The organism is Streptomyces fumanus, assembly GCF_014655295.1.
In the GTDB taxonomy this organism is placed as follows: domain Bacteria; phylum Actinomycetota; class Actinomycetes; order Streptomycetales; family Streptomycetaceae; genus Streptomyces; species Streptomyces fumanus.
This window is the reverse complement of sequence record NZ_BNBI01000010.1, coordinates 113,277-170,444: the sequence shown is the minus strand read 5'-3', so window position 1 is coordinate 170,444 and position 57,168 is coordinate 113,277. Positions and strand designations below refer to the sequence as shown.

Below are 57,168 nucleotides of genomic sequence, written 5' to 3'. Positions count from 1 at the left end.
CGGGATGTCCTCGGACAGGTCGAGGGCGGTGCGCAGCTCGTCGACGGGGTGGCGGGGGGCGTCCGGGAAGGCGTTGAGGCCCACCACGAACGGCACGCCGCGCTCCTCCAGCTTCCCCATCACGTCGAAGCTGGACTCCAGGCGCCGGGTGTCCACCAGCACCACCGCGCCGAGCGCGCCCTCGAACAGCCCGTTCCACAGGAACCAGAAGCGCTCCTGGCCGGGGGTGCCGAACAAATAGAGCACCAGTTGCTCGGTGATGCTGATGCGGCCGAAGTCCATGGCGACGGTGGTGGCCGTCTTGGTGGGGGAACCGAAGTCGTCGTCGACCCCGATGCCGGCCTGGGTCATGGTCTCCTCGGTGGTCAGCGGTCTGATCTCGCTGACCGAACCGACCATGGTGGTCTTGCCGACGCCGAAGCCGCCCACGATGACGATCTTCACCGCCGTCTCGGCGGTGGGCGGCAGCCGGTCCTCCGTGCGCGGGCCGGTCATCGTGTCAGAGCCTTTGCAGTCCATGCATCACCGCTTCGAGAAGTAATCGGTCGGCAACCTTCTGTCGGACGATCGGCGCCCGCGCCTCGACCAGTTCGTGCGCCAGCAACCCGGTGAGCAGGACGGTCACCACGCTGAACGGCAGCGCCAGATAGGCCGACAGTTCCGCCACGGACAGGGGCGCCGCGCAGAGCCGGAGCAGGGCGGCCTGTTCCGGTGTGGCCGACACGGGCGGGTCGGCGCGCGCCACGATCAGCGTCACCAGGTCGATGTCGGCGCGCTCGCCCCCGCCCTCATCGCCGTCACCGCCTTCACCGCCGATCACGAAGAGCCGCTCGGGGTTGCCCTTCGGGCCCGGACCGCCGCCCGGGGTGGCCGTGCCCCTGTCGGGGGGCGGTACGGGGGGTGCCTGCCGGGGGGTTCGCCTCTGGCGCCGGGGAGGAGTCATACGGTCTGCCCGTTGCGCCGGGCCGGGCTGGTCAGGTGGGGGCCGATCCGGGCGACCAGGTCGGCCATGCGGTTGCTCATCCGCCCGGGTTCGCAGGTGACGTCGGAGAGCACGGCCAGATAGGCGTTGGGACCGGCGGCCATCAGATAGAAGTAGCCGCCGTTGATCTCGATGATGACGAGCTTCATCCGGCCGTCGCTGCCCGGGATCTCCTGGGCCACCGCACCGGCCAGGCTCTGCAGGCCCGCGCAGGCGGCGGCGACCCGGTCGGCGGCGTCGGGGTCGCCGGAGTAGCGGGCGATGCGCAGTCCGTCGGCGGAGAGCACCACGATCATCTCGACACCCGGGACACCGTTGTAGAGATCCCTGAGCATCCAGTCGAACTTGCCTTGCTGCTCGATCACTTGAGGTCTCCCTCGTCGTCGGCCGGGGTGGGGGCCGGCTCTTGGGTGTGGTGGGCGAATGCGTTGGGGTTCGGGGCGCTCCGGAGGCCCTCCCAGAAGGCCGCGACCCACTGGCCGGGCGGGGGCTCCTCGTCCTGCTCCGCCTCGGGCTCGGCTTCCGGCCGGGAGGCGGCCCAGGCGGTCCGGGCCCGCTCGGCGGCCGCGCGGGCCTCGCGCTCGGCGTCCTCCCGCTCCCAGCGGGCCTGCTCGGCCAGCCGCTGGCTGAGCGGCATCTTCATCCGGCTGCGGCGCTGCGGCAGCCCTCCGGCGGTCCACTCGGTGACCTCGGGGAGGTCGTCCTCCAGGGAGACGCCGGCCGGGATGAGGGGGTTGGTGGGCCGCCGCTTCTTGGGCTTGCGGGCCGGACCGGGCAGGGCGTCGGGGCCCGGCTTGGGGATGGAGATCGCGCCGATGCCGTGGGCCAGGCCGACGCCGGGCTCGGTGGTCATCATGTCGCTCGGCACGATGAGGACGGCGCGGACCCCGCCGTACGCGGAGGGCCGCAGGGAGACCTGCATCTTGTGCGCCGTGCACAGGCGGCCGACGACGGCCAGGCCCAGGCGCGGCTGCCCGGCGAGGTCCTGGAGGTCGGTGCCCGCCTTGGCGCGCTCCAGCAGGGCCTCGATCCGCAGCCGGGACTCCTCGCTGAGGTTGACGCCGGCGTCCTCGATCTCGATGCAGACGCCGGTCTGCACCTCGGTCGCGGTGACGTGCACCTTGGTGTTGGGCGGCGAGTAGCGGGTGGCGTTGTCGAGCAGCTCGGCCGCGGCGTGGATGACCGGTTCGACCGCGGTGCCCTTGATGTTGACCTTGGCGATGGAGGCCAGGTGGATGCGGCGGTACTCCAGGATCCGGGACATGGCGCCGCGCAGCACGCTGTAGAGGGCGACGGGCAGGGGCCACTGGCGTCCGGGCCGGCCGCCGCCGAGGACGGAGATGGAGTCGGCGAGGCGGCCGATCATCGCCGTGCCGTGGTCGATGCGGAGCAGGTCGTCGAAGACCTCGGGGTTGCGGCCGTGGTCCTCCTCCATCTCCCGCAGTTCCGTGTTCTGCTGGTGGACGATGGCCTGCATACGGCGGGCGATGTCGACGAAGGAGCGCTGGGCGGAGTCGCGGAGGGCGTCTTCCTGCTCGACGATCTCCAGGACCATGCGGATCAGCTTCCGCTGCGGCTTGCCGAGTCCGGCACAGGACGGGTCGAGCTGGTCCAGGTGCAGCATCACCTCGCGCGGGGTGTGTCCCCGGCGCATGTAGTGCAGCGCGGCAGGCAGGATCTCCCGGCCGATGCGGGTCATCTCCTCCTCGTGGCCGGCGATCCGCCGCTCCAGATACGCGCTGTGACGGGCGTGTTCGGCCCGCAGGGCACTGACGACCCGGCCGCGGCGGGCCGCTTCGGCTCCCGTCGCGATGACGAGGAGGGTGGCGAGCGCGCCGCACCAGCCGACGGCGGTCCGGGCCTGCTCCGTCACCGCGGCGACGGCGGACCCGGTCGCCGCGGCCATCAGTATGGCGGGCAGCAACAGCACCCGGGCGTGCGGAAGTCGGCGGTGATCTGGAGGGGAAGCAACACTCACCATGTAGGCCCTCTGGAAGCGAATCGACGGGGATGGGAAAGTCCGCAGGGGGGTATGCCAGGAAGGGAACGGGATCTTCCGCGCATGAGGAACGAGCAGGCGCATTCATGCCGATCCGGTGCGCTGCGGGCGAGCCTAGTGCGACCGGATCATCGCCGTGTCGTCTTCGGCAACCACCTGAAACGGGCACCGGGGCGGGAGTAGCCTCGGGCCCATCTGCACGCGCGGCATCGGGTCGAACACGTAAAGTATCCACGGACGGACGTGCGATAGTCACTCACCGTGACGAGTGAAAGACCGGCCCCGGACATGACGCGGGCGCCCGAGCCTGGTGACTCGGGCGCCCGAAAGCATCCCGCGAAGCGACGCGACACGACGCGCCCCGACCCGACGTGGCCGGCGCACACCACCGCGGCCGTACGCGGGCGGTACGCGAGCGGTACCCCGTACCGCTCAGCCCCGCGCAGGCCGTACCGCCGCGCCTACCCCACCGACGAGTAGGCCACGACCCCCCGCAGCAGCCCGTCGACCGCCTTGCGGGCGTTCTTCGGCACCGTCGAGTTCTCGCCGGGCGCGGCGGCGGCGATCTGGCCGAGGACGTCGATGACCTGCTTGCACCAGCGCACGAAGTCACCGGCCGGCATCTCCGCCTCGCGCAGCACCTCGTCCAGGCCCTTGCCGGACGCCCACATGTAGGCGGCCCAGGCGAAGCCGAGGTCGGGTTCGCGCTGGCCGACCCCCTCGCTCTGGGTGATCCGGAACTCCTCCTCCAGCGCGTCCAGCCTGCCCCAGATCCGGACCGTCTCCCCCAGCGCGGCCTTGGCCTTGCCGGAGGGCACCTTCGGCGCCATCGCCTCGTCGGCCGCCCGGGACTCGAACACCAGGGCGGAGACGCAGGCGGCCAGTTCGGCCGGGCCCAGGCCCTCCCAGACGCCCTCGCGCAGGCACTCGCTGGCCAGCAGGTCCAGCTCGCCGTAGAGCCGGGCGAGCCGCTTGCCGTGCTCGGTGACCTCGTCGCCGCGCAGATAGTCCAGCTCGGTCAGCAGCGCCACGATCCGGTCGAAGGTCCGGGCGATGGTGTTGGTCCGGCCCTCGATCCGCCGCTCCAACTGGGAGGTGTCGCGCAGCAGCCGGTGGTAGCGCTCGGCCCACCGGGCGTGGTCCTCGCGCTCGTCGCAGCCGTGGCACGGGTGGGCGCGGATGGCCTTGCGGAGCTGGGCGATCTGCCGGTCGTCGGCCGCCTGGGAGCGCTTCTTGCGGGCCCGCTCGGGCGGGATGTGCCCCGCCTTGGTGCGCAGCGCGGAGGCGAGGTCGCGGCGGGACTGCGGCGAGCGCGGGTTGAAGGACTTCGGGATGCGCATCCGCTCCAGCGCCTCGACCGGCACCGGGAAGTCGATCGACGCCAGCCGCTTGACCTGCCGCTCGGCGGTCAGGACCAGCGGGCGGGGCCCGTCGTGGTGCTCGAAGCCGCGGTGGCCGTTGGACCGCCCGGCGGGCAGCCCCGGGTCCAGCACCAGGGCGAGCCCCGCGTACTTGCCCGTCGGTACGTGGATGACGTCGCCCGGCTTCAGCTTCTCCAGCGCCACGGCGGCCTCGGCGCGGCGCTGGGCCACGCCCTGCCGGGCCAGCTCGGTCTCGCGGTCCTTCAGCTCCCGGCGCAGCCGCGCGTACTCCTCGAAGTCGCCGAGGTGGCAGGTCATGGAGGCTTTGTAGCCCTCCAGTCCCTCCTCGTTGCGCTGCACCTGCCGGGAGATCCCGACCACCGACTTGTCGGCCTGGAACTGCGCGAACGACGTCTCCAGCAGCTCCCGCGAGCGGTGCCGGCCGAACTGCTCGACCAGGTTGACCGCCATGTTGTACGAGGGCTTGAAGCTGGAGCGCAGCGGATACGTGCGGGTGCCCGCGAGCCCGGCGAGGTGCTCGGGGTTCATACCGCGCTGCCAGAGCACCACCGCGTGGCCCTCGACGTCGATGCCGCGGCGGCCCGCGCGGCCGGTGAGCTGCGTGTACTCGCCCGGGGTGATGTCGGCGTGCTGCTCGCCGTTCCACTTGACGAGCTTCTCCAGGACCACCGAGCGGGCGGGCATGTTGATGCCGAGGGCGAGGGTCTCGGTGGCGAAGACGGCCTTGACCAGTCCCCGCACGAACAGCTCCTCGACGACCTCCTTGAAGGTCGGCAGCATGCCCGCGTGGTGGGCGGCGATGCCGCGCTCCAGGCCCTCCAGCCACTCGTAGTAGCCCAGGACGTGCAGGTCCTCCGGCGGGATGGCGGCGGTGCGCTCCTCGACCAGGGCGCGCACCCGCTCCCGCGCGGCGTCGTCGTTGAGCCTGAGGCCCGCGTACAGGCACTGCTGGACGGCGGCCTCGCAGGCGGCGCGGCTGAAGATGAAGGTGATCGCGGGGAGCAGGCCCTCGGCGTCGAGGCGTTCGATGACCTCGGGGCGGCTCGGTGTCCAGATCCGCGAGCGCTGCCGGCGCTCGCGCTCCCGGTCCGCCTCGCGCATGTGCCAGCCGCGCCGCCGGTCCTGGTACGAGGGGCGGCTCGCCTCCAGGCGCGCCATCCGCGTCAGGTCCGGGTTGACGGCCTTCTTGTGGCCCTCGGCCTCCTCGAACAGGTCGTACATCCGGCGTCCGGCCAGGACGTGCTGGAACAGCGGTACGGGCCGGTGCTCGGAGACGATGACCTGGGTGTCGCCGCGGACGGTGTCGAGCCAGTCACCGAACTCCTCGGCGTTGGACACGGTCGCCGACAGCGACACCAGGGTCACGGACTCGGGGAGGTGGATGATCACTTCCTCCCAGACGGCGCCGCGGAAGCGGTCGGAGAGGTAGTGCACCTCGTCCATGACCACATAGCCGAGGCCGAGCAGGGTCTGCGACCCGGCGTACAGCATGTTGCGCAGGACCTCGGTGGTCATCACGACCACCGGGGCGCCGGAGTTCACGCTGTTGTCGCCGGTGAGCAGGCCGACCTTGTCGGTGCCGTAGCGGCGGCACAGGTCGGAGTACTTCTGGTTCGACAGCGCCTTGATGGGGGTCGTGTAGAAGCACTTCTTGCCCTGCTGGAGGGCGAGGTGGACGGCGAACTCGCCGACGATGGTCTTGCCGGAGCCGGTGGGTGCCGCCACCAGCACGCCCTTGCCGGCCTCCAGCGCCTGGCACGCCTCGATCTGGAAGGGGTCGAGGCCGAAGTCGTACATCTCGCGGAAGGACGCGAGCGCGGTGGCCTGCTCGGCGGCCCGCCTGCGGGCCGCCGCGTACCGCTCGGCCGGGGAGAGATCCTCTGTCATCGTGCTTTCGAGCGTACCGGGCCGCACTGACAACAGGACGATCATTATCCGGATCGGGGCGCGCGGGGCGCCGGACCGCGCCGCCGGGGCGCGCGGTCCGGGAAGGCGTCACGTCACGTCGTCGTACCCGTTGACCCGGTCGGTGCGGGACTGCTCGGGCAGGGCGGGGGCGCTGGTGGTGACGGGTTCGATCTCGCCGATGTCCTCGGGGGTGAGGTCGAGGTCGGAGGCTTCGTCGTCGGCGGGGCCCAGGGCCTCCTGCCGGCGCCTGCGGCGGTCGTTCAGCAGCGAGAAGAGGACCGCTGCGAAGTACAGCACCCAGATCGGCCCGGCCAGCAGCAGCATGGTCACCGGGTCGGTGCTCGGCGTGGCGATGGCCGCGAAGAGGGTGATGCCCATGATCATCCCGCGCCACCAGCCGAGCATCCGCTTGCCGGTGAGCACACCGGTGAGGTTGAGGAAGACCAGCAGCAGCGGAAGCTCGAAGGAGAGGCCGAAGACGAGCACCATGCGCAGGACGAGGTCGAGCAGGTCGTCCAGCGGCAGCAGGTTGGTGGTGTTGCCCGGGGTGAAGTCGAGCAGGACCTTCGCCGTGGTGGGCAGGACCGAGTACGCGAAGTAGGCGCCGATGACGAACAGCGGGGCGCCGGTGGCGACGAAGGCGTAGGCGTACTTCTTCTCGTGCCGGTGCAGACCGGGGGCGACGAACGCCCAGAGCTGGTACAGCCAGACCGGGGAGGCCGCCACGACACCGGCCATCAGCGACACCTTCAGCGCCAGGGTGAAGGGGGTGAGCAGACCGTTGATGGTGATCTGCGCGCAGGGCTCGCCCGACGTCGACTTCGCCAGTTGGTCGAACGTCTTCTCACAGCCGACCGATTCGAGGATCGGCCGGGTGATCATGTTGATGATGTCGGTGTAGAAGAAGGCGGCGACGATCGTGACGGCGACGATCGCCAGCAGCGCCTTCGCGAGCCGGTTGCGGAGCTCACGAAGGTGTTCCGCGAGGGGCATCCGCCCCTCGGGATCTCTCTCCTTGTTGCGGGCAGGCTTCAGCAACCCACGTTCCCATCTCGTGCGGGCGGGCCGGAGGTCACCGGCCCCGCGTCAGCGCTTGGTCGTGTCCGTCGGCTCGGTGACCGGGCGGGAGCTGGTCACGTCGCCGGGGGCGGCCTGGATGGTGCGCTGCGACGCGGACTGCTCGCCGGTGGCCGGCGGGTCGGCCGGGGCGGCGGACTTGTTGTCGTCCTTCATCGCCTTGGCCTCGCTCTTGAGGATGCGCGCGGACTTGCCGAGCGACCGCGCCATGTCGGGAAGCTTCTTCGCGCCGAACAGCAGGATGATGACGACGAGGATGAGAATGATCTCGGGGGCGCCGAGCCTTCCGAACATAAGTCTTTACCTTCTCACCGAGGCGGCTGGGTGGGGGTGCTGTCCGGCCGGTCGGACCTGCGTCTGAACGGCCGTGTTGTGCAGCGATCGTAACGCTCGGGGGTAAACGTGAGGCAATCCCCGTGCGTACTCCCGTCCGCGACCGGGCCTCGTTTTCCGGTCCGCGACCAGCAGCGTACCTGTCCGGTCCGGCCGGATGACAGGGCGAAGCGGCCCGGAACACGCGTCAGCGGGGTCCCGTGGACCGCCCGGTTCCGGCGCACCGGCCGCGGGCCTGGCGCTTCCCGGGGCGCGCCGCCCGGCCTGCCGGATGCGTCACAGCGCGTCCACGGCCCGGCCCGCACTGGCGGCGGCCCGCTCCAGGTCCTCCGCGGCCCGGTTGATCCGGCGGGTGGAGTCGGCGACCTGCCGGCCCAGCCTCTGCGCCTCGACGAACACCCGTACGGCGAGCACCCCGAGAACGGCGAGACCCAGAAACCCCATGGCAATCGCGAGCATCGGCCAGAACATGGGCACGAGCCTAGACCGTCGGGCGCCCCGGCCGTGCACCGGTGCTACGCGGTGGAGTGCAGCCGCAGGGTGCGCACCCCGCCGCCGGTGAGCAGCTCCACGATCCGCTCCCCCGCCGGCTTGCGGACGGTGGTCCGGCAGTCGGGGCAGGTGAACGAGTAGAACGTGGTCCGGCTGGTGGCGCCGATGGCCAGCCGCAGGGCGCTCGCGGCCAGCTCGAAGCGGCCCCGGCAGTCCGGGCAGCCCGCCCGGAACACCACCGGCGGCACGCTCGTCATCCCCGCGAACGCGGACGCCACCGTCATGCCCGGCCCGCCGGGCCCCGCCGACTCGCTCAACGCGTCTGCTCCTGCCTGTCGTCCTGCCCGTCCTGGACCGCGGGCCCCACCGGCACCGCCGGGGCGCGGCCCGCCGCCACCGCCTCGATCCCGTCGTACGCCGCCAGCGCCTCGCGGGCCGCCCGCCGGGCGCTGTCGGCCAGCTCGGGCGGCGCCGTGATCCGGCCGTCCCGTCCGAGCCGCAGCGCCAGGCGCTTGAGCGAGGCCGGGTCGGGGGTGCGCAGGGTGATGCGCAGCCCGCCGTCGGCCAGCTCCTCGGCGCTGTCGTGCGGGTAGTACTCGGCGACCCAGCGGCCGCCCGGCCCGACCTCGATGACGACCTCGGGGTCCTCGGCGGCGGGCTGCACCAGGGCCTCGGACAGGTCCCGCAGCTCTACTTCCGGCGGCGCGGAGGGCTCGTCCAGGATCTTGATCTCGGCGACCCGGTCGAGCCGGAAGGTGCGCCGGGCCTCGGAGCGCCGGCACCACGCCTCCACATAGGTGTGGCCGACGCTGACCAGGCGGATCGGGTCGATCTCGCGCTCGGTGACCTCGTCGCGGGCCGGTGAGTAGTAGCGGATCCACAGGCGGCGCCGCTCGGAGATGGCCCGGTCGACGTCGGCGAAGACGCCGCCCTCCGACTCGAAGGTCACCGACAGCCGGGAGCTGGCGCCGGCCGCCTCGCCGGCCGCGGCCTCCACCTTGGCGGTGGCCCGCAGCAGCGCCTGCCGGTCGCTCTCGCGCAGGCCGGGCAGGGTGGCCACGGCACGGGCGGCGACCAGCAGGGCGGTGGCCTCGTCGGCGGCCAGGCGCAGCGGCTCGGCGGCGTCGGCGCCGAGGGCGGCCGGGTTGTGCCACCAGATGCGCTCGCCGTCGGTGTCGATGTCGAGCAGGTCGCCGCCGCGGAAGCTGGTGCCGCACATGGGCAGCACGTCGAGGTCGGAGACCAGCTCGTCCTCGGTGACGCCGAAGGCGCGCGCCACGTCCTCGATCCGGGCGCCGGGCCGCTCGCGCAGATAGGTCACCAGGGAGAGCATCCGCCGGGTCTGGTCGATGGCGCTCGTGGGCCTGACCGGTTTGCCTGCCACTGTGTTGTCCGCTCCCCCTCAGCCCTTGGCCACGGCACGCAGCCGGTCGACCACGTCGGCCCGCAGCTCGGCCGGCTCCAGGACCACCACGTCGGGCCCGAACTCCACCAGCCAGGCGTCCAGGCCGTGCCCGTACGGAATCTCCAACTCGTCCCAGCCGTCGCCGAGTTCCCGCACCGCCGTGGCCTTCGCTCGAAGGGGGTAGCCGGCGCCCGCGCGCAGCCGGATCAGCGCGGAGCGGTCGGCGGTCTCCCCCGCCCAGCCCGCGACGGTCTCACGGACGGTGACGACATCGGGCACCGGCGCGGTGAACCGCCCGGCGCGCGAGCGGACCTTGCCGGTGATCCGGGAGAGCCGGAAGACGCGCTCGGCACCGCGGTCGCGGTCGAAACCGGCCAGGTACCAGTGGCCGCGCCAGCACTCCAGCGCCCAGGGCTCGACGTGCCGGGTCTCGGGGTGGGCGGCGGTGGCCTTGCGGTACTCGAAGACGACCGGGCGGCGGTCGCGGCAGGCCAGCATCAGCGGCTCGAAGGCCGCCTCGTGCACGGGGATGCGCGGTTCCAGGGCGCTGTGCGCCTCGTAGGGGTCGACGTCCTCGGGCAGTCCGGCGGCGCGCAGCTTCTGCAGGGCGCCGCTGGCCGCGCCGGCCAGCCGGGCCTGCTGCCACACCTTGGCGGCCAGGCCCAGGGCGGCGGCCTCCTCGGCGTCCAGGGTGATGGGCGGCAGCCGGTTGCTGTCCCGGCGGGCGAGGTAGCCGACCTCGCCGTCGAGGCTCTCGACGGTCTCGATGACCAGGCCCAGTTCGCGCAGGTCGTCCTTGTCCCGCTCGAACATGCGGTTGAAGGCGTCGTCGGAGCCGGAGGCGGGCTGGTCGGGTCCGAGGGGCGCGCCGCCGCCCGGCCCGAACGCCTCGACGTAAGCCTCGATGGACTCGCGCAGTTCGCGCTTGCTGAGCGGCCGGCGGGTGCCCAGCAGGCACAGCGCCAGGTTCATCAGCCGCTCGGCCTTGGCAATGGCCATCGACGCCCTTCGCCTCCTTGTCGTCCCTTTGACCGTGACCGTACCGCCCCGGGGTGTCGTGGCAAAAGCCGAGGGCCCATGCCCGGACAGGCATGGGCCCCGGCCGATCGTCTCCGATCGGATCCCGCACCGGCCGGTACGCGGACCCGCGCACCCGCGGGGGGTGGTGCGGCCGTCAGACCCCGAGGAGGTCGACGACGAAGATCAGCGTCTCGCCGGGCTTGATCGCCGGGGTCGGGCTCTGGTTGCCGTAGGCGAGGTGGGCCGGGATGGTCAACTGGCGGCGCCCGCCGACCTTCATGCCCTGCACGCCCTGGTCCCAGCCGGCGATGACGCGGCCGGCGCCCAGCGGGAAGCGGAACGGAGTGCCCCGGTTCCAGCTCGCGTCGAACTCCTCGCCGGTGGAGAAGGCCACGCCCACGTAGTGGACGGTGACGGTCTGGCCCGCCTGCGCCACCGCGCCGTCGCCCTCCCAGATGTCCTTGATCTCGAGGTCCGCCGGGGGCTCGCCGCCCGGGAAGTCGATCTCGGGCTTGTCGATGCTCACGTTTCTAGCTCCTGCTTGTCTGCGGAAAGGCAACGGGCCAAGTCTTACATCCCCGGGGCGTCACATCTTGGCCAGGATGTCGACCGAGAAGACCAGGGTGGAGTCCTTCTCGATGCCGCTGCCGTCGGGCGGGCTGTCGCCGTAGCCCAGCTTCGGCGGGATGACGATGAGGACGCGGCTGCCGACCTTCTTGCCGGTCAGGCCCTGCGCCCAGCCCTTGACGACCTGCTGGAGCGAGAACGACGTCAACTGCTTGCGGCTGTACGTGGAGTCGAACTCCTTGCCGCTGTCCCAGATCACGCCCTTGTACTGCACCAGGACGCTGTCCTCGGCGCCCACCTCGGCGCCGTCGCCCTCCAGGACGTACTCCGCGACCAGCTTCGTGGGCGCGTCGGTGTCGGGCACCTCGATGGAGGGCGCCTTGCCGTCGGTGTTGGTGCCGACCTTGGGCAGCGCGGTGTCGTCCTGGGCGACCTCCTCGCCCTCGGCGGAGCTCTTGGCGTTGAAGCTGTCCCGGACGTCGACGACGAAGACCAGCGTGTCGGTGCCCTTGATGCCCGCCTGCTCGTTGCCCTGCTCGCCGTAGCCCCAGGCGGGCGGGACGGAGAACAGCAGGCGGCTGCCGGTCTTCTTGCCGGTGAGCGCGTACCGCCAGCCCTCGATGATGCTGCCCTGGGCCAACTGGAGGGCGAGCGGGGTGCCCCGGTCGTAGGAGTTGTCGAAGACCTTGGCGGTGGACCAGATCTGGCCGAGGTAGTTGGCCACGACGAAGTCGTTCTCGGCGATGCTCTTGCCGCCGCCGGCGATGACCGTCTTCACCGCGAGCTGGCCGGAGGGGTCGCCGGGCCCCTTGGCCACGGTCGGCTTCTGGTCGAACTTCGTGCCCTTGGTGATCTCCGGCAGCGGGCCGTCGACGATCTTCGGCGGCGGCGCCGAGGAGCTGGCCGACGCCGAGGGCGAGGGGCTGTCACTGGCCTTGCTCCCCTCGCCACCGTCGTCACCGCATGCGGCGAGGGTGGCCAGTCCGGTGGGTACGGCGATGAGGAGTGAGCGTCGGCGCACGATGGGGGCCTCGTAATCGGTCGATCTCGGCTGATGGCGTGCGCGCAACTCTACGGCGTGAGAAGGGCGCCGTACGAGGAACGTACGGCGCCCGTGTGGCGTTCCGGCTTTTCCGCCGGTCGCCTACATGCCGGCGATCAGCTTCTCCACGCGGTCGTCGACGGAGCGGAACGGGTCCTTGCACAACACCGTGCGCTGGGCCTGGTCGTTGAGCTTGAGGTGGACCCAGTCGACCGTGAAGTCGCGGCGCTGCTCCTGGGCCCGCCGGATGAAGTCGCCGCGCAGCCGGGCCCGAGTGGTCTGCGGGGGCACGGACTTGCCCTCGAAGATCTTCAAGTCGTTGGCGACCCGGGCGGCCTGGCCCTTCTTCTCCAGCAGGTAGTACAGGCCACGGCGGCGGTGGATGTCGTGGTAGGCGAGGTCTATCTGGGCGACCCGCGGATGCGACATGGTCATGTTGTGCTTGGTGCGGTACCGCTCGATGAGCTTGTACTTCATGACCCAGTCGATCTCGGTGTCGATGCGGTCGAGGTCCTCGGACTCGATCGCGTCCAGGGTGCGGCCCCACAGCTCCAGCACCCGCTCGACGGTGCCGGTGCGGATGCCCCGGCGCTCGCAGAAGTCCACGGCCTTCTCGTAGTACTCGCGCTGCACCTCCAGGGCGGAGGCTTCGCGGCCGCTGGCCAGGCGCACCTTGCGTCGCCCGGTGATGTCGTGGCTGACCTCGCGGATCGCCCGGATGGGGTTCTCCAGGGTGAGGTCGCGCATCACCGTGCCGGCCTCGATCATGCGCAGCACCAGGTCGGTGGCGCCGACCTTGAGCAGCATGGTCGTCTCGGACATGTTCGAGTCGCCGACGATGACGTGCAGCCGGCGGTAGCGCTCGGCGTCGGCGTGCGGCTCGTCGCGGGTGTTGATGATCGGCCGGGAGCGGGTGGTCGCCGAGGAGACGCCCTCCCAGATGTGCTCGGCGCGCTGGCTGACGCAGTACACCGCACCGCGCGGCGTCTGCAGCACCTTCCCGGCGCCGCAGAGCAACTGCCGCGTCACCAGGAACGGGATCAGGATGTCCGCGAGCCGGGAGAACTCCCCGTGCCGGGCCACCAGGTAGTTCTCGTGGCACCCGTAGGAGTTGCCCGCCGAGTCGGTGTTGTTCTTGAACAGGTAGACGTCGCCCGCGATTCCCTCCTCGTGCAGGCGTCGTTCGGCGTCCACCAGGAGTCCTTCGAGAATGCGCTCGCCCGCCTTGTCGTGGGTGACGAGTTCGATCACGTTGTCACATTCGGGTGTGGCGTATTCCGGATGTGATCCGACGTCGAGATAGAGGCGGGCGCCGTTGCGCAGAAAGACATTGCTGCTGCGGCCCCATGACACGACACGGCGGAAGAGGTACCGCGCCACCTCGTCAGGCGACAGGCGGCGCTGTCCCCTGAACGTGCACGTGACGCCGTACTCGTTCTCCAGCCCGAAAATGCGGCGGTCCATGACTGAACATTACGCCCGATCCCCGGAACTGAAACGGGGTTCGACGGCACGGTTCGGATCATTTTCCGATGAAGCCGCAACCACCTCTTGCCGCGCGGGAGCTGCGAGGACCCGCCCGGTGGCGGTCAGCACCAGCAGGGACACGGCTCCCGCGGCACCCGGCACGGCGAAGCCCCACAGCGCCCCGCCGGCCTCGACCACCGGCCCGGCGAGGCCCGTTCCGACCGAGGCGCCCACGGTGAACGTGGTCACCAGCCAGGAGAACGCCTCGGTGACCGTCCCCCGGGGCGCGTGCCGGTCGACCAGCACGAAGGCGCAGGCGATGGCGGGCGCCAGGAAGAGCCCGGCGACCACGGTGAGCAGCACCATCGGGACCACGCCCGGCATCAGCGTCAGCGGTACGTAACACACCGCCAGCAGGGCCACCAGCGCGCGCAGTCTCCGCGCGGGCTCCCCGGACCACTGGCGCGCCCCGTACCCGGCGCCGCCGATCAGCGCGCCGAGCCCGAGCGCGGCCATCAGCCAGCCGTACACGGCGTCGCCGCCGTGGTCGTCCGCGTACGGGACGGCGGCGACGGTGATGGACCCGAGCGCGGTCCCGACGAACAGGAAGGCGCCGAGCAGCGCCAGCAGCCCCGGGGAGCGCAGCGCGCCCAGCCAGTGCGCCTCGCGCGGCGCCGACCGCCACGCGCGCGAGGGGGGCGACACGACGACCGAGAGGGCGCCGAGTATCCCGATCACGTTGAGCACCAGCAGCGCGGTCTGCGCCGACCACAGGGACACGCACAGCGTCACCAGCAGCGGCCCGACGGTGAACATGACCTCCTGGGCGACGGCGTCCATCGCGTACGCCGTGTGCACCTGGCCCTCCTCGGGCAGCACGCTGGGCCACAGCGCCCGCAGGCCGCCCTCCAGCGGCGGGGTGAACAGGCCGGCGGCGGCCACCGCCGCGTAGGCGACGGCGACCGGGTCGGTGCCGGCGAAGGCGAACACGGCCATCGCCGCGCCGGACAGCAGCGCGGCGGGCACCTGCACGCGCGGCTGCCCGTACAGGTCGACCAGCCGGCCGAGCACCGGCTGCCCCACCGCGTTGGCCACCCCGTAGACGGCCGCCAGCGCCCCGGCGAGGCTGTAGGTGCCGCCCTCCGCCCGGACGAACAGCACGACGGCGATCGCCGCGGTGGCGTTGGGCAGCCGGCCGACGAGCGTGCCGACCAGCAACCGGACGGCGTGCCGCGCCCGGAGGATCTCCAGATACCCCGTGGCCACCCTCGACTCCTCTCGCCGACACCGGAGGTTTTACGTATAACTAGCGCCCCCATACGTACCATGGCCGCTGTTCGGGAGTCCAGACGAAGGAGCGGGCCCACGGTGGCACGAGGCAGCACACGCCCCACGAGCCGGGACGTCGCCCAGGCCGCCGGCGTCTCCCAGGCCGCGGTCTCCCTGGTGCTGGGCGGCAAGTGGCGCGGGCGGGTATCCGAGCCCACCGCGGAGCGGGTCCGCCGGGCCGCCCGGGAGCTGGGCTACCGGCCCAACCTGGCCGCCCGCAATCTGCGGCTGGGCCGCACCCGGACGGTGCTGCTGGTGGTCCCGGCGCTGACCACGGAGTTCTTCGCCGGGGTCTACACGGGCGCCGCCCGGGTCGCCGCCGAGCACGGCTTCGGCGTGGTGCTCTACCCCTCGCCCGAGGGCATCGGCCCGGCCCGGGACCCGTTCGCCTCGGCGCAGGCCGCGCTGGACGGGGTGCTCGCCTCCTCAATGGCCGCCGACGCGCTCACCGCGATCCGCGGCGACCAGCTCCCGCTGGTGATGCTGGACAGCGACCCGGCGGGCAGCCTGGGCGCGGCCACGGTGAACCTGGACATCGCCGACGGCGTCCGCCAGGTGGCCGCCCATCTGCTGGGCCTGGGCCACCGCCGCTTCCTGCACCTGGCGGCGGACGTGCCGTCCTGGACCTTCCGGGTACGGGCCCGGGAACTGGCCGCCCGCCTCGGCGCGGTGCCGGGCACCGAACTGCGCACGGCCCGCGCCCCGCTGTCGATCGAGGGCGCGCTGGCGGCCACCGAGGCCGCGCTGGCCGGGGCCGGGGCGGCCCGGCCCACGGCCGTGGTCTGCGACGACGACAAACTCGCCGCCGGTGCCTACAAGGCGCTGCGCCGGCTCGGGCTCCGGGTCCCGGACGACGTCTCCGTCACCGGTCTGGACGACCTCGCGCTGGCCACGGCCATCGACCCGGAGCTGACGACGGTCCGCCTGGACGCGGAGCTGTTCGGCGAGCGCGGCATGCGGGCGCTGCTCGCGGTGCTGGAGGGCCGTGCCCCCGAGGCCGGCGACATCCCGGTGGACCTGGTGGTACGGGGGTCCACCGCGCCCCCGCGGTGACCCGGCCGCCCGGTACCGGGCGGCACGGCGTCACTCCTGCCCGGGGTCGCCCCCGGGGCGGGTCACTCCTCCTCGGAGCCGCTCTCCGCGGCCGGGGTCCCGTCCGCGGACGCCTGGTCCAGGAGCCGCGACAACTGGCCCCCCGTGATCCGCTTGAACTTGCGCTTCTGCGGGCGGGTGCGGTCCAGCACCGCCACCTCCAGCCGCTCGGCGGGGATCTCCCGCTGGCTGCCGTTGGTGTCCCGGGAGAGGGCCTGCACCGCCAGGTGCAGCGCCTCCGCCAGCGTCATGCCGTCGCGGTGCCGCTGGTCGAGGTAGCCGCTGATCTGCTCCGCGTTGCCGCCGACCGCGACCGAGCCGTGCTCGTCCACGATCGAGCCGTCGTGCGGGAGCCGGTAGATCTGGTCGCCCTCGGGCGTCTCCCCGACCTCGGCGACGACCAGCTCCACCTCGTACGGCTTCTCGGCCGCGCTGGAGAAGATGGTGCCCAGCGTCTGCGCGTAGACGTTGGCCAGGCCCCGGGCGGTCACGTCGTCCCGGTCGTAGGTGTAGCCCCGCAGGTCGGCGTAGCGCACCCCGCCGATGCGGAGGTTCTCGTACTCGTTGTACTTGCCGGCCGCGGCGAAGCCGATCCGGTCGTAGATCTCGCTGAACTTGTGCAGCGCGCGGGACGGGTTCTCGCCGACGAAGACGATGCCGTCGGCGTACTGGAGCACGACGAGGCTGCGGCCCCGGGCGATGCCCTTGCGGGCGTACTCCGCCCGGTCCGCCATGGCCTGCTGGGGTGAGACATAGAACGGCGTCGACACCGGTTATCCGTCCCTTTCTGTCGAAGTCACTGGATCACCTGACAACAAAAACGGCCGCCCGCTACAGCAGCGCGGCCCGGGGGCCGTCGGGCTGCTCCAGCCGCCGCTCCAGCACCGAGCGGGCGATGCCGGACGACTCGTCCTCGGTGAGCCTGCGGAAGCCGTCCTCGGTGATCACGGTGACGATGGGGTAGATCCGGCGGGCGACATCGGGACCACCGGTCGCCGAGTCGTCGTCTGCCGCGTCGTACAGGGCCTGCACCACCAGCGTGGTGGCCTGCTCCTCGCTCAGGTCGTCACGGAAGAGCTTCTTCATGGCACCGCGCGCGAAGATCGATCCCGATCCGGTGGCGGCGAAGTGGTGCTCCTCGGAGCGACCGCCCGTCACGTCGTACGAGAAGATGCGGCCCTTGCCGCGGTCCACGTCGTACCCGGCGAACAGGGGGACCACGGCGAGGCCCTGCATGGCCATGCCGAGGTTGGACCGGATCATCGTCGACAGGCGGTTGGCCTTGCCCTCCAGGGACAACTGGGCGCCCTCGACCTTCTCGAAGTGCTCCAGTTCGAGCTGGAAGAGCTTCACCATCTCCACGGCCAGGCCCGCCGTGCCGGCGATGCCGACCGCCGAGTACTCGTCGGCGGGGAAGACCTTCTCGATGTCCCGCTGGGCGATGACGTTGCCCATGGTGGCGCGCCGGTCACCGGCCAGGACCACGCCGCCGGGGAACGTCACGGCCACGATCGTGGTGCCGTGCGGGGCCTCGACGACGCCCTGCACGGGCGGCAACTGACGCCTGCCCGGCAGCAGCTCCGGCTGGTGCTCGGCGAGGAAGTCCATGAACGAGGAGGACCCCGGCGTCAGGAAGGCAGCCGGCAGACGCCCGGTGCTACGAGTGTTGGCTTCCACGCGATTCCTTCCACGTATGCGACAGCCCGCCGTAGGACGCCGGGCCGATCCTTCGACCGCCCCAGCGGCCTGACGGCTGGGGCTCAGGTATGCCACGGACCCTACCCGCCCCGGGGCGGTGATCCACATACCCGGTGGAAGCCACGGAAACGCCCCACGGCCCCCCGGCGGAAGCCGCGTGCGGCACGGCCGGGACCGCGCCGCACGCGACTGCTCGCACTCCGCTCACGCACTGCTCGTCCGGCCCGCGGACCGCAGGGACGAAGGCAGGCGCGGCCTACTGGCCGCCCTTCTGCACGAAGGACCGCACGAAGTCCTCCGCGTTCTCCTCCAGGACGTCGTCGATCTCGTCGAGGACGGAGTCCACGTCGTCGCTCAGCTTCTCCTGGCGCTCCTTGAGGTCCTCGGAAGCCTGCGCGTCCTGCGCCTGCTCCTCGGCCTCCTCGGTGGAACGCGTGGCCTTCTGCTGCCCGCCGCCGGTGTCCTTGGTCGCCATCACCCTCACCCCGCTCGGTTCGCCCGACACAGTTGCTCGGTCAAGATCAGACCCTACAAGCCCGGTCTGACATCGGCCCCGTGCTTCCCTCAACGCACGGGAGCCATCTCGATGATTCCCGGACCGGGGCTTTTCACCCCGTCCGGCCTTGCCCGCCCGGGTACCCGCTCAGTGCCCGGACAGCACCCTGACCAGGTCCTCCGCCGTACGGCAGCGGTCCAGCAGCTCCTTGACGTGATTACGCGTTCCGCGAAGCGGTTCCAGGGTTGGGACGCGCTGGAGGGAGTCCCGGCCCGGCAGATCGAAGATCACCGAGTCCCAGGAGGCCGCCGCCACGTCGTCCGCGTACTGCTCCAGGCAGCGCCCGCGGAAGTACGCGCGGGTGTCCTCCGGGGGCTGGGTGCGGGCCCGCTCGACCTCGCTCTCGTCCAGCAGCCGCTTCATGCGCCCGCGGGCCGCCAGCCGGTTGTAGAGGCCCTTCTCGGGGCGCACGTCGGCGTACTGGAGGTCGACCAGGTGCAGCCGGGGGGCGTCCCAGTCCACGTCGTCGCGGCGCCGGTAGCCCTCCATCAGCTCCCGCTTGGCCACCCAGTCCAGCTCGCCGGAGAGGCTCATCGGGTCGTTCTCCAGCCGGTTGAGGGTGTCCTCCCAGCGGGCCAGGACGTCCTTGGTCTGGTCGTCGGCGTCCGCGCCGTAGCGCTCCTCCACGTACTTGCGGGACAGCTCGAAGTACTCCATCTGGAGCTGGACCGCGGTGAGTGTCCGGCCGCTGCGCAGGGTGACCAGGCGCTTGAGGGTCGGGTCGTGGGAGACCTGGTGGAGGGTGCGGACCGGCTGGTCGACGGCCAGGTCGACGGCGATGAAGCCGTCCTCGATCATCGACAGGACCAGGGCGGTGGTGCCCAGCTTGAGGTAGGTCGAGATCTCGGACAGGTTGGCGTCGCCGATGATCACGTGCAGCCTGCGGTACTTCTCCGCGTCGGCGTGCGGTTCGTCGCGGGTGTTGATGATCGGGCGCTTGAGCGTCGTCTCCAGCCCGACCTCGACCTCGAAGTAGTCGGCGCGCTGGCTGAGCTGGAAGCCGTGCTCGTGGCCGTCCTGGCCGATGCCGACGCGGCCGGCGCCGGTGACGACCTGGCGGGAGACGAAGAACGGCGTCAGGTGGCGCACGATGTCCGAGAAGGGGGTCTCCCGCTTCATCAGGTAGTTCTCGTGCGTGCCGTAGGAGGCGCCCTTGTTGTCGGTGTTGTTCTTGTACAGGTGGATCGGCTGCGCCCCGGGCAACTGGGCGGCCCGCTCCGCGGCCTCGGCCATGATCCGCTCGCCGGCCTTGTCCCAGAGCACGGCGTCCCGCGGATTGGTGACCTCGGGCGCGCTGTACTCGGGGTGCGCGTGGTCGACGTAGAGCCGGGCACCGTTGGTGAGGATCACGTTGGCCAGGCCGATGTCCTCGTCGGTGAGCTGGCTGGAGTCGGCGGCCTCGCGGGCGAGGTCGAAGCCTCGCGCGTCCCGCAGCGGATTCTCCTCCTCGAAGTCCCAGCGGGCCCGCCGGGCCCGGTGCATCGCCGCCGCGTAGGCGTTGACGATCTGGGACGAGGTGAGCATGGCATTGGCGTTGGGGTGACCGGGGACGGAGATCCCGTACTCCGTCTCGATGCCCATTACTCGCCGTACGGTCATGCGGCCCTCCTTGCCCGGCGGCGCCCTCGGTCGTGGACGCCGCTCAAGTACCGCTGGCGCTCCGGTGCGTGTGCGGTGCCCGTCCCCGCACTGCGCGACTCGGCGGTACGAGAGAGACTAGAACGCCTTTGCGCTGGTGGGGAGATCATTTGCGTCATTGCCTTGCTCCAGCCGTGGCCCTGTAAAACAGTCGGCTGCGGGTACCCGCCGAGGGCACCCGCAGCCGCCCCGCTTTTACAGGTACTGACCGGTGTTCGCCACCGTGTCGATGGAGCGTCCGGTGTCCGCGCCCTGCTTTCCGGTGACGAGCGTACGGATGTAGACGATCCGCTCGCCCTTCTTTCCGGAGATGCGGGCCCAGTCGTCCGGATTGGTGGTGTTGGGCAGGTCTTCGTTCTCCTTGAACTCGTCCACGCACGCCTGGAGGAGGTGGGAGACGCGCAGGCCCTTCTGGTTCTTCTCCAGGAAGTCCTTGATCGCCATTTTCTTGGCGCGGCCCACGATGTTCTCGATCATGGCGCCGGAATTGAAGTCCTTGAAGTAGAGGACTTCCTTGTCGCCATTGGCGTAGGTGACCTCCAGGAAGCGGTTCTCCTCGGATTCGGCGTACATCTGTTCCACCGCCGTCTGGATCATGCTCTGGACGGTGGCGGCCCGGTCCTTGCCGTGCTCCGCGAGGTCCTCCTCGTGCAGCGGGAGGCGCTCGGTCAGGTACTTGCCGAAGATGTCCTTGGCCGCCTCGGCGTCCGGACGCTCGATCTTGATCTTCACATCCAGCCGGCCGGGCCGCAGGATGGCCGGGTCGATCATGTCCTCACGGTTGGAGGCACCGATCACGACCACGTTCTGCAGGCCCTCCACGCCGTCGATCTCGGCGAGGAGCTGCGGGACGATGGTGTTCTCCACGTCCGAGCTGACGCCCGAGCCGCGGGTGCGGAAGAGGGACTCCATCTCGTCGAAGAAGACGATGACGGGGGTGCCCTCGCTGGCCTTCTCCCGGGCCCGCTGGAAGACCAGGCGGATCTGCCGCTCGGTCTCGCCGACGTACTTGTTCAGCAGCTCGGGGCCCTTGATGTTGAGGAAGAAGCTCTTGCCGGCGGCCTGGCCGGTCACCTCGGCGACCTTCTTGGCCAGCGAGTTCGCGACCGCCTTGGCGATGAGCGTCTTGCCGCAGCCGGGCGGCCCGTAGAGCAGGACGCCCTTGGGCGGACGCAGCTCGTGCTCCTTGAACAGGTCGGGGTAGAGATACGGGAGCTCGACCGCGTCGCGGATCATCTCGATCTGTCCGCCGAGGCCGCCGATCTGCTCGTAGCCGATGTCGGGGACCTCTTCGAGGACGAGTTCCTCGACCTCGCTCTTGGGGACGACCTCGTAGACGTACCCCGAGCGGGGTTCGAGCAGGAGGGCGTCGCCGGCGCGGATGGTGACGTTCCGCAGCGGCTCGGCGAGCCGGACCACTCGTTCCTCGTCGGTGTGCCCCAGCACCAGGGCGCGCTCGCCGTCCTCCAGGATCTCCTTGAGGGTGACGATGTCGCCGACGCTCTCGAACTCCATGGCCTCGACCACGTTGAGCGCCTCGTTGAGCATCACTTCCTGGCCGCGCCGCAGCTCGTCGAGCTCGACGCTGGGGCTGACGTTCACCCGGAGTTTGCGGCCTCCGGTGAAGATGTCGGCCGTGCCGTCCTCGTTGGCCTGCAGGAAGACGCCGAAGCCGGCCGGTGGCTGGGCCAGCCGGTCGACCTCCTCCTTGAGGGCCACGATCTGGTCGCGGGCCTCACGGAGCGTGTTGGCCAGTCGCTCGTTCTGGGCGGACACGCCGGCCAGGTTGGTCTGCAACTCGACGATCCGCTCTTCGAGAATCCTCGTGTGCCGCGGAGAGTCGGCGAGCTTGCGTCGCAGGACGGCGATCTCCTGCTCGAGATAGGCAATCTGACCGGTCGGGTCGTCGGACCCGCGTCCCGGGCGGATGCCGCGGTTCATGTCGTCGTCGTGGGCTGCCACGGTCCTCACCTCCTCCAAGGGGAGCTGGACGCTTCCAGACCCTACCTGGGTGGGTGTCGATTGAAACCCCTAGATCACAAAGACGGTCGGGGTGTGTCCGATCTTCACCCTTGCGCTCTCCCTCGTGCCAGCCCAATACCCACGGAACGCGACGGGAAAGCAACCGGAGGTAGGGTCGAAGTGTTCAACACCCGTCAGAGCTGGCCGGATTCCCGCCGGCTCGGCGCCCGAACGGCAGGAGAGATGAGCGTGCAGCAGGAGGCCGGAGTCGGCAGCGAGGCGTTGGAGGTCTGGATCGATCAGGACCTCTGTACCGGCGACGGCATCTGCGCCCAGTACGCGCCCGAGGTGTTCGAGCTGGACATCGACGGTCTGGCCTACGTCAAGGGCGCGGACGACGAGCTGTTGCAGGCCCCGGGGGCGGCAACGCCCGTGCCGCTGCCGCTCCTCACGGACGTCGTGGACTCCGCCAAGGAGTGTCCGGGCGAGTGCATCCACGTACGTCGGGTTTCGGACAGGGTCGAGGTCTACGGTCCGGACGCAGAGTAACCAAATCGTGACCATTCATGCACAGTCCGTGACCGTGTCTGATTTCTCACAGCCTTCCGGGCGGGCCCTCCGTCAGACCGCGTGGGCGCCGGCCGGGGTGGAGCGGACGAACGCGCCGTTCTTCCACTGCCACTTCGCGCCGTCCTTGAGGTCGGGGCAGCAACTGGGCACGTCCGGGGACGAGTAGCCGAGCAGCGTGGCCTGTACCGCGCCGTCGCGCACCGAGAAGTCGGTGACCGTGCGGCGGTCCGCGGGGTCCACCAGGGTGGCCACCACGCGGGGCTTGCCGCCGGCGGCGTCCCGGGTGAGGACGTAGACCCCGTCGGGCGGGGTGCCCATGGGGGCGTCGCAGTGCACCACGGCCACGGTCTCCGGGCGGCCGTCGCCGTCCAGGTCGCCGCTGGCCTTCTTCTGCACCAGCGCCTTGACCGGGCCGCACTCCAGGGGGAACGCGGCAGTGGCGGGGTCGGGGGGCGCGAGGTGCGCGGTCCCGCGCCCGTGGCCGGCCGGCTGGGCCGCCGTGGCGGCGTCGGGCTGGAGGACGGCGGAGAGGGCCACCACGGCGGCGACAGCGGTGGCGGTGGCGACCCAGTGGATGGGACGGGTGTGGCTGTGCGCCAGGTCCGGAACGGCGGGGTGCTGCACGAGGAGTGTCTCCTGTGAGGGCTGTGCCGGTGGGGTGTCCAGCATCGTGCCACACGTCACAGTGCGGGGGAACGGCGGGGTGGGTACCCGGGGTGGTTCACCGCCGGGTGCCGCGTCCGGTCGTCCGCAAGGTGCGTCTGCCGTGCGGCCGGTCAACGACGGCACGCCGTGGCCGAGTTCCCGGCAGGTGGCGGGAACTCGGGCACGGCGTGCGTACGTTGGTGCTGGTGGCGGGGCGGCTCAGCGGCCGGCGCCGCCGCCGGCGTTCGGGCCCTCGTAGTCCTCGCCGTAGGCGCCCTTCGCGGGGCGTCGGCGGCGCATGGGCGGCTCCACGCCGTCGGCGAGGCGGCGGGCGGTGAGCAGGAAGCCGGTGTGGCCGATCATCCGGTGGTCCGGGCGGACGGCCAGGCCCTCGACGTGCCAGTTGCGGATCATCGTCTCCCAGGAGGTCGGCTCGTTGAAGCAGCCGATCTCCCGGATGGACTCCACGGTCCGGGCCAACTGGGTGGTGGTCGCCACGTAGCAGCAGAGGATGCCGCCGGGGACGAGCGCCTTGGAGACGGCCTCCAGGCACTCCCAGGGGGCGAGCATGTCGAGGATGACCCGGTCGACGTCCGTGTCGGACAGGTTGTCCTGGAGGTCGCCGACGGTGAGCTGCCAGGCGGGGTGCGGGCCGCCGAAGTAGCGCTCCACGTTCTGCCGCGCGATGTCGGCGAAGTCCTCGCGGCGCTCGTAGGAGTGCAGCATGCCCTGGTCGCCGATGGCGCGCAGCAGGAAGCTGCTGAGCGAGCCGGAGCCGACACCGGCCTCCACGACGCGCGCGCCGGGGAAGATGTCGGCGAAGGCCAGGATCTGCCCCGCGTCCTTGGGGTAGACCACGGCGGCGCCGCGGGGCATGGACAGGACGTAGTCGGGGAGCAGGGGGCGCAGCGCGAGATAGGCGACGTTCCCGGTGGTACGGACAACGCTGCCCTCGGGAGCGCCGATCAGCTCGTCGTGCGGGAAGGAACCCTTGTGGGTGTGGAAGTTCTTCCCGGCCTCGAGCGTGAACGTGTAGTGGCGGCCCTTGGGATCGGTGAGCTGAACCTGGTCCCCGACCTTGAAGGGCCCGCGCCTGCGGGCGGCACCGGTCGGTTCGGACATGTGACCAGCGTACCGGTCTCCGGAGGGGGCGCCGACCACGGTGGGGGCGGGCGGGCCCATGTCAGGAGGGGCGGGCCATCGCCTTCACGAAGGCGCGTTCCACGTCGGCCGCGGACAGCACGCCGTAGATCTCGCCGGTCTCCTCGACCACGAGGTACTCGGAGGCCGGGGTGGCGCGCAGGGCGTCGAGCAGGTCCTCGCCCGCCAGCTCGGCCGAGACGCGCATGCCGTCGGTGAGGTCCTGGGCGAGGCCGCCGACCGCGACCCAGGGGCGGCGGTGCTCGGGTACGCCGACGATGGCGGCCTCGCGGACCAGCGCGAGCGGGGTGCCCTCGGCGTCGACGACGACCAGGGCGCGGGCCCCGGCGGCGTTGGCGCGGCGGAGCGCCTCGGAGAGCGGGGTGTCGGCCTCGACGGGGACGGCACGCCGGGTGAGGTTGCGGGCGCGCAGCTCGGGCAGGTGTTCGCGCAGCCGGGCCATCCGCAGGCTGTTGCCGGCGCCGGTCCAGATGATCGCGGCGAGGATGGCGGCCAGCAGGGCGTCCATGACGGTGTCCATGCCGACGTTGTCCACGGCGTCGGAGCCGAGGGCGCCGGACTGGGTGAGCAGCGGCAGTCCGATCAGGACGCAGATGGCGAGCGCCCGGCCGACCCAGGCGGCGGCGATGGTGCCGGTCATCGGCCTGCCGCTGATCTTCCAGACGACCGCGCGGAGCATCCGGCCGCCGTCCAGGGGGAGGCCGGGGAGCAGGTTGAAGGCGGCCACGATGAGGTTGGAGATCATCAGGCCGGCCAGCAGGACGCCGGGGACGGTGCCGGGCTCGACGGGCAGCAGGGCGAGGTAGAAGACGCCGGAGAGGACCAGGGAGAGCAGCGGTCCGACGAAGGCGAGGACGAACTCGCGGCCGGGGGTCTCCGCCTCCTTCTCGATCTCGGAGACGCCGCCGAAGAACTGGAGCTGGATGCGGCGGACCGGGAGGGCGAAGCGGAGCGCGGCGACGGTGTGGGCCAGCTCATGGACGAGGACGGAGGCGTAGAAGGCGACCGCGAAGAAGAGGGAGACCAGGTAGCGGGCGGCGCCCAGCTCCGGCAGCACGCGGTCGAGCTGGCCGCCGAAGACCCAGGTGATCAGGGCGGCGACCAGGAACCAGCTCGGGGCGACGTACACGGGCACGCCGAACGGCCGCCCCATCAGCAGCCCGCCGCCGGGCTCGCGGGGCCGCCGCGGCGGGGGGCCGGAGGGGGGCGCGGGGCGCCCGGCGGCGGGCGCGGAGGTCGGCCGCTCCCCCGCGTCTGCCCTCCGTGCGCCGTCCCGGTCACCGTCGTGGTCGCCCGGGCGGGCCGGTCCGCCCGGGCCGTCCGGTGCGTCGCTCTGTCGGTCCGGTACGGGCTCGGGCGGTACGTCGTGATCGCGGGCGTCGGCCGGGGCCGGTGAGGCCGGGGCGGGTGGAGCCGGGGCAGGTGAGCCCGGGGCGCCGGTGTCCGGCTCCGGGCGGGGGGTGCCGCCGTCGGGGGCCGGGTCGGGGCGTGCGGGGCCCGGGGCCGGGGGCCCGGCGTGGTGCTCGGCCGGCTCGTCGCTGCCGGACCGCGGCTGCCCGCTCCCGCCGCTCACGTCCACGGTGTCCCCTCGATCGAAGCGTCTCCCGCGCCTGCCGGGCGGAAGGGTCTCGGGTCGATGGTATGCGGCAGTCGCGGACCGTTCCGCCCCGGCACCCCAGTGCTTCCCCCGCGCCACAGGGGTCACACGGGTCACGCTGGTCACATGAGTGAGGACGTCCCGGCGGCGGCTGGGGCGATGTCAGTGGCGGCCCGTAAGGTCTGGGGGCATGGAGACGAGCATCGAGGGCGCCGTGGCGGACACCGGCGGTTCCGCCGCGCCGGTGGACCCGCCGGTGGCGGCCGCACCGCAGCCGACGCCGGCGGCGACCACGGCGGCAGCCACGGTGGTGGCGACCACGGCGGCGGCGACGGCGACGACGGCCGTGGCGGAGCGCGCGGCGGACGCGGACCCGGCCGCCACCCCTCAGCGCGCCGCCGCGCCCCCCGTCTCGCTCTCGCCCTCCCGGGCCGGCGACTTCATGCAGTGCCCGCTGCTCTACCGCTTCCGGGTGATCGACAAGCTGCCGGAGAAGCCCACCGAGGCGGCGACCAGGGGCACCCTGGTCCACGCGGTGCTTGAGCGCCTGTTCGACGCCCCGGCGGCCGAGCGCACCGCGCCGCGCGCCAAGGCGCTGATCCCCGGGCAGTGGGACCGGCTGCGCGAGAGCCGCCCGGAGGTCGTCGAGCTGTTCGCGGACGACCCCGAGGGCGAGCGGCTGGCGCGCTGGCTCGGCGAGGCCGAGCGGCTGGTCGAGCGCTGGTTCACGCTGGAGGACCCCAGCAGACTGGAGCCGGCCGAGCGGGAGCTGTTCGTCGAGGCGGAGCTGGACTCCGGGCTGAGGCTGCGCGGCATCATCGACCGGGTCGACGTGGCGCCCACCGGCGAGGTGCGGATCGTCGACTACAAGACGGGCAAGGCGCCCCGCCCGGAGTACTCCGAGGGCGCGCTGTTCCAGATGAAGTTCTACGCCCTGGTGGTCTGGCGGCTGAAGAAGGTCGTGCCCCGGCGGCTGCAACTGGTGTATCTCGGCAGCGGCGACGTCCTGACGTACGACCCGGTCCCCGCCGACCTGGAGCGGGTGGAGCGCAAGCTGCTCGCGCTGTGGGAGGCGATCCGGCTGGCGACCGAGACGGGTGACTGGCGGCCGCGTCCCACGAAGCTCTGCGGCTGGTGCGACCACCAGGCGCACTGCCCGGAGTTCGGCGGCACTCCCCCGCCGTACCCGCTGCCGGTGAGGGCGGCCGGTCCGGGTTCCGCCGCGCAGGGCAGAATGGGGCCGGACTAGCGAGAAGGAGACTTACGTGGCCATCCGCGTCCTACTGGTCGACGACCAGCCGCTGCTGCGTACGGGCTTCCGGATGATCCTGGAGGCCGAGCAGGACATCGCGGTCGTCGGCGAGGCCGGGGACGGCCTCCAGGCCCTCGACCAGGTGCGGGCGCTGCAGCCCGATGTGGTGCTGATGGACATCCGTATGCCGCGGATGGACGGGGTGGAGGCGACCCGGCAGATCACCGGCCCCGGGCGGGACGGCCCGGCGAAGGTGCTGGTGCTGACCACCTTCGACCTCGACGAGTACGTGGTGGAGGCGCTCCGGGCCGGCGCCAGCGGCTTCCTGCTGAAGGACGCCCCGGCCAACGAACTGGTGCAGGCGATCCGGGTGGTGGCGGCCGGCGAGGCGATGCTCGCGCCGAGCATCACCAGGCGGCTGCTCGACAAGTACGCCACGCACCTGCCCTCCGGCGACGAGCCCGTCCCGGACACCCTGCACACGCTCACCGAGCGCGAGGTGGAGGTGCTGAAGCTGGTGGCGCGGGGGCTGTCCAACGCGGAGATCGCCGCGGACCTGTTCGTCAGCGAGACCACCGTCAAGACCCATGTCGGGCATGTGCTGACCAAGCTGGGGCTGCGCGACCGGGTGCAGGCCGCGGTGTACGCGTACGAGAGCGGACTGGTGCGGCCCGGCGCGCAGTGACCGCCGGCCGCGCACGGCGACGCGAAGGGCGCCCCTCCCGGACGGGAGGGGCGCCCTTCGCGTGCGCGGTGCGGGGCGGATCAGCCGCTGACGCCCCGGCTCAGCTCCCACAACTGCAGCGAGGCGGAGGAGTTCAGGACGTAGGCCGTGCCCGTGATGTCGTCGCGGGCGGCGACGTACTGCTTGCCCTGCCACAGCGGCAGCAGCGGGACGTCCTGGGCGGTGATCTTCTGGATCTCCGTCAGGCTCTCCACGGCGGACAGCCGGTCGGCCTCACGGCGCGACTGCGGGATCAGCGTGTTGATGATCTTGGCGTTGGAGTACGGCGAGTTGAGGGTGTTGTCCTTGTCCAGGAAGGGCGCGATGAAGCTGTCGGCGTCCGGGAAGTCCGGGAACCAGCCCATGCCGTAGACGTCGTACTCGCCCTTGCGCTCGGCCACGCTGAACTTCTCCCAGGGGGTGCCCTGGATGTCGATGTCGAACAGGCCGCTGTCGTTGAGCTGCCGCTGCAGTTCCTCGAACTCCTGCTTGGTGACCGAGCCGTAGTGGTCGGTCGTGTAGTGCATCGTCAGCTTCACCGGGGTGGTGACCCCGGCCTCGTCCAGCAGCGCCTTGGCCTTGGCCTGGTCCGGGTCGCCGTACTGGTTGAAGAACGAGTTGGAGTGGCCGGTGATGCTGGCCGGGACCATCGAGTACAGCGGCTCGGCCTGGGAGCCGTAGACCTTGGAGACCAGCTCGTTGCGGTTGATGAGCTGGGCCATGGCCTGGCGGACGGCCTTGTCCTTGACGGTCGGGGCGGTCGTGGTGAAGGCCAGGTAGCGGATCTCCAGGCCGGACACCTCGACCAGGTCCACGGCGCCGTCGGAGGCGTTGGACAGCTTCTGGACCTGCTCCGGCGTCATCGAACGGGTCATCAGGTCGATGTCGCCCTTGTCCAGGGCGGCGCCCATGGACTCGGCGTCCGCGAAGGAGACGATCTCGGCCTTGTCGTTGTTCACCTTCAGGCTCCCCTTGTAGTTGGGGTTCTTGGTGAACACGGCCTTGGTCATCACGCCGCCCTTGACCTCGGGCTTCATGGTGTACGGGCCGGAGCCGGACACCTCGAAGCCGTCGCGCAGCTTGTCCTTGGCGTAGTCGTCGGGGTTGACGATGCCGGCGACGGGGGTCGACAGCTTGAACGGGAAGGTGGCGTCCGCAGTGTTGAGATGGAAGATGATCTCGCGGTCGCCCTGCGTCTCGATGGTGTCGATGGTCGACAGCAGCGCGAAGACGCCGTTGTCGGACTTGATCGACAGGGCCCGCTCCATCGAGTACTTCACGTCGGCGACGGTGACCGGGTCGCCGTTGGAGAACTTCAGGCCGTCGCGCAGGGTGCAGGCGTACCGCTCGTTGCCGGTGTCGGTGAACCCGCACTTCTCGGCGGCCTCGGGCACCGGCTCGCCGTCGCCGCGCGGCATGGTCATCAGCGTCTGCTGGGTCTGCCGCAGGATGTTCCAGGTGCCGACGTCGTAGGCGTACGCCGGGTCCAGGGGCGCGGGGGCGGCCTCCGAGGTGGTGAACCGGTCCGTGGTGCCGACGACGATCGCGTCACCATCGCCGCTGCCACCGTCGGACCCGCCACACGCGGCGAGCACCGGCGCGAGCAGGCCGACAACGGCCGGCAGCACCAAAGTCTTGCGGTTCATGCTCGAGTTTCTCCAGAGCTGTCGGGTCCGTGTATCCGGCAAGCGGGGGTGTTGCCGCCGATCACGGGGGTAAGGGCCGAGGTTTCTCGCGACGAGATTAGTCCGCGCCCGCAGCGGGGCCCGCAGCCACCGGAGTTGGCCCCTCATCACGCAGCGAAACCGGGTGCGGACGCACCGAAAACCCGACAGCGGAAGCTTTGGTGCAGGGTTTCACCAATCAGGACACATGGGCACGCCGCCGGCCCGTGAAGCCCCGTCGACAGCACACGCCCCGCACCCTGTCGACCCCCCGGAACGTGGCGAACGTCACAGCATGGACGGCCTGGTCGGCCGGGAGAATTCGGCCGCGCCGAGGGGCGGGAATTACTCGCGGGTCATCTCCGCGCCCGTGCGGCGGCGGCTTACCGGAATTCCCGCGCAATCGCCGCTGCACGCTGGGTGAACGCTTCAGCTTATGCGCGTCATCAGATCGCGCAGAAATGCCAGGTCGACCTCTTCGAGCGAGCCGACGACGGTCCGCCGGGCGCCCGGGGTGATGGGGGCGACGGAGGGCACGGCGACCACCCGGCAGCCCGCCGCCTCGGCCGCGGCGACGCCGGTCGCGGTGTCCTCGACGACGGCGCACCGGGCCGGGTCCACCCCGAGGCCGGCCGCGGCGGCCAGATAGGGGTCGGGGTGCGGCTTGGTGCGCGACACCTCGTCGCCGGCCACCGACAGCGCGAAGTGGTGGGCGCCCAGGGAGCCCAGCACCCGGTCGACGACGCGCCGGTGCGAGGCGGTGACCAGGGCCGTCGGCATCTTGTGCGCGGACAGCTCGGCCAGCAGCCGCTCGGCGCCCGGCATCAGCGGCAGGTCGCGGCCGATGCGCTCCTCGAAGCCCTCGTTGAGCAGCACACTCAGCTCGGCCAGCGAGATGTCCGCGCCGGTGGCCTCGATCAGGAAGCCCGCGCTGCGGCTCATGGGGCCGCCGACCACGACATGGCGCCAGGACTCGTCCAGGGTGTGGCCCAAGGCGGCGAAGACCTCGACCTCGACGTCCCACCAGAAGCCCTCGGTGTCCACCAGGGTGCCGTCCATGTCGAGCAGTACGGCCTGCAGGGCGGACCCCTCGGCCGTACGGGTGCTGAGCGCGGGAACCGTACTGGTCATCCACAACCTCCTTGAGGGACGATCAGGCCGGTTCCCTGGGACGGGAACCGGCCTGCGGTGGACCGACCAGTGTACGTCGCCCGCGCGCGAAGCGCCGGACGGGACCTCAGCGGGCGTTGAAGTACTTGGCCTCGGGGTGGTGGATGACGATGGCGTCGGTGGACTGCTCGGGGTGCAACTGGAACTCCTCGGAGAGGCGCACGCCGATGCGCTCGGGCTCCAGCAGGGTGGCGATCTTGGCGCGGTCCTCCAGGTCGGGGCAGGCGCCGTAGCCCAGGGAGAAGCGGGCGCCCCGGTACTTCAGGGCGAACATGTCCTCCATGTCGGCCGGGTCCTCGCCGGCGAAGCCGAGTTCGGCGCGCACCCGCGCGTGCCAGTACTCGGCGAGCGCCTCGGCCAACTGGACGGACAGGCCGTGCAGTTCCAGGTAGTCCCGGTAGGCGTTGGCCTCGAACATGCGGGCGGTCTCCGCGCCGATGCGGGAGCCGACGGTGACCACCTGGAAGCCGACCACGTCCCGCTCGCCGGACTCCTCCGGGCGGAAGAAGTCGGCCAGGCACAGGCGCCGGCCGCGGCGCTGGCGGGGGAAGGTGAAGCGGGTGCGCTCGTTGCCCGCCTCGTCGAGGACGATCAGGTCGTCGTCCTTGGAGACGCACGGGAAGTAGCCGTAGACCACGGCCGCCTCCAGCAGGTTCTCCGTCTGGAGCCGGTCCAGCAGGCCGCGCAGCCGGGGCCGGCCCTCGGTCTCCACCAGTTCCTCGTAGGTGGGTCCGTCGCCGGTGCGGGCCTGCTTCAGGCCCCACTGGCCCTTGAACAGGGCGCCCTCGTCCAGCCAGGAGGCGTACTCCTTGAGCGGGATGCCCTTGACCACGCGGGTGCCCCAGAAGGGCGGCTCGGGGACCGGGTTGTCGGTGGCCACGTCGGAGCGGACGTGGCCGGCCTCGGGGCGCTCCTCGACCTCGACGGTGGCGGCCCGGACCCGGCGCCGGCGCAGCTCGGGCAGCTTGGCGCCGGGGACGCCGCGCTTGATGCCGATGAGGGCGTCCATCAGGCGCAGGCCCTCGAAGGCGTCGCGGGCGTAGCGGACCTCGCCCTCGTAGATCTCGTGCAGGTCCTGTTCGACGTAGGCCCGGGTGAGGGCGGCGCCGCCGAGGATGACGGGGTAGTCGGCGGCCAGGCCGCGCTGGTTGAGCTCCTCCAGGTTCTCCTTCATGATCACCGTGGACTTGACCAGGAGTCCCGACATGCCGATGACGTCGGCGCGGTGCTCCTGGGCGGCCTCCAGGATCGCGGAGACAGGCTGCTTGATGCCGAGGTTGACGACGGTGTAGCCGTTGTTGGACAGGATGATGTCGACGAGGTTCTTGCCGATGTCGTGGACGTCGCCGCGGACGGTGGCCAGCACGATGGTGCCCTTGCCCTCGTCGTCGGTCTTCTCCATGTGCGGTTCCAGATAGGCCACCGCGGTCTTCATGACCTCGGCGGACTGGAGCACGAACGGCAACTGCATCTGGCCGGAGCCGAACAGCTCGCCGACCACCTTCATGCCGTCCAGCAGCGTCTCGTTGACGATGTCCAGGGCCGGGCGGTCCTGGAGGGCCTCGTCCAGGTCCTGTTCGAGGCCGTTGCGCTCGCCGTCGATGATCCGCCGCTTGAGGCGCTCCTCCAGCGGCAGCGCGGCCAGTTCCTCGGCCTTGGAGGCGCGCAGCGACTTGGCGGTGGCGCCCTCGAACAGGGCCATCAGCTTCTGCAGCGGGTCGTAGCCCTCGGCGCGGCGGTCGTAGATCAGGTCGAGGGCGGTGGTGACCTGCTCCTCGTCGAACCGGGCGATCGGCAGGATCTTGGAGGCGTGCACGATCGCCGAGTCCAGGCCGGCCTTGACGCACTCGTCGAGGAAGACGGAGTTGAGCAGGATGCGGGCGGCCGGGTTGAGGCCGAAGGAGATGTTGGACAGGCCGAGGGTGGTCTGGACGTTGGGGTGGCGGCGCTTCAGCTCGCGGATGCCCTCGATGGTGGCGACGCCGTCCTTGCGGGACTCCTCCTGGCCGGTGCAGATGGTGAAGGTCAGACAGTCGACGAGGATGTCCTCCTCGCGGATGCCCCAGTTGCCGGTGAGGTCGGCGATCAGCCGTTCGGCGATCTCGACCTTCTTCTCGGCGGTGCGGGCCTGGCCCTGCTCGTCGATGGTGAGCGCGATCAGCGCCGCGCCGTGCTCCTTGGCCAGCTCGGTGACCTTGGCGAAGCGGGACTCGGGGCCGTCGCCGTCCTCGTAGTTCACCGAGTTGATCACCGCGCGGCCGCCGAGCTTCTCCAGTCCGGCCCGGATCACGTCGACCTCGGTGGAGTCCAGCACGATCGGCAGGGTGGAGGCGGTGGCGAACCGGCCGGCCAGCTCCGCCATGTCGGCGACGCCGTCCCGGCCGACGTAGTCCACGCAGAGGTCCAGCATGTGGGCGCCCTCGCGGATCTGGTCGCGGGCCATCTCCACGCAGTCGTCCCAGCGGCCGTCCAGCATCGCCTCGCGGAACTTCTTCGAGCCGTTGGCGTTGGTCCGCTCGCCGATGGCCAGGTACGAGGTGTCCTGGCGGAACGGCACGGACTGGTAGAGGGAGGCGGCGCCGGGCTCGGGGCGGGGGTCGCGCTCGGGCGGGGTGACGCCCCGGACCCGCTCCACGACCTGGCGCAGGTGCTCCGGCGTGGTGCCGCAGCAGCCCCCGACCAGGGAGAGGCCGTACTCGCGGACGAAGGTCTCCTGGGCGTCGGCCAGCTCGGGCGCGGTCAGCGGGTAGTGGGCGCCGTCCTTGCCGAGGACCGGCAGACCGGCGTTGGGCATGCAGGACAGCGGGATGCGGGAGTGCCGGGCCAGGAAGCGCAGGTGCTCGCTCATCTCGGCGGGGCCGGTGGCGCAGTTCAGGCCGATCATGTCGATGCCGAGCGGCTCCAGCGCGGTCAGGGCCGCGCCGATCTCGGAGCCGAGCAGCATGGTGCCGGTCGTCTCCACGGTCACCGACACGATCACCGGGAGGTCGAGGCCGAGGGCGTCCAGGGCACGGCGGGCGCCGAGCACGGCGGCCTTGGTCTGCAGCAGGTCCTGCGTGGTCTCCACCAGCAGCGCGTCGGCGCCGCCCGTGACCAGGCCCTCGGCGTTGCGCTGGTAGGCGTCGCGCAGGGTGGTGTACGGGGCGTGGCCGAGGGTGGGGAGCTTGGTGCCGGGGCCCATGGAGCCGAGCACCCAGCGCTGCCGGCCGTCCCGGGCGGCGAACTCGTCGGCGACCTCGCGGGCCACCCGGGCGCCGGCCTCGGACAGCTCGTGGACGCGGTGGGCGATGTCGTACTCGCCGAGGGCGGAGTGGTTGGCGCCGAAGGTGTTGGTCTCCACGCAGTCCACGCCGGCGGCGAAGTACTCCGCGTGCACCGAGCGGACGATGTCGGGCCGGGTCAGGTTCAGGACCTCGTTGCACCCCTCCAGTTGCTGGAAGTCGTCCATCGAGGGGTTCTGGGCCTGGAGCATGGTGCCCATCGCCCCGTCGGCGACCACCACACGGGTGGCGAGGGCCTCGCGGAGGGCGGTGACACGGGTCCGGGTGTCGGCGGGCGGGGTGGACGGCGACGAGGCCATGAAAAGGGGCTCCCTTGGTGCGACGGCTGTCGGCTTTGCGCCCTCGGCGGGAGTGTCCGCGAGCGGTGCGCGCGGAACGCCCCGGGCAGGACGCACGCCGCCAGGGTAGCCGGGACCCGGGGCTGATGGTCAGTCCGTCCACGGGACGGACGAGGATGAGACGGCTGCCGGGACCCGCCGCCGGGGGGCGGGTGCGGCGGCCGGATGCCGACCTGCCATTGGCGACAGGTCGGCATGGACCGGTAGTGTTCGGCAATGCCGAACAGCGGCACTGCCGACCCGCGGCAGCGACGTCGCGGGTCGACGGTCGGACGGGACGGAGGCACTACGGCGATGGCACGGAACATCCAGTCGCTCGAACGGGCGGCCGCGATGCTGCGCCTGCTCGCGGGCGGCGAGCGGCGGCTCGGCCTGTCGGACATCGCCTCCTCGCTGGGCCTCGCCAAGGGCACCGCGCACGGCATCCTGCGCACCCTGCAGCAGGAGGGCTTCGTCGAGCAGGACGACGCCTCCGGGCGGTACCAGCTCGGCGCGGAGCTGCTCCGGCTGGGCACCACCTACCTCGATGTCCACGAGCTGCGGGCGCGCGCCCTGGTGTGGACGGACGACCTGGCCCGCTCCAGCGGCGAGAGCGTGCACCTGGGCGTGCTGCACCAGCAGGGCGTGCTGATCGTGCACCACGTCTTCCGGCCCGACGACAGCCGGCAGGTGCTGGAGATCGGCGCCATGCAGCCGCTGCACTCCACGGCCCTGGGCAAGGTGCTCTCCGCCTACGACCCGGTCGCGCACAGCGAGGTGATGGAGACCGAGCGCAAGGCGTTCACCGACCGCACGGTCTGCGAGCCGGCCGCCTTCGAGCAGGTGCTCGACCTCACCCGGGCACGGGGGTACGCGGCGGACATCGAGGAGACCTGGGAGGGCGTCGCCTCCATCGCCGCCCCCATCCACGACCGGCGGCGGATGCCGGTCGGCTCGGTGGGCATCACCGGGGCCGTGGAGCGGCTGTGCCGGGACGGTGAGCTGCGGCCCGAGCTGGTCGCGGCGGTCCGGGACTGCGCCCGCGCGGTCTCGCGGGACCTGGGCGCCGGACGCTTCTGAGCCGCCTGGGCGCGGCGGACGGGACCGGAACGCGGGGCGGCGTTCCGGTCCGCGGCTTACCCTGATGTCCCCACGAAGGCCCACCAAGACCCGTATAAGTCAAAAAGGCGACAGAAGCATAGGAAGATCACTCGGCCGAACCGGTCGATAACGATCGTGGTTTCCGCAACAGAACTCTTGACGCATGTGTGACGCCGGGGCAAGACTCCCGTCCATCGGTCGGCATTGTCGAACACTTACCGGCAATACGCGCTAGAGTGTGACAACGCCAAGGGCCGCCATCCCCTGGACGAAGGACAAAGGAGTCGCGGGTGTCCAGCTCCGACATCTTCATCGGCGAGACCATCGGTACCGCCATACTCATCCTGCTCGGCGGCGGCGTCTGCGCCGCCGTCACGCTCAAGGCATCGAAGGCGCGCAACGCCGGCTGGGTCGCCATCGCGCTGGGCTGGGGCTTCGCCGTCATGGTCGCCGCCTACATCTCGACCCCGCTCTCCGGTGCGCACCTGAACCCGGCGGTCACCCTGGCCCTGGCGATCAAGGACGGCGACTGGAGCGACGTCCCGCTCTACTGGGGCAGCCAGCTCCTCGGCGCGCTGATCGGCGCCGCCCTGGTCTGGATCGCCTACTACGGGCAGTTCCACGCCCACCTCACCGACAAGGAGATCGTCGGCGGGCCCGGCGCCCAGACCACCACCGCCAAGGCGGTCGAGGCCCAGGAGAAGGGCGCGGGCCCGGTCCTCGGCGTCTTCTCCACCGGCCCGGAGATCCGCAACACCTGGCAGAACCTCGCCACCGAGATCATCGGCACCTTCGTGCTCATCCTCGCCATCCTCACCCAGGGGCTGAACCAGGACGGTGACGGCCTCGGCGCGCTCGGCGTCCTCATCACCTCCTTCGTCGTGGTCGGCATCGGTCTCTCGCTCGGCGGTCCGACCGGCTACGCCATCAACCCGGCCCGTGACCTCGGCCCGCGCATCGTGCACGCCCTGCTGCCGCTGCCCAACAAGGGCGGCTCGGACTGGAGCTACGCCTGGATCCCGGTGGCCGGCCCGCTGATCGGCGCCGCCGTCGCCGCGGGCGTCTACAACGTCGCGTTCGCGTGAGCGCCGCCGCCACCCACCGCCACCACCACGGACCTCAGGAGCACACAGTGACCGACGCCCACACCGCCGGACCGTTCATCGCCGCCATCGACCAGGGCACCACCTCCTCGCGCTGCATCGTCTTCGACCGCGACGGCCGCATCGTCGCCGTCGACCAGAAGGAGCACGAGCAGATCTTCCCCAAGCCGGGCTGGGTGGAGCACGACGCCAACGAGATCTGGGCCAACGTCCAGGAGGTCGTCGCCGGAGCCGTGCGGAAGGCCGGCATCACCCGCGACGACATCAAGGCGATCGGCATCACCAACCAGCGCGAGACCACCCTGGTCTGGGACAAGAACACCGGCGAGCCCGTCCACAACGCCATCGTCTGGCAGGACACCCGCACCGACGCCCTCTGCCGCGAGCTGGCCCGCAACGTCGGCCAGGACCGCTTCCGCCGCGAGACCGGCCTGCCGCTGGCCTCCTACTTCGCCGGCCCCAAGGCCCGCTGGCTGCTGGACAACGTCGACGGCCTGCGCGAGCGCGCCGAGGCGGGCGACCTGCTCTTCGGCACCATGGACACCTGGGTCATCTGGAACCTGACCGGCGGCGTCGACGGCGGCCGGCACGTCACCGACGTCACCAACGCCTCCCGCACCCTGCTGATGAACCTGCACACCATGGCGTGGGACCAGCGGATCTGCGAGTCGATCGGCGTGCCCGCCCAGATGCTCCCCGAGATCCGCTCCTCCGCCGAGGTCTACGGCGAGATCAAGGGCGGCAAGCTCGGCGAGCTGCTCGGCGGCATCCCGGTCGCCTCCGCGCTCGGCGACCAGCAGGCCGCCCTGTTCGGCCAGACCTGCTTCGCCGAGGGCGAGACCAAGTCGACGTACGGCACCGGCACCTTCATGCTGATGAACACCGGCGACAAGATCATCAACTCCTACAGCGGCCTGGTCACCACCGTCGGCTACCAGATCGGCGAGCAGAAGCCGGTCTTCGCCCTGGAGGGCTCGATCGCCGTCACCGGTTCGCTGGTGCAGTGGATGCGCGACCAGATGGGCCTGATCTCCACCGCCGCCGAGATCGAGACCCTCGCCCTGTCGGTCGAGGACAACGGCGGCGCCTACTTCGTCCCGGCCTTCTCCGGCCTGTTCGCCCCGTACTGGCGCTCCGACGCCCGCGGGGTGATCGCCGGCCTGACCCGGTACGTCACCAAGGCGCACCTCGCGCGCGCCGTGCTGGAGGCCACCGCCTGGCAGACGCGGGAGATCGCCGACGCCATGACCAAGGACTCCGGCGTGGAGCTGACCGCCCTCAAGGTCGACGGCGGCATGACCTCCAACAACCTGCTGATGCAGACGCTCTCGGACTTCCTGGACGCCCCCGTGGTGCGCCCGATGGTCGCCGAGACCACCTGCCTCGGCGCCGCCTACGCCGCCGGCCTCGCCGTCGGCTTCTGGAACAGCACCGACGACCTGCGCGCCAACTGGCGGCGGGCCGCCGAGTGGACCCCCCGCATGGACGCGGACACCCGCGCCCGTGAGTACAAGAACTGGCTCAAGGCCGTCGAGCGGACCATGGGCTGGCTCGAGGACGAGGAGTAAGAACCGCAATGACCACTCAGCCCACCCTGACGTCCGTACCTGCCCTGGGCACGCACCCGGCCTCCGGCTCCAACCCGAGCCGCGCCGAGACCCGGGAGCAGCTCGCCAAGGCGTCGTACGACCTTCTCGTCATCGGCGGCGGCATCCTGGGCATCTCCACCGCCTGGCACGCCGCGCAGTCCGGCCTCAGGGTGGCCCTGGTCGACGCCGGCGACTTCGCCGGCGCCACCTCCTCCGCCTCCTCCAAGCTGCTCCACGGCGGCCTGCGCTACCTCCAGACCGGCGCGGTGAAGCTGGTGGCGGAGAACCACTTCGAGCGCCGTGCGGTCTCCCGCCAGGTCGCCCCCCACCTGGCGAACCCGCTCACCTTCTACCTCCCCGTCTACAAGGGCGGCCCGCACGGCGCGGCCAAGCTCGGCGCCGGTGTCTTCGCCTACTCGGCGCTGTCCGCCTTCGGGGACGGCGTCGGCCACCTGCTCTCCCCCGCCAGGGCCCAGCAGGACGTGCCCGAGCTGCGCACCGAGAACCTCAAGGCCGTGGCCGTCTACGGCGACGACCAGATGAACGACGCCCGGATGGCGCTGATGACCGTCCGTGCGGCCGTCGAGGCGGGCGCGGTCGTCCTCAACCACGCCGAGGTGACCGGGCTGCGCTTCACCCGGGGCCGGGTGACCGGCGCCGAGCTGAAGGACCGGCTCTCCGGCGAGGAGTTCGGCGTCAGCGCCCGCCTGGTGCTCAACGCCACCGGCCCCTGGGTCGACCACCTGCGCCGGATGGAGGACCCGGGCGCGGCCCCGTCCATCCGCCTGTCCAAGGGCGCGCACCTGGTGCTCAAGCGCACCTCGCCCTGGAAGGCCGCGCTGGCCACCCCGATCGACAAGTACCGGATCACCTTCGCCCTCCCCTGGGAGGACATGCTGCTGCTCGGCACCACCGACGAGGAGTACGAGGGCGACCCGGCGGACGTCGCCGTCAACGACAAGGACATAGCCCAGATCCTGGACGAGGCCGCGTTCTCCGTCCGGGACCAGCAGCTCGACCGGGACCTGATCACGTACGCCTTCGCGGGCCTGCGGGTGCTGCCGGGCGGCCCCGGCGACACCGCCAAGGCCAAACGGGAGACGGTCGTCACCGAGGGCCGGGGCGGGATGCTGTCCGTCGCGGGCGGCAAGTGGACCACCTTCCGGCACATCGGCCGTACGGTCATGAAGAAGCTGGAGGCGCTGCCGGGCCACCCGCTGGGCGACGACTTCGAGCCGATCGCCTCGCTGCCGCGGAAGCTGCCGCTGCCCGGCGTCGCCAACCCGCGCGCGGTCGCCCACCGGCTGCTGGTCGACGGTCCGGCGCCCGGCCCGCGGATGGCCCCCGACACCGCCCGGCACCTGGCCACCCACTACGGCTCGCTGGCCTTCGACATCGCGCGGCTGGCCAACGAGAACCCGGAGCTGGGCGAGCGGGTCCACCCGGACGCCCCGGAGATCTGGGCGCAGGTGGTCTGGGCCCGGGACCACGAGTGGGCCGAGACCCCGGACGACGTGCTGCGCCGCCGGACCACGCTGACCATCCGCGGCCTGGCCACGGACGAGGTCCGCGCGAAGGTCCAGGACGTGCTGGACAAGAAGTAGGGCCTCCCGGCGAGGACCTCCCGGCGAGGACCTCCCGGCAGGGGCCTCCCGGCAGGGGCCCCTCCCGGCGAGCGCGGCCCCCCGGCCACGGTCGGCCGGCACCCCATAATGGCCTGATACATCGGATGTCTGAGCGGCGTCCGGGCGAGGCAGGGAGGCCGACCGTGGCAGTCACCGACGAGGCGATCGAGAAGATCAAGGGCATGATCGTCTCCGGCGCGCTGCGGCCCGGCGACCGGCTGCCCAAGGAGAGCGAGCTCGCCGGTGAACTGGGCCTGTCCCGCAACTCCCTGCGGGAGGCCGTCCGCGCCCTGTCGCTCATCCGCATCCTGGACGTGCGCCAGGGCGACGGCACCTACGTGACCAGCCTGGACCCGCAGCTCCTGCTGGAGGCGCTCAGCTTCGTGGTCGACTTCCACCGCGACGACACGGTCCTGGAGTTCCTCGCGGTACGCCGCATCCTGGAGCCGGCCGCGACCGCGATGGCGGCCGGCCGGATCGGCGAGGCGGAACTGGACGCGCTGGACGCCCAGTTGGACGCGCTCGGGGAGGAGCCGTCGGTGGAGACGCTGGTCGCCTGCGACCTGGAGTTCCACCGGGGCATCGTGCGCGGCTCGGGCAACACGGTCCTGTGCTCCCTGCTCGACGGGCTGTCCGGGCCCACCACCCGGGCCCGGGTCTGGCGCGGCCTGACCCAGGAGGACGCGGTCGGCCGCACCCTGCGCGAGCACCGGGCGATCCTCGCCGCGCTGCGCGACCGGGACGCGGAGGCCGCCCGGTCCTGGGCGACGGTGCACATCGCGTCGGTGGAGCAGTGGCTGCGCTCGACCCTGTGATCTTCCGGGTGTTCGAGCCCGGAGAACGGGGCAGTGATCCGTTCACTCCCCCGTGCAAGGGGGTCGCGGGCGCCCCCGCGGCACGCCGTAAGGTTGGGACGTACGCGAGGGCACGTCGGAAGGAGGCGCTGGGTGATCGAGCTGGAGGGGGTTCCCGAGCTGATCGACCCAGTCATGGTGGCCGCGTTCGAAGGCTGGAACGACGCCGGCGACGCCGCCTCCACCGCGGTCGCGCACCTGGACCGGGAGTGGAAGGGCGAGGTGTTCGCGGCGCTGGACGCCGAGGACTACTACGACTTCCAGGTCAACCGGCCCACGGTGTTCATGGAGGCCGGCGTCCGCAAGATCACCTGGCCGACGACCAGGCTGTCGGTGGTCCGGGTCGGCGGCGAGAAGCCGCGCGACCTGGTGCTGGTGCGCGGCATCGAGCCGTCCATGCGCTGGCGCTCGTTCTGCAACGAGCTGCTGGGCTTCGCCCACGAGCTGGGCGTGGAACTGGTGGTCATCCTGGGTGCCCTGCTCGGTGACACCCCGCACACCCGCCCGGTGCCGATCAGCGGGACCACCTCGGACGCGGACCTGGCCCGCCGGATGGACCTGGAGGAGACCAAGTACGAGGGTCCCACCGGCATCGTCGGCATCCTCCAGGAAGCCTGCACGCACGCGGGCGTACCGGCGGTGTCGCTGTGGGCGGCGGTGCCGCACTACGTCTCGCAGCCGCCGAACCCGAAGGCCACGCTCGCCCTGCTGAACCGGCTGGAGGACCTGATCGACGTGCGCATCCCGCTGGGCGAGCTGCCCGAGGACGCGCGCGCCTGGCAGGTGGGCGTCGATCAGCTCGCCGCCGAGGACAGCGAGGTCGCCGAGTACGTGCAGACACTGGAGGAGGCCCGGGACACCGCGGAGCTGCCGGAGGCGTCGGGCGAGGCGATCGCGCGGGAGTTCGAGCGGTATCTGCGCCGCCGGGACGGGGCCGGACCGGGCGGGCACGCCACGGCGGACGGCGGCGACGGCCCGCCCGGCCCGCCGTTCCTGCGGGGCGAGCCGGGCGGCCGGCCGCGTCCGCCGAAGCCGCCGAGGACGGGCGGCGACGACGAGGAGTCGTCGGAGGAGTGACCGCCGGGGGCGCGTTCCACGCGGAGCGCGCCCCCGCCCGTCGTACGGCCCCGGGGCCGCCGTTCTCGCGTCCGGGGCCGCCGTTCTCGCGTCGGGGGCCGCCGTTCTCGCGTCGGGGGCCGTCGGTCTCGCGTCCGGCCGCCGTGGTGTCGTCCGGGCCGCCGTGGGTCTCCCCCGGCCCGGTCGTCAGACCCGGTCCACCGCCACCGCGTCGTACTCGGTGTCCGGCTGCGGCGGGTCCACGTCGAAGCGGGCGTTGGGCAGGTACAGCCGGTCGCCCCAGGCCGCCACGGTGGTGGGGATGCGGAACCGCGGGTCGGTGATGCGGGTGATCAGGGTGCCCCGGGTGCCGGCCGCGTCCAGGTGGAACACGTCGATGGCGTTCTGCCACTGCTGGACGGCGTACAGGGTCCGGCCGAGCAGCAGCAGACCGTCGCCGTTGGGGAGCCGGGCGGGGCCGAGGTCGACGGCGCGGGCGGTGCCGGTGCGCGGGTCGACGCGCATCAGGCCGCCACCGTCCGCGTAGGCGTTGACCACCAGCAGGGCGCTGCCGTCGGGGGTGCGTTCGATGCCGTTGGCGGTGAAGTCCGGGCCCTGCTCCCAGTCGCCGGTCAGCGCGACCGCCGTCACGTCCCCCGGGCGGCCGTGCCGGTCCAGGGCGAGCCGGTACAGGACGGCGGTGAAGGAGTCGGTGAACCAGGCGGCGCCCGGGGTGAGGATCACGTCGTTCACGAAGGCGCCGCCGGTGGCGTACACCTGCTCCGTCTCGCCGGTACGGGCGTCGACCACGCGTATCTCGCCGCTGTCGCCGCCGCTGACGAAGAGTCTGCCGCGCCGGTCGATGCGCAGCCCGACGGCGGCGTGACCGGGCCCGGGACCCTCGGCGATCACCTTGCCGCGCCCGGTGGCCAGGCTCGCCCGGTAGATGTCGCCGTCGGCGAGCGAGCCGAAGTAGGCGTACGGGGCGGCGCCGATGGTGATGCCCTCGGGCTGGAAGCCGTCCGGCAGCGGGAACCGCCGGGGCCACGCGGCGCCGGCGGACGGGTGCGGGGCGGCGGCGCGGGCGGTGCCACCGAACAGTGCGGCCGAGGTGAGGGCGGCGCCGCCGGTGAGCAGCGCGCGTCGGGCGAAGGAACGTGCCACGGTGCGTCCTTCCGCTACGGGGCCGGCCGTCGTCCGGCCGGCCGACTGCAGAGGATCACAGCCCAGCACACGGGCGGGGGCCTCCGCAGCGGTTGCGCGCGGAAGCCCCCTTGCCACTTCTGTCCCGGCCGGTCCCGGTTACAGGGCGACGCCGAGCAGCGCGTCCACGGCGCGGGAGACGACGCCGGGGGCGCCGGGGTCCGTACCGCCCGTCTCCTGCTGGCGCGCGGCCCAGCGGTCGACCGCGGCGAGCGCGGCCGGGGAGTCCAGGTCCTCGGCGAGGGCCTCGCGGATCTCCTCGACCAGCGCCTCGGCGGGCGGGCCGTCCGGCCGGGAGACGGCGGCCCGCCAGCGCTCCAGACGGGCGACGGCGTCCCGCAGCACCTGGTCGGTCCACTCCCAGTCGGAGCGGTAGTGGTGGGCGAGGAGCGTCAGCCGGATGGCGGCCGGGTCGACGCCGTCGCGGCGCAGCGCCGAGACGAAGACCAGGTTGCCCTTGGACTTGGACATCTTCTCGCCGTGCAGGCCGACCATGCCGGCGTGCACGTACGCCTTGGCCATGGGGAATTCGCCGGTGAGGACCTGGGCGTGCGAGGCGCCCATCTCGTGGTGCGGGAAGGCCAGGTCGGAGCCGCCGCCCTGGACGTCGAAGCCCATGCCGAGGTGGTCCAGGGCGATGGCGACGCACTCGATGTGCCAGCCGGGCCGGCCGCGGCCCAGCGAGCCGCCGTCCCAGCTCGGCTCGCCCTCGCGGGCCGCCATCCACAGCATCGGGTCGAGCGGGTTCTTCTTGCCCGGCCGCTCCGGGTCGCCGCCGCGCTCTGCGGAGAGCAGCCTCATCGCGGCGGCGTCGAGGTGGGACACCCCGCCGAAGTGGGGGTCGGACTCGACGGAGAAGTAGATGTCGCCGTCCAGGTCGTAGGCGGCGCCCGCGTCCCGGAGCCGTTCGACCAGCGGGACGATGCCCGGTATGGCCTCGACGGCGCCTATGTAGTGCTTCGGCGGGAGCATCCTGAGCGCGGTCATGTCCTCGCGGAACAGGGTGGTCTCCCGCTCCGCGAGGGCGGTCCAGTCGACGTTGTCGCGCCGGGCGCGCTCCAGGAGGGGGTCGTCGACGTCGGTGACGTTCTGGACGTAGTGGACCTGCCGCTTGGTGTCGAGCCACACGCGCTGCACGAGGTCGAACGCGTTGTAGGTCGCCGCGTGTCCCATGTGGGTGGCGTCGTACGGGGTGATGCCGCAGACGTAGATACGGGCGACGGGGCCGGGGTCGAGGGTCACCAGGCCCCCGGTCGCGGTGTCGTGGATCCTCAGGTCGCGGCCCTGACCAGGCAGGGCGGGGACCTCGGAAGCGGGCCAGGCATGCATGTCTTGAGCCTAACCGGACGGATGTTCCGTACACGAACCGGACCGGGCCGGATGACCGGTTAGGCGCTCTTGCCGATTCCGGGCATCTGTGCTGCTAGACCGGTGGCCAGGGGATCGCCGGCCAGTCCCCGGTGGGTTCCGGATGCCGGCCCGAGGCGAGCAGCGCGGCCACCCGGGCGCGGGTGGCGTCGATCTCGGCCGGGGTGATCAGCTCGGCCAGCCTGGTCGCGAGGGCGGCGCCGTCCTCGAGGGCGTCCCGCAGGGTGCCGAGGACCGCCACGGCCTCGGGGGTGAGCGGCTCGCCGGCCCAGCCCCACAGCAGGGTGCGCAGCTTGTTCTCGGCGTGGAAGGTGACGCCGTGGTCGATGCCGTACAGGCGGTCGCCGGCGGGCAGCAGGTGGCCGCCCTTGCGGTCGGCGTTGTTGATCACGGCGTCCAGCACCGCGAGCCGCCGCAGCTTCTCGTCGTCGGCGTGCACCAGCAGCGCGGTCCGGTCCTCGGCGACCTCGGCCAGCCCGATCGCCTTCCAGCCGGGCTCGGGCTCCTCGCCGTCCACCAGGGCGAGCAGGTCGGCGTCGGGCGTGGCCTCGATCCAGGACTGGACCATGCCCTCGCCGTACGGGCCGTCGCGCAGCACGGTGGGCGGCACCAGGCCCCAGCCGGTGGCCTCGGAGACCTCGTAGGCGGCCACCTCGCGCTGGGCGAGGGTGCCGTCGGGGAAGTCCCACAGGGGCCGCTCCCCGGCGACGGGCTTGTAGACGCAGGGGGCTTCCCGGCCGTCGAGGGAGACCACGCAGTACAGGGCCGCGTTGGAGGCGTCGCGGATCCGGCCGCGGACGGTCAGTTCGCCCTGGGTGAGCAGGTCGACGGCCGTCACGCTCCGCGGCGGTATCCGTTCTGGCGCGGACATACGTGTCCTTCCGGGTCGAGCGGGAGGCTGCACAGCGGGCACGGCGGCCGCCCGGCGTTGACGACGTCGAGGGCGCGCTTGGCGAAGGCCCTGGCCTGCGCGCCGGTGAGCCGGACCCGCAGCATCGGGGGGCCGTTCTCCTCGTCCTGCAGGAGCCGTTCCTCGGCCTCGGCGAGGTCCTCCTCGGAATCGGCGTCCAGTTCGACCAGGGCCTGCGCCTCGACGATCATGCGCTGGTCCTCGCCGTCCCAGGCGAGCGCCATGGTGCCGACCCGGAACTCCTCCTCCACGGGGGTGTCCAGCGGGGCGGTGTCGGTGACCTCCGCGGGGGCCACGGCGGGCACGGCCGCGCTGCCGCCGCTGCGCCGGACCACCTCGTCCAGCAGCTCGTCCATGCGTTCGGCGAGCGCGGCGACCTGGGTCTTCTCCAGGGCCACGCTGGTCACCCGGGAGCCGGCGATGGCCTGGAGGAAGAACGTACGGCGTCCGGGCAGTCCGACCGTGCCGGCCACGAAGCGGTCCGGTTGGTCGTAGAGGAACACCTGACGGGACACGTCCTGTCTCCATTGCGAGTCGGGGGTGGGCGTTACCGGGACCGCTTCACCCTACTGCGGCCGACGATCACGGTGCGCCCGCGCCGCCCCCGACGGTGGCGTCGCCGCCGTGCGGCTCCTCGGGCGGGGCCAGGGAGGTGAGGTCGCCGGTGTCGCCGAGGCGGACCAGGAAGGGCCGCAGCCGGGTGTAGCGGATCGCGGTGACGGAGCACGGGTCCACGTGGATGCGCTGGAAGAGGTCCAGGTGGAGGCCGAGGGCGTCCGCCACCAGCGACTTGATGATGTCGCCGTGGGAGCACATCAGGTACACGGCGTCGGCGCCGTGGTCGCGCTCCACGCGCGCGTTCCACTCGCGGACCGCCTCGGCGGCGCGGGTCTGCATGGCGCGCATCGACTCGCCGCCGGGGAAGGCCGCCGCCGAGGGGTGCGCCTGGACGACCTGCATCAGCGGCTCGTCGTTCAGCTCGGCGAGCTTGCGGCCGGACCAGTCGCCGTAGTGGCACTCCCCGATCCGTTCGTCGGTGTGCACGCGCAGCCCGGGGCGGGCGTCCAGCAGCGGCCGGATCGTCTCCTGGCAGCGCTGCAGGGGGCTGGTGACCACCTCGGAGACCGGCACTCCGGCCAGCCGCGCGGGCAGGGCGGCGGCCTGTGCGGCGCCGCGTTCGTCGAGGGCGACGCCGGGCGTCCAGCCGGCGAGCAGCCCCTCGGTGTTGGCGGTGGAACGTCCGTGCCTGACGAGGATCAGCGTGGGCATGCGCCAAGGGTAGGCGTACCGGACCGGGCACCGGTGCCCGGGCGAGGGGAGAATGGGTTCGGTGATCGTGGACTGTGCCATCTACCGGGACGGACACCGCTCGGGCGGCCCGGAGGACCTCTCCGACGCGCTCGGCGAGGCCCGGGCGGCGGGCGGCTTCGTGTGGATCGGGCTGCACGAGCCGTCCGAGCAGGAGTTCGACCACGTCACCCGGGAGTTCGGGCTGCACCCGCTGGCCGTCGAGGACGCCCTGAAGGCGCACCAGCGGCCCAAGCTGGAGGTGTACGAGGACTCGCTGTTCGTGGTCCTGAAGCCGGTGGTGTACGACGCGGAGCACGACACGGTGTCCACCGGGGAGCTGATGATCTTCCTGGGCGACGGGTTCGCGGTGACCGTCCGGCACGGCGAGGGCGCCCCGCTGGGGACCGTGCGGCAGCGGCTGGAGAAGGAGCCCGAGCTGCTCGGCGAGGGGCCCACCTCGGTGCTGTACGCGATCGCGGACGCCTGTGTCGACCACTACCTGGACGTGGCGACCGAGCTGGGCAACGACCTGGAGGAGCTGGAGGCGGAGGTGTTCTCGCCGGACAACGGCGGCTCGCGGAACACGGCGTCCAAGATCTACAACTTCAAGCGGCAGATCCTGGAGTTCCGCCGGGCGACGGTGCCGCTGGTGCCGCCGCTGACCAAGCTGGCGGGCCACGGGACGTTCGGCGTGGCGGTGCCGTTCGTCAACGACCGGGCGCGGCCCTTCTTCCGGGACGTGCACGACCACCTCACCCGGGTGAACGAGTCGGTGGAGGGGCTGGACCGGCTGGTCTCCGACATCCTCTCCGCGCATCTGGCGCAGATGAGCGTCCGGCAGAACGACGACATGCGCAAGATCTCCGCGTGGGCGGCGATGGCCGCGGTCCCCACGATGATCGCGGGGATCTACGGCATGAACTTCGACCACATGCCCGAGCTGCACTGGGTGTGGTCGTACCCGGCGGTGATCGTCGTGATGGCCGCCCTGGAGGTGCTGCTGTTCCGCCTGTTCAAGCGCCGGGGCTGGCTGTAGCGGGAGCGGGGGTCAGGCGAACTCGGCCGCCGGGGCGGCGGGGCCGCCGAGGGCGTCGCGCCGCTCGGGCGTCCGCAGGGTGACCATGCGGCGCCAGCCGCCCAGCCGCTCGTAGGCGTACACCGCGCGGATGCCGGCCGCCAGCAGCGCCGACCTGGCCCGGGACCAGCCCAGGAGGCGGCCCATGCGGGCCATCACCGCGAGGCTGACGTCCCGGTGGACGCGGATCTCGGCGAGCGCGCAGTCGCGCAGCGTCCGCTGGATGTACCGGCCGTGTCCGGCGGCGGCGAAGCGGAGCAGCTCCTCGTGGGTGTACGCCAGGTGGTTCTCCTCGTCGCCGGCGATCATCCGGACCGCCCGGCCGACGTCCGGGTGGTCGGCGAAGTACCGGCGCAGCATCTCCATCTGCTCGGCCGCCCGCTGCTCGGTGACCCTGCTGTGCGCCAGGTACGTGATGACGTCCCGCACGGTGAGCGGCCGGTCGGCCCTGAGCCGGTCGTGGGGGAGGCCGATGCCGCGCCGTTCCAGGAGCATCGTGTAGTCGGTCTCCGGGGGCACCTCGACCGGCTCCAGGCCGCGCTTCTTGAGCAGGGCGCGGAAGATGCGCCCGTGCTTGTCCTCGTCGGCGCCGTGCCGGGCGATCTTGGGGGCCAGGGCGCGCTCGCTCGCGGGCACCAGGGCCGCGATCCGGCCGTTCTCCCAGCCGCCCTGGGACTCGCCGCCGGCGGCGATCGAGCAGAAGAGACGGAACGACTCGTCGTGGTCGAGGATCTCCTGGAACAGACTCCTGGCCGAAAGCATCACCGGTCACCTCTCCTGCCTCTGCGCGGTCCGCAAAGAAAGAGTCAAGTCCGGGACGCGGGGTCCGGCAACAGGTACGTCGGACAACTCCGCCGGATGGAGGACGGCCGGGACCGGAGCGGGGCCGGCGCGGGGTCCGCTCCGGGCCGGCGCCGAGCCGGCGTGGGGCGTAACCACGCGCGCGTGGCGGCGTTGTTCCCCGTGACGGCCGTGGCGGGGAAGACCCCCGAGCCCCCACCACGGCCGCGAAAACCTCCCCGGGCGGGACCCGGCCCCTAGGCCAGCCCGGCGCGTTCCAGGGCCTCGGTGCCGGCCCGCAGCGAGGCGATCCGCTCCTCCAGGGTGAAGCCGGAGGGGGCCAGGGTCAGGGTGGTGACGCCGGCCGCGGCGTAGGCCCGCATCCGGTCCGCGATGCGGTCCACGGAGCCCAGCAGCGTGGTCCGGTCGATCAGGTCGTGCGGTACGGCCGCGGCGGCGCCCTGCTTGTCGCCGGCCAGGTACTTGTCCTGGATCTCGGCGGCCTCCTTCTCGTACCCCATGCGCTGGGCGAGCCGGTTGTAGAAGTTCTGCTTGCGGCTGCCCATGCCGCCGACGTAGAGCGCGGTGTACGGGCGGAAGGTGTCGGCGAGCGCGGGGACGTCCTTGTCGTCGCCGACGGCGAGCGGCACGGTCGGGCAGACGTCGAAGCCGTCCAGGGTCTTGCCGGCCTTCTCGCGCCCGGCGCGCAGCGGCTTGATCGCGGTCTCCTCCAGGTGTTCGGCCGAGGGGAAGATCAGCAGGGCACCGTCGGCGATCTCGCCGGTCTGCTCCAGGTTCTTCGGGCCGATCGCCGCGATGTAGAGCGGGATGTGCTCGCGCTGCGGGTGCACGGTCAGCTTGATCGGCTTGCCGGGGCCGCCGGGCAGCGGCAGCGTCCAGTGCTCGCCCTCGTAGGACAGGCGTTCGCGGGTCATCGCCTTGCGGACGATCTCGACGTACTCGCGGGTGCGGGTGAGGGGCTTGTCGAACTTCACGCCGTACCAGCCCTCGGAGACCTGCGGGCCGGAGACGCCGAGGCCGAGGCGGAACCGGCCGCCCGAGAGGGAGTCCAGGGTCGCGGCGGTCATCGCGGTCATCGCGGGCTGGCGGGCCGGGATCTGGAAGATCGCCGAGCCCACGTCGATGCGCTCGGTCTGCGCCGCGACCCAGGAGAGCACCGTGGCGGCGTCCGAGCCGTACGCCTCGGCGGCCCAGCAGACGGCGTACCCGAGGCGGTCGGCCTCCCGGGCGACGGCGAGGTTGTCCGCGTCCATTCCGGCGCCCCAGTAGCCGAGGTTGATCCCGAGCTGCATGGCCGATTCCCCTTACTGATCAGTAACGTCCCTGATGCACCGACCTTAGCGCGGTGGAACGGGTTGTCCAGGGGCCCCCACGGGGGAAGCCGTGGCCAGTAATCTCGGCGTTCATGGAGCAGAGGCATCTCGGCCGCACCGGCCTGCGCGTGTCCCGCATCGGTCTCGGCACCCTGACCTGGGGCCGGGACACCGACGAGCACGACGCGGCGGACCTCTTGAAGACCTTCTGGGAGGCGGGCGGCACGCTCGTGGACACCGCGGACGTGTACGGCGACGGGGAGGCCGAGTACCTGCTGGGGCGGCTGATGGAGGGCCTGGTGCCGCGCCGGGACCTGGTGATCTCCACCAAGGCGGGCAGCGTGCCCGACCCGGACCGGCGGTTCGACGGCTCGCGCGCCCATCTGCTCTCCGCGCTGGACGCCTCGCTCGCCCGGCTCGGCACCGACCACGTCGACGTGTGGCACATCCACGCCTACGACCCGCACACCCCGCTGGAGGAGACCCTGCACGCCCTCGACCTGGCGGTGAGCAGCGGGCGCGCCCGGTACGCCGGGGTGTCCAACTTCTGCGGCTGGCAGTTGGCCAAGGCGGCGACCTGGCAGTTGGCGGCGCCGGGGGTGCGCAACCGGCTGGCGAGCACGCAGCTCGAGTACTCGCTGGTGCAGCGCGGGATCGAGCGGGAGGTGCTGCCGGCCGCGCTGGACCTGGGCATCGGGCTGCTGCCGTCCTCGCCGCTCGGGCGGGGGGTGCTGACCGGCAAGTACCGGGGCGGGGCGACGCCGAGCGACTCGCGGGGGGCCTCGGAGCACATGGCGCCGTTCGTCGCGCCCTACCTGGACGACGCGGCGAGCCGGATCGTGGACGCGGTGGCCACGGCGGCGGACGGGCTGGCGGTGACCCCGCTCCAGGTCGCGCTGGCCTGGGTGCGGGACCGGCCCGGGGTGGTCGCGCCGATCGTCGGCGCGCGCAACGCGCGGCAGCTCACGGCGGCGTTGTCAGTGGAGGCGCTTAGTCTTCCTGACGAGATCTGCCGGGCCCTGGACGATGTGTCGGAGCCCGTGCACCGCTATCCCGATCACGACTGGAGCACGCTGTGAGCACGGAACCCGAGCCCACCGAGGAGGCCACGGCCGCCCCCGAACCGGCGACACCGGGGACCACGGAGGGCGCGGGGGCGCCCGGCGGTGAGCGGGGCGGGGCCACGGAGGCGGAGGCGCCCGGCGGGGGGCAGGACGAGGCGACGGACGCGGAGGCGACGGCGGGGGGCGAGGTGCCGACGGAGGGCGATGTGCCGGCCGGCGGTGAGGCGCCGGCCGAGGGCGAGCCGCCTGCCGGGGGCGACGCGGCGGTCGAGAGCGGCACCGGAGCCGACGGCGACACCGCGGCCGACGGCGGGGTGCCGGGCCGGGGCGAGGCCGGTGGAGGTACCGGTAAGGAGTTGTCCGAAGCCGAGGCCGAGTTGCTCGCGCAGCAACTGGAGCGGGAGCGGATCGAGCGGCGCAAGGCGGAGAAGAAGGCGCCGGTGGCGGCCGGGGCCAAGCTCAGCGGGACCGCGGCCGAGCTGCTGGCCGCCGTCCGTGCCGTGGAGAGCGGCGAGAAGCCGCCCGCGGCGGTCTTCGCCGAGCCCCGGCCGGCCCCGCGCCGCCCGGCGCCCGAGCCGGTACGGCGGCCGGTGCCGGTGCCGGACCGGTCGGCGGGCGCTCCCCCCGCACCCGCGCCCGAGGCCGTCCAGGCGGTACGCGCCGTACTGACCGCGGGCGGCGCCCCCGAGGCGCTCGCGCCCCAGGTCGTCGCGGCGCTCGGCGAGGGCGCGGACGAGGCGCTGCGCGCCGACCCCTGGCATCTGCTGCGGGTCGCCGGGGTCCGCCCCGAGCAGGCGGACGGCTTCGCGCGGGCGCTGCTCGGCGCGGAGTGCCGCCCGGACGACGAGCGGCGGGGCCGCGCGGTCACCGTCTGGCTCCTGGAGCAGGCCGCGCTGGCCGGGCACACCGCCCTGGAGCTGCCGAGGCTCACCGCCACGCTCGCCCAGCGCGGGGTGCCCGACCCGGACGCCGCCGTGCAGAGCGCGCTGGCGGAGGGCGAGATCCTGGCCTTCCAGGACGCCCTGGAGGAGCCCGGCGCCCCGCCCCGGCGGGAGCCGGTGGCCGAGGAGGGCGACGAGGGCGAGGAAGGCGAGGAGAGGGGGCCGGTCCGGGTGCTCGTCGGCCTGGAGCGGTACGCGCTCGCCGAGGAGAGCCTCGCCGACGGCCTGGCCCGGCTGGCGACCTCGGTGCCCAAGCAGGACGGCTCCACCGCCGACTGGGAGGCCGCCGCCGCCTCGGCGGAGGGCTCCGCCGCCGACCTGATCCGCGCGGTCGCCGGTCACGGCCTGGTCCTGCACACCGGCGGCGAGGCGTCCCTGGCCGAACCGGCGGCCCTGCTCTGCGCCGCGCCCGGCCTCGGTCTGCGCGCCTGGGCCGCCTCCCCGAGCCCGGCCGGACGCGCCCGCTTCGCCGGTCTGCTGGGCCCGGGGCCGCAGGAGGCGCCTCTGTGCACCGTCGCCGGGCTGCTGGCCGGGACGGAGGGCCCGGGCCGGGACCCGGACGGGGCCCTCGACCTGGACCTGCTCATCGTCTTCGACGCGCCGCAACTGGACGTGGAGTCGGCGGCGCTGCTCGCGGAGTCCCTGGCGGACGGGGCGCGGCTGGTGCTGGCGGGCGACCCGGCGGTGCTGTGGTCGGTGGGCCCCGGGCGGGTCTTCGCCGATCTGCTGGCGGCCCGGGTCTGCCCGCAGATCGCCTCCCGCCGGCCCGATCCCGGCCCGCTGGGCGAGCTGGTCTCGGGCATCGGCATCGGCGAGCTGACCCAGGTCGAGGCGCCCGGCAAGGAGGTCGTGATCGTGCCGGTGCGCGATGCCGGTGAGGCCGTGCACCGCACCGTGCAGCTCGTCGCGGACTCGGTGCCCCGCGCGATCGGCGTGCCCGCCGAGGAGACCCAGGTGATCACGCCCGGACACGGCGGCGCGGTCGGCACCCGCGCGCTCAACGCGGCGCTGAAGGAGCGGCTCAACCCCGGCCCCGGCCGCTTCGGCGGCTTCGACCCCGGCGACCGGGTCGCCTACTCCCCCGTACCGGGCCGTACGCTGCCCGGCCGGGTGGTGGGGGCCGACGCGGAGGGGCTGCGGCTGTCCTGCGCGGGCGGGACCGTGGTCGTACCGAAGGAGCGGGTGGCCGGTTCGGTGCGGCACGGGTGGGCGCTGACCGCGCACCAGGCGGCCGGCGGCCGGTGGCCCGCGGTGGTCGTGGTGCTGCCCGGCGACGCGGTGCCGGCGCTCAGCCGGCCCTGGATCTACACGGCGTTCGGGCGGGCGGTCCGCCATCTGTCCGTGGTGCAGGGTGTGGAGCAGGCGCTGCCCCGGGCCGTGGCGGAGATCACGGCCAAGCCGCGTACCACCCGGCTGCCGGTGCTGCTCGCCCCGCAGGTGCCGGCCCAGGGCTGAGGACGGCGACGGCGGTGGCCCGGGGAGGTGTCTCCCCCGGTCACCGCCGTCGTAGCGGGTGCCGGCCGGCTCAGCGGTCGGCGTCCAGTGGTTCCAGGTCCTCGTCCTCGTCCACGAGTTCCTCGTCCAGGTCGGTGTCGAGGTCGTCGTCCCGCACGGTGTGCATCGGGTCACCGAGGTCATCGTCGTCGTCGAGGTCGTCGCCGATCTCGTCGTCGAAGACCGCGCTGACGTCGAACCGGCAGATCACCCGCTGGGGGTCGGCCTGTTCGAACGGTGCCTCCAGCCACTCGCCGGCCTCGGGCGGTTCGTCGGCGGCCGTCACCCAGAGCGTGGAGTCGCCCTCCTCCAGGCCGAACTCCTTGTGCCGGGAGGCGATCTCGTCCGGTTCGAACTCGCCGAACAGGATGCCGAGCGCCCCGTGGACGGTGCTCGCGGTGTCCACGGCCGGGCCCTCGTCGTCGTCAGCCGCCGCCACCCGCCGGGCCTGCGCCAGCAGCCGCTGGGGCTCCGCCACGGCGTAGTCGCGGCGGATCAGCACGCTCAGCGCGTTCGGTTCCTCGGGCCCGGTGTACGGCGGCATGGTGTCCTCCGCGCCGGGGATCTCGAAGGGGGTGACCTCGTCGTAACGGTCGTAGAGCAGCTCGTCGTACGCCTCGGCGGCAGCGGCCAGGTGGTTGAACGCCTCGTAGACGGCCGGGTCGTCCTCACCCGACCGTTGCTCGACCGCGGCCAGGTGGCGGTCGAGCGCGGTCTTGACCGCCTCGGCGGCGGCGCGTACCTCGGCAGCGGTGGGCTGCACAGCATCAGACATACTGCAGACGCTATCCGTACCGGGCCCCAGCCCGCACAATAGATGCGATGCCGGAATACGAATTTGTCGACGTGTATCTGCCACGCGGGGTCTCCCGCAAGGAGACGACGCGTCTGCTGACCGACCACGCCGAGTACGGACACTGGGAGTTGTACCGCCTGAGCCTGTTGCGCGACGGCAGCCGCAGGGTGCGGTTGCGCCGGCGGATCATCCGCCAGGTCCGCGCCACCTGGTGAACCGGGACGGGCCCGGGGCCACCGAGACGGAGCGGGCCCCGCCGGGGCGGGGGCCGCTCCGCTCGTGCGCGGGCGTTCAGGCCGAGGCGCGCGCCCTGCGGTAGAGCAGCGCACCGGCGAGCACCGCGCCGGCACCGGCCGGGACGGCGAGGCCCAGCGGCAGGTCACTGCCGGTCTGCGCGAGCTGCGCTTGGGGCCGTGAGTGGGTGACGGGCTGGGTGATGGGCTTCTCGTTCGAGCCGGGCGGGGTGCCGGGGTGTCCGGGCTGCTCCGGGGTGCCGGGCTCACCGGGCTGTCCCGGTTCACCAGGCTGTCCGGGTTCACCGGGTTCACCGGGCTCGCCAGGCTGACCCGGCTCTCCGGGCTCACCGGGCTCTCCCGGCTCCCCAGGTTCACCGGGCTCTCCCGGCTCTCCCGGCTCCCCGGGCTGGCCCGGTTCACCCGGTTCGTCGCCCGGCGGCTTCGGGTGGTGGTGATGGTGATCGCCGTTGCCGCAGGCGTTGCCCATCGTCGGGTTGCCGACGCCGATGACGTCGACGCTGTTGCCGCAGGCGTTGACCGGCACGTCCACCGGTACCTGGACGTCGTTGCCGGAGGCGACCCCCGGCGAGTCGGTGGCGTGCCCGTCGGCGCTGGCGCCGCCGCCGTGCGCCCCGTGGCCGCCGTCCCGGTTGGCGCAGGAGTTGCCCATCGCGGGGTTGAGGACGCCGACGACGTCGACGGTGTTGCCGCAGAGGTTGACCGGCGCGTGCACCGGCGCCTGCACCGTGTTGCCGGAGAGCACGCCGGGCGATCCCGTGGCGGAGCCGTGGGCCCCGGAGCCCGTGGCGTGGGCGGTGCCGCTCACGGCGGCGAGCACGCCGGTGGCGGCGGCCATTGTCATCAGGCCCTTACGGGTGACCTGTCGCATGTGCTGAATTCCCTGCCTTCGACCTTGTGCCGACGAATCCTCGGCATTTCGCAGTTCCGAAAGGCCGGTCGGCCCCGAAACGCGTGGCGCGCGCTCCGGGGCCGACGGGCTCAAGCCCTCACGGGGCGAGGCACAACGTCACTTGTTGATGCAGGTGTTGCCGAAGGTGGGGTTCAGCACCCCGATCACGTCGACCGTGTTGCCGCAGATGTTCACCGGCACGTGCACGGGCACCTGGACGACGTTCCCGGACGCGACGCCCGGGGAGTGGGCGGCGGCACCCTGGGCGCCGGAGTCGGCGACGGCCAGTCCCGCACCGGCGAGAACGAGACCACCGGTGGCGGCGGCAGCGGCGACGACCTTCTTGAACATTATTCCTCCTAGTTGGCAAGCGCGACCCAAAATGCGGATCACATGACCAGTAACGAGGAGGGAGTAATGGGGCTACGAGCGTATGGTCGCATTCACCCTTCCCGGTCGGGTCCCGTACGCCCGACCGATTAACGGAGTGTCGTTTCAGTTGCCCAAATCAGGACGCATCGATGAAGCGGTCCAGGACGCGCACGCCGAACTTCAGGCCGTCCACCGGGACCCGCTCGTCCACGCCGTGGAACATGCCGGCGAAGTCCAGCTCCGGCGGCAGCTTCAGCGGCGCGAAGCCGAAGCCCCGGATGCCGAGGTCGTCGAAGGACTTGGCGTCGGTGCCGCCGGAGAGCATGTAGGGGATGGCCTTGGCGGCCGGGTCCTCCGCGACCAGCGCGGACTGCATGGCGTCCACCAGCGCCCCGTCGAAGCTGGTCTCGACGGCCTTGTCGGCGTGCACGTCCTCGCGGCGCACCTTGGGGCCGAGGATGCTGTCGAGGTCGGCGAGGAACTCCTCCTCGTGACCGGGCAGGAACCGTCCGTCGACGTGGGCGGTGGCCTCGCCGGGGATGACGTTGACCTTGTAACCGGCGCCGAGCTGGGTGGGGTTGGCGGTGTTGCTCAGGGTGGCGCCGATCAGCTTGGCGATGCCGCCGAGCCGGGCGAGGGTGCCCTCCATGTCCTCCGGGTCCAGCTCGGTGCCGAGGGCGTCGCCGAGTTCGTCGAGGAAGGCCCGGGTCGTCTTGGTGACCCGGACGGGGAACTTGTGCCGGCCGAGGCGGGCGACGGCCTCGGACAGCTCGGTGATGGCGTTGTCGCGGTGGATCATCGATCCGTGCCCGGCGGTGCCGGCCACGGTCAGCTTCATCCAGTGCATGCCCTTCTCGGCGGTCTGGATCAGATAGAGCCGGCGCTGCTCGCTGACGGTGAAGGAGAAGCCGCCCACCTCGCTGATCGCCTCGGTGACGCCCTCGAAGAGGTCGGGGTGGTGGTCGACCAGGTACCGGGCGCCGTAGGTGCCGCCCGCCTCCTCGTCGGCGAGGAAGGCCAGGACGATGTCGCGGGGCGGCTTGCGGCCGCTGCGCAGCCGGTCGCGGACGACCGCGAGGGTCATCGCGTCCATGTCCTTCATGTCGACGGCGCCGCGCCCCCACACGCACCCGTCGGCGACCTCGCCGGAGAAGGGGTGGTGGGTCCAGTCGTCGGCGTTGGCCGGAACCACGTCGGTGTGGCCGTGGATGAGCAGCGCGGGCCGGGTCGGGTCCGCGCCCTCGATCCGGGCCACCGTGGAGGCGCGGCCCGGGTGGGACTCGAAGATCCGCGGCTCCAGGCCCACCTCGGCGAGCTTCTCGGCGACGTACTCCGCCGCCTTGCGCTCGCCCGGTCCGGAGTGGTCGCCGTAGTTGCTGGTGTCGATCCGGATCAGCTCGCGGCAGAGGTCCACGACCTCGTCCTCGCCGGTGACGCCCCTGGTCGTGCCCGTCTCGCTCACGTGCTTCCTCCCGCTGTCACTGCTGGTGGGTCCCCCTCATCCTCCCTCTCCGGACAGGTGGCGCCCAAGACCGGTCCCGGCCCGTCACACGCCGTTCACACCGGGCCGGGGGTGATCGGACACCCCGGAAAGCCTGGTAATGTTTACGTCGTCGCCGCGGGCAACGCCCCGCGCGGCAGACACCTTGTCCGGGTGGCGGAATGGCAGACGCGCTAGCTTGAGGTGCTAGTGCCCTTTATCGGGCGTGGGGGTTCAAGTCCCCCCTCGGACACATC

General features: G+C 72.2%; 51 protein-coding genes and 1 tRNA gene (1 of these 52 cut by a window edge). 15 read left to right on the top strand and 37 right to left on the bottom strand.

What is annotated here, in order from left to right; genetic code table 11:
• From IE316_RS22895 to IE316_RS22825, 15 genes are all read right to left on the bottom strand, one after another.
• Positions 1 to 519 carry the 5' portion of a GTP-binding protein gene (locus IE316_RS22895; RefSeq protein WP_190206320.1) on the bottom strand. It extends 102 nt beyond the left edge of the window, so the window shows 519 of its 621 coding nt (coding positions 1–519); its start codon is at positions 517 to 519; its stop codon lies beyond the left edge, outside the window.
• A complete protein-coding gene (locus tag IE316_RS22890; protein ID WP_190206319.1) occupies positions 500 to 943 on the bottom strand; it encodes a DUF742 domain-containing protein in 444 nt (147 codons plus the stop codon). The genes IE316_RS22895 and IE316_RS22890 overlap by 20 nt, the downstream gene beginning before the upstream one ends.
• On the bottom strand, positions 940 to 1,317 hold the full coding sequence (locus IE316_RS22885; RefSeq protein ID WP_373311278.1) for a roadblock/LC7 domain-containing protein: 378 nt from the start codon (positions 1,315 to 1,317) through the stop codon (positions 940 to 942). Before IE316_RS22885 ends, IE316_RS22890 begins: the two co-directional genes overlap by 4 nt.
• Positions 1,318 to 1,343: 26 nt before the next feature.
• Positions 1,344 to 2,963, bottom strand: a complete 1,620-nt coding sequence (locus IE316_RS22880) for a sensor histidine kinase (protein WP_190206317.1) — start codon at positions 2,961 to 2,963, stop codon at positions 1,344 to 1,346.
• Positions 2,964 to 3,442: 479 nt separating this feature from the next.
• Positions 3,443 to 6,295 (bottom strand): DEAD/DEAH box helicase, encoded by a 2,853-nt coding sequence (locus IE316_RS22875; RefSeq protein WP_190206316.1) that lies wholly within the window; start codon positions 6,293 to 6,295, stop codon positions 3,443 to 3,445.
• Between the two features lie 63 nt (positions 6,296 to 6,358).
• The gene (gene tatC, locus IE316_RS22870; protein WP_190206315.1) at positions 6,359 to 7,309 is read right to left on the bottom strand and encodes a twin-arginine translocase subunit TatC; all 951 of its coding nucleotides are present in this window, start codon (positions 7,307 to 7,309) and stop codon (positions 6,359 to 6,361) included.
• 48 nt (positions 7,310 to 7,357) lie between these two features.
• Positions 7,358 to 7,642 carry a Sec-independent protein translocase subunit TatA gene (gene tatA, locus IE316_RS22865; RefSeq protein ID WP_190206314.1) on the bottom strand — a complete coding sequence of 95 codons (285 nt, stop codon included), beginning with the start codon at positions 7,640 to 7,642 and terminating at the stop codon, positions 7,358 to 7,360.
• 315 nt (positions 7,643 to 7,957) lie between these two features.
• On the bottom strand, positions 7,958 to 8,152 hold the full coding sequence (locus IE316_RS22860; protein WP_190206313.1) for a G protein-coupled receptor family protein: 195 nt from the start codon (positions 8,150 to 8,152) through the stop codon (positions 7,958 to 7,960).
• A 44-nt stretch (positions 8,153 to 8,196) separates the two neighbouring features.
• The gene (locus IE316_RS22855; protein WP_190206312.1) at positions 8,197 to 8,490 is read right to left on the bottom strand and encodes a hypothetical protein; all 294 of its coding nucleotides are present in this window, start codon (positions 8,488 to 8,490) and stop codon (positions 8,197 to 8,199) included.
• Complete coding sequence (locus IE316_RS22850) at positions 8,487 to 9,557, bottom strand: helix-turn-helix transcriptional regulator (RefSeq protein ID WP_229910523.1); 1,071 nt, start codon at positions 9,555 to 9,557, stop codon at positions 8,487 to 8,489. Before IE316_RS22850 ends, IE316_RS22855 begins: the two co-directional genes overlap by 4 nt.
• An 18-nt stretch (positions 9,558 to 9,575) precedes the next feature.
• On the bottom strand, positions 9,576 to 10,577 hold the full coding sequence (locus IE316_RS22845; protein ID WP_190206311.1) for a helix-turn-helix transcriptional regulator: 1,002 nt from the start codon (positions 10,575 to 10,577) through the stop codon (positions 9,576 to 9,578).
• Positions 10,578 to 10,752: 175 nt separating this feature from the next.
• Positions 10,753 to 11,124, bottom strand: coding sequence for an FKBP-type peptidyl-prolyl cis-trans isomerase (locus IE316_RS22840; protein ID WP_190206310.1), 372 nt, complete (start codon positions 11,122 to 11,124; stop codon positions 10,753 to 10,755).
• 60 nt (positions 11,125 to 11,184) lie between these two features.
• A complete protein-coding gene (locus tag IE316_RS22835; protein ID WP_190206309.1) occupies positions 11,185 to 12,186 on the bottom strand; it encodes an FKBP-type peptidyl-prolyl cis-trans isomerase in 1,002 nt (333 codons plus the stop codon).
• A 123-nt stretch (positions 12,187 to 12,309) separates the two neighbouring features.
• Positions 12,310 to 13,671, bottom strand: a complete 1,362-nt coding sequence (pafA, locus tag IE316_RS22830) for a Pup--protein ligase (RefSeq protein WP_190206308.1) — start codon at positions 13,669 to 13,671, stop codon at positions 12,310 to 12,312.
• Positions 13,672 to 13,680: 9 nt separating this feature from the next.
• Positions 13,681 to 14,940 carry an MFS transporter gene (locus IE316_RS22825; RefSeq protein ID WP_190206307.1) on the bottom strand — a complete coding sequence of 420 codons (1,260 nt, stop codon included), beginning with the start codon at positions 14,938 to 14,940 and terminating at the stop codon, positions 13,681 to 13,683.
• Between the two features lie 102 nt (positions 14,941 to 15,042).
• On the opposite strand from IE316_RS22825, the gene IE316_RS22820 reads away from it, so the two are divergent.
• A complete protein-coding gene (locus tag IE316_RS22820; RefSeq protein ID WP_190206306.1) occupies positions 15,043 to 16,056 on the top strand; it encodes a LacI family DNA-binding transcriptional regulator in 1,014 nt (337 codons plus the stop codon).
• Positions 16,057 to 16,118: 62 nt separating this feature from the next.
• Here the strand turns inward: IE316_RS22820 and prcA are convergent, their stop codons facing one another.
• The 5 genes from prcA to arc form a co-directional block, all read right to left on the bottom strand.
• Positions 16,119 to 16,865: a proteasome subunit alpha gene (gene prcA, locus IE316_RS22815; RefSeq protein WP_190206305.1), complete on the bottom strand. Its 747-nt coding sequence runs from the start codon at positions 16,863 to 16,865 to the stop codon at positions 16,119 to 16,121.
• 61 nt (positions 16,866 to 16,926) lie between these two features.
• Positions 16,927 to 17,772, bottom strand: a complete 846-nt coding sequence (gene prcB / locus IE316_RS22810) for a proteasome subunit beta (protein ID WP_190206304.1) — start codon at positions 17,770 to 17,772, stop codon at positions 16,927 to 16,929.
• Between the two features lie 277 nt (positions 17,773 to 18,049).
• Complete coding sequence (locus IE316_RS22805) at positions 18,050 to 18,268, bottom strand: ubiquitin-like protein Pup (protein ID WP_073729588.1); 219 nt, start codon at positions 18,266 to 18,268, stop codon at positions 18,050 to 18,052.
• Positions 18,269 to 18,436: 168 nt separating this feature from the next.
• On the bottom strand, positions 18,437 to 19,948 hold the full coding sequence (gene dop / locus IE316_RS22800; protein ID WP_351055691.1) for a depupylase/deamidase Dop: 1,512 nt from the start codon (positions 19,946 to 19,948) through the stop codon (positions 18,437 to 18,439).
• Between the two features lie 234 nt (positions 19,949 to 20,182).
• The gene (arc, locus tag IE316_RS22795; protein WP_190206303.1) at positions 20,183 to 21,949 is read right to left on the bottom strand and encodes a proteasome ATPase; all 1,767 of its coding nucleotides are present in this window, start codon (positions 21,947 to 21,949) and stop codon (positions 20,183 to 20,185) included.
• Between the two features lie 243 nt (positions 21,950 to 22,192).
• Here arc and IE316_RS22790 point away from each other — a divergent pair, with 243 nt between their 5' ends.
• On the top strand, positions 22,193 to 22,498 hold the full coding sequence (locus tag IE316_RS22790; RefSeq protein WP_190206302.1) for a ferredoxin: 306 nt from the start codon (positions 22,193 to 22,195) through the stop codon (positions 22,496 to 22,498).
• Between the two features lie 72 nt (positions 22,499 to 22,570).
• Here the strand turns inward: IE316_RS22790 and IE316_RS22785 are convergent, their stop codons facing one another.
• The 3 genes from IE316_RS22785 to IE316_RS22775 form a co-directional block, all read right to left on the bottom strand.
• A complete protein-coding gene (locus IE316_RS22785; RefSeq protein ID WP_190206301.1) occupies positions 22,571 to 23,143 on the bottom strand; it encodes a hypothetical protein in 573 nt (190 codons plus the stop codon).
• Positions 23,144 to 23,383: 240 nt separating this feature from the next.
• Positions 23,384 to 24,286, bottom strand: a complete 903-nt coding sequence (locus tag IE316_RS22780) for a tRNA (adenine-N1)-methyltransferase (protein ID WP_077800474.1) — start codon at positions 24,284 to 24,286, stop codon at positions 23,384 to 23,386.
• Positions 24,287 to 24,347: 61 nt separating this feature from the next.
• The gene (locus tag IE316_RS22775; protein WP_190206300.1) at positions 24,348 to 25,904 is read right to left on the bottom strand and encodes a site-2 protease family protein; all 1,557 of its coding nucleotides are present in this window, start codon (positions 25,902 to 25,904) and stop codon (positions 24,348 to 24,350) included.
• 208 nt (positions 25,905 to 26,112) lie between these two features.
• Between IE316_RS22775 and IE316_RS22770 the strand changes: the two genes are divergently transcribed.
• Together IE316_RS22770 and IE316_RS22765 are read left to right on the top strand one after the other, a co-directional pair.
• A complete protein-coding gene (locus IE316_RS22770) occupies positions 26,113 to 27,171 on the top strand; it encodes a RecB family exonuclease (protein WP_190206299.1) in 1,059 nt (352 codons plus the stop codon).
• 16 nt (positions 27,172 to 27,187) lie between these two features.
• Positions 27,188 to 27,859 carry a response regulator gene (locus IE316_RS22765; protein ID WP_030179609.1) on the top strand — a complete coding sequence of 224 codons (672 nt, stop codon included), beginning with the start codon at positions 27,188 to 27,190 and terminating at the stop codon, positions 27,857 to 27,859.
• An 80-nt stretch (positions 27,860 to 27,939) separates the two neighbouring features.
• On the opposite strand, the gene IE316_RS22760 is transcribed toward IE316_RS22765, so the two are convergent.
• The 3 genes from IE316_RS22760 to metH all read right to left on the bottom strand — a co-directional run bounded on the left by IE316_RS22760 (position 27,940) and on the right by metH (position 34,312).
• A complete protein-coding gene (locus IE316_RS22760) occupies positions 27,940 to 29,544 on the bottom strand; it encodes an ABC transporter substrate-binding protein (RefSeq protein WP_190206298.1) in 1,605 nt (534 codons plus the stop codon).
• A gap of 447 nt (positions 29,545 to 29,991) precedes the next feature.
• Positions 29,992 to 30,693: an HAD family hydrolase gene (locus tag IE316_RS22755; RefSeq protein WP_190206297.1), complete on the bottom strand. Its 702-nt coding sequence runs from the start codon at positions 30,691 to 30,693 to the stop codon at positions 29,992 to 29,994.
• 106 nt (positions 30,694 to 30,799) lie between these two features.
• The gene (gene metH / locus IE316_RS22750; RefSeq protein WP_190206296.1) at positions 30,800 to 34,312 is read right to left on the bottom strand and encodes a methionine synthase; all 3,513 of its coding nucleotides are present in this window, start codon (positions 34,310 to 34,312) and stop codon (positions 30,800 to 30,802) included.
• Between the two features lie 333 nt (positions 34,313 to 34,645).
• Between metH and IE316_RS22745 the strand changes: the two genes are divergently transcribed.
• From IE316_RS22745 to IE316_RS22720, 6 genes are all read left to right on the top strand, one after another.
• Positions 34,646 to 35,410, top strand: a complete 765-nt coding sequence (locus tag IE316_RS22745; protein WP_190206295.1) for an IclR family transcriptional regulator — start codon at positions 34,646 to 34,648, stop codon at positions 35,408 to 35,410.
• A gap of 311 nt (positions 35,411 to 35,721) precedes the next feature.
• Positions 35,722 to 36,516 carry an MIP/aquaporin family protein gene (locus tag IE316_RS22740; protein WP_190206294.1) on the top strand — a complete coding sequence of 265 codons (795 nt, stop codon included), beginning with the start codon at positions 35,722 to 35,724 and terminating at the stop codon, positions 36,514 to 36,516.
• Between the two features lie 47 nt (positions 36,517 to 36,563).
• Positions 36,564 to 38,102: a glycerol kinase GlpK gene (gene glpK / locus IE316_RS22735; protein WP_190206293.1), complete on the top strand. Its 1,539-nt coding sequence runs from the start codon at positions 36,564 to 36,566 to the stop codon at positions 38,100 to 38,102.
• 8 nt (positions 38,103 to 38,110) lie between these two features.
• Complete coding sequence (locus tag IE316_RS22730) at positions 38,111 to 39,727, top strand: glycerol-3-phosphate dehydrogenase/oxidase (protein WP_190206292.1); 1,617 nt, start codon at positions 38,111 to 38,113, stop codon at positions 39,725 to 39,727.
• 164 nt (positions 39,728 to 39,891) lie between these two features.
• Positions 39,892 to 40,563: a FadR/GntR family transcriptional regulator gene (locus IE316_RS22725; RefSeq protein ID WP_190206291.1), complete on the top strand. Its 672-nt coding sequence runs from the start codon at positions 39,892 to 39,894 to the stop codon at positions 40,561 to 40,563.
• Positions 40,564 to 40,695: 132 nt separating this feature from the next.
• Positions 40,696 to 41,679: a PAC2 family protein gene (locus tag IE316_RS22720; RefSeq protein ID WP_190206290.1), complete on the top strand. Its 984-nt coding sequence runs from the start codon at positions 40,696 to 40,698 to the stop codon at positions 41,677 to 41,679.
• 186 nt (positions 41,680 to 41,865) lie between these two features.
• Here IE316_RS22720 and IE316_RS22715 read toward each other — a convergent pair whose 3' ends face one another.
• The 5 genes from IE316_RS22715 to IE316_RS22695 form a co-directional block, all read right to left on the bottom strand.
• Complete coding sequence (locus IE316_RS22715; RefSeq protein ID WP_190206289.1) at positions 41,866 to 42,822, bottom strand: SMP-30/gluconolactonase/LRE family protein; 957 nt, start codon at positions 42,820 to 42,822, stop codon at positions 41,866 to 41,868.
• Between the two features lie 138 nt (positions 42,823 to 42,960).
• Entirely contained in the window at positions 42,961 to 44,190 is a 1,230-nt protein-coding gene (gene mshC, locus IE316_RS22710; RefSeq protein ID WP_190206288.1) for a cysteine--1-D-myo-inosityl 2-amino-2-deoxy-alpha-D-glucopyranoside ligase, read from the bottom strand.
• Between the two features lie 94 nt (positions 44,191 to 44,284).
• On the bottom strand, positions 44,285 to 45,100 hold the full coding sequence (locus tag IE316_RS22705) for an SCO1664 family protein (protein ID WP_190206287.1): 816 nt from the start codon (positions 45,098 to 45,100) through the stop codon (positions 44,285 to 44,287).
• Positions 45,064 to 45,654, bottom strand: coding sequence for a DUF3090 domain-containing protein (locus IE316_RS22700; protein ID WP_190206286.1), 591 nt, complete (start codon positions 45,652 to 45,654; stop codon positions 45,064 to 45,066). Before IE316_RS22700 ends, IE316_RS22705 begins: the two co-directional genes overlap by 37 nt.
• A gap of 67 nt (positions 45,655 to 45,721) precedes the next feature.
• Positions 45,722 to 46,408, bottom strand: coding sequence for a histidine phosphatase family protein (locus tag IE316_RS22695; RefSeq protein ID WP_190206285.1), 687 nt, complete (start codon positions 46,406 to 46,408; stop codon positions 45,722 to 45,724).
• 61 nt (positions 46,409 to 46,469) lie between these two features.
• Here IE316_RS22695 and corA point away from each other — a divergent pair, with 61 nt between their 5' ends.
• Positions 46,470 to 47,465 (top strand): magnesium/cobalt transporter CorA, encoded by a 996-nt coding sequence (corA, locus tag IE316_RS22690; protein WP_190206284.1) that lies wholly within the window; start codon positions 46,470 to 46,472, stop codon positions 47,463 to 47,465.
• 12 nt (positions 47,466 to 47,477) lie between these two features.
• Here corA and IE316_RS22685 read toward each other — a convergent pair whose 3' ends face one another.
• Entirely contained in the window at positions 47,478 to 48,266 is a 789-nt protein-coding gene (locus IE316_RS22685) for a ferritin-like domain-containing protein (protein WP_190206283.1), read from the bottom strand.
• Between the two features lie 275 nt (positions 48,267 to 48,541).
• Entirely contained in the window at positions 48,542 to 49,597 is a 1,056-nt protein-coding gene (locus tag IE316_RS22680) for an LLM class F420-dependent oxidoreductase (protein ID WP_190206282.1), read from the bottom strand.
• Between the two features lie 113 nt (positions 49,598 to 49,710).
• Here IE316_RS22680 and IE316_RS22675 point away from each other — a divergent pair, with 113 nt between their 5' ends.
• Both IE316_RS22675 and IE316_RS22670 read left to right on the top strand, forming a co-directional pair.
• Positions 49,711 to 50,697: an aldo/keto reductase gene (locus tag IE316_RS22675; protein WP_190206281.1), complete on the top strand. Its 987-nt coding sequence runs from the start codon at positions 49,711 to 49,713 to the stop codon at positions 50,695 to 50,697.
• A complete protein-coding gene (locus tag IE316_RS22670; protein WP_229910522.1) occupies positions 50,694 to 53,078 on the top strand; it encodes a helix-hairpin-helix domain-containing protein in 2,385 nt (794 codons plus the stop codon). The genes IE316_RS22675 and IE316_RS22670 overlap by 4 nt, the downstream gene beginning before the upstream one ends.
• 70 nt (positions 53,079 to 53,148) lie before the next feature.
• Here the strand turns inward: IE316_RS22670 and IE316_RS22665 are convergent, their stop codons facing one another.
• A complete protein-coding gene (locus IE316_RS22665) occupies positions 53,149 to 53,892 on the bottom strand; it encodes a hypothetical protein (RefSeq protein WP_190206280.1) in 744 nt (247 codons plus the stop codon).
• A 47-nt stretch (positions 53,893 to 53,939) separates the two neighbouring features.
• Here IE316_RS22665 and IE316_RS22660 point away from each other — a divergent pair, with 47 nt between their 5' ends.
• Positions 53,940 to 54,128, top strand: coding sequence for a DUF5703 family protein (locus tag IE316_RS22660; RefSeq protein WP_190206279.1), 189 nt, complete (start codon positions 53,940 to 53,942; stop codon positions 54,126 to 54,128).
• A 76-nt stretch (positions 54,129 to 54,204) separates the two neighbouring features.
• Here the strand turns inward: IE316_RS22660 and IE316_RS36110 are convergent, their stop codons facing one another.
• The 3 genes from IE316_RS36110 to IE316_RS22645 all read right to left on the bottom strand — a co-directional run bounded on the left by IE316_RS36110 (position 54,205) and on the right by IE316_RS22645 (position 56,893).
• The gene (locus tag IE316_RS36110) at positions 54,205 to 55,038 is read right to left on the bottom strand and encodes a chaplin (protein WP_190206278.1); all 834 of its coding nucleotides are present in this window, start codon (positions 55,036 to 55,038) and stop codon (positions 54,205 to 54,207) included.
• Positions 55,039 to 55,176: 138 nt separating this feature from the next.
• Positions 55,177 to 55,410, bottom strand: a complete 234-nt coding sequence (gene chpH, locus IE316_RS22650; protein WP_190206277.1) for a chaplin ChpH — start codon at positions 55,408 to 55,410, stop codon at positions 55,177 to 55,179.
• A 157-nt stretch (positions 55,411 to 55,567) separates the two neighbouring features.
• On the bottom strand, positions 55,568 to 56,893 hold the full coding sequence (locus tag IE316_RS22645) for a M20/M25/M40 family metallo-hydrolase (RefSeq protein WP_190206276.1): 1,326 nt from the start codon (positions 56,891 to 56,893) through the stop codon (positions 55,568 to 55,570).
• A gap of 186 nt (positions 56,894 to 57,079) precedes the next feature.
• On the opposite strand from IE316_RS22645, the gene IE316_RS22640 reads away from it, so the two are divergent.
• Positions 57,080 to 57,164, top strand: a tRNA-Leu gene (locus IE316_RS22640).
• The last annotated feature ends 4 nt before the right edge of the window (positions 57,165 to 57,168 follow it).

Bases quoted from the DNA above. Each gene is read 5' to 3' on its own strand.
- IE316_RS22845 (WP_190206311.1), bottom strand. From the start codon at position 10,577: ATGGCCATTGCCAAGGCCGAGCGGCTGATGAACCTGGCGCTGTGCCTG.
- IE316_RS22860 (WP_190206313.1), bottom strand. From the start codon at position 8,152: ATGTTCTGGCCGATGCTCGCGATTGCCATGGGGTTTCTGGGTCTCGCC.
- IE316_RS22745 (WP_190206295.1), top strand. From the start codon at position 34,646: ATGGCACGGAACATCCAGTCGCTCGAACGGGCGGCCGCGATGCTGCGC.
- IE316_RS22875 (WP_190206316.1), bottom strand. From the start codon at position 6,295: ATGATCGTCCTGTTGTCAGTGCGGCCCGGTACGCTCGAAAGCACGATG.
- dop (WP_351055691.1), bottom strand. From the start codon at position 19,948: ATGACCGTACGGCGAGTAATGGGCATCGAGACGGAGTACGGGATCTCC.
- IE316_RS22695 (WP_190206285.1), bottom strand. From the start codon at position 46,408: ATGCCCACGCTGATCCTCGTCAGGCACGGACGTTCCACCGCCAACACC.
- IE316_RS22770 (WP_190206299.1), top strand. From the start codon at position 26,113: ATGGAGACGAGCATCGAGGGCGCCGTGGCGGACACCGGCGGTTCCGCC.
- metH (WP_190206296.1), bottom strand. From the start codon at position 34,312: ATGGCCTCGTCGCCGTCCACCCCGCCCGCCGACACCCGGACCCGTGTC.
- IE316_RS22680 (WP_190206282.1), bottom strand. From the start codon at position 49,597: ATGCAGCTCGGGATCAACCTCGGCTACTGGGGCGCCGGAATGGACGCG.
- IE316_RS22760 (WP_190206298.1), bottom strand. From the start codon at position 29,544: ATGAACCGCAAGACTTTGGTGCTGCCGGCCGTTGTCGGCCTGCTCGCG.
- IE316_RS22660 (WP_190206279.1), top strand. From the start codon at position 53,940: ATGCCGGAATACGAATTTGTCGACGTGTATCTGCCACGCGGGGTCTCC.
- IE316_RS22705 (WP_190206287.1), bottom strand. From the start codon at position 45,100: ATGTCCGCGCCAGAACGGATACCGCCGCGGAGCGTGACGGCCGTCGAC.
- IE316_RS22665 (WP_190206280.1), bottom strand. From the start codon at position 53,892: ATGTCTGATGCTGTGCAGCCCACCGCTGCCGAGGTACGCGCCGCCGCC.
- IE316_RS22890 (WP_190206319.1), bottom strand. From the start codon at position 943: ATGACTCCTCCCCGGCGCCAGAGGCGAACCCCCCGGCAGGCACCCCCC.
- IE316_RS22790 (WP_190206302.1), top strand. From the start codon at position 22,193: ATGAGCGTGCAGCAGGAGGCCGGAGTCGGCAGCGAGGCGTTGGAGGTC.
- chpH (WP_190206277.1), bottom strand. From the start codon at position 55,410: ATGTTCAAGAAGGTCGTCGCCGCTGCCGCCGCCACCGGTGGTCTCGTT.
- IE316_RS22675 (WP_190206281.1), top strand. From the start codon at position 49,711: ATGGAGCAGAGGCATCTCGGCCGCACCGGCCTGCGCGTGTCCCGCATC.
- IE316_RS36110 (WP_190206278.1), bottom strand. From the start codon at position 55,038: ATGCGACAGGTCACCCGTAAGGGCCTGATGACAATGGCCGCCGCCACC.
- IE316_RS22805 (WP_073729588.1), bottom strand. From the start codon at position 18,268: ATGGCGACCAAGGACACCGGCGGCGGGCAGCAGAAGGCCACGCGTTCC.
- pafA (WP_190206308.1), bottom strand. From the start codon at position 13,671: ATGGACCGCCGCATTTTCGGGCTGGAGAACGAGTACGGCGTCACGTGC.
- mshC (WP_190206288.1), bottom strand. From the start codon at position 44,190: ATGCATGCCTGGCCCGCTTCCGAGGTCCCCGCCCTGCCTGGTCAGGGC.
- IE316_RS22755 (WP_190206297.1), bottom strand. From the start codon at position 30,693: ATGACCAGTACGGTTCCCGCGCTCAGCACCCGTACGGCCGAGGGGTCC.
- IE316_RS22780 (WP_077800474.1), bottom strand. From the start codon at position 24,286: ATGTCCGAACCGACCGGTGCCGCCCGCAGGCGCGGGCCCTTCAAGGTC.
- IE316_RS22885 (WP_373311278.1), bottom strand. From the start codon at position 1,317: ATGCTCAGGGATCTCTACAACGGTGTCCCGGGTGTCGAGATGATCGTG.
- IE316_RS22685 (WP_190206283.1), bottom strand. From the start codon at position 48,266: ATGCTTTCGGCCAGGAGTCTGTTCCAGGAGATCCTCGACCACGACGAG.
- IE316_RS22880 (WP_190206317.1), bottom strand. From the start codon at position 2,963: ATGGTGAGTGTTGCTTCCCCTCCAGATCACCGCCGACTTCCGCACGCC.
- IE316_RS22730 (WP_190206292.1), top strand. From the start codon at position 38,111: ATGACCACTCAGCCCACCCTGACGTCCGTACCTGCCCTGGGCACGCAC.
- tatA (WP_190206314.1), bottom strand. From the start codon at position 7,642: ATGTTCGGAAGGCTCGGCGCCCCCGAGATCATTCTCATCCTCGTCGTC.